Here is a 50274-nt window from a genome sequence, read left to right as displayed (position 1 = left end):
CGCTCGATCTCACAGGCGCTGCAGCGTCCAAGACAGGCCCTTCATGAAGACTGCCCCGACCACCCTCATCCGCGAAACCTTTCCCGTAGGCCCCTTGCAGTGCAACTGCACGCTGATTGGCGACCCATTGACCAAGAAAGCCATCGTCGTCGACCCGGGCGGTGACCCGGACAAGATCCTCGCGCGCCTGCAAGCCCACGGCCTCACGCTGGTAAGCATCATCCACACCCATGCGCACTTCGATCACTTCCTGGCCTCGGGCAAGCTCAAGGAGCTGACGGGCGCCACGTTGCACCTGCACAAGGACGACCAGGCCCTGTGGGACAACCTGGAGATGCAATGCCAGATGTTCGGCGTGCCTTACACGCCGGTACCGGCGCCAGACCGCTGGCTGGGCGATGATGAAGAACTGGCTTGCGGCTGCGGCGTGGCCCTTCACACGCCAGGGCATACGCCAGGCTCAATGAGCTTCTGGTTCGCCGACGCCAAGCTGCTGATTGCCGGCGACACCCTGTTCCGCCGTGGCATTGGCCGCACCGATTTGTGGGGTGGTGACCAGCGGGCTATCGTTCGCTCCATCAAGGAGCGGCTGTACCGGCTGGACGAGGAGGCCATCGTGGTGACCGGCCACGGGCCTGACACCCGTCTGGGCGACGAGATGCGCGAAAACCCCTTCGTGCGTGCCTGATGGCACATGAAGGCACTTTCATGGAATTTTTCGTTGCCGATGCAATCCAAGGCTGGCATAGATCCCTTTGAGATCTGCCGCATTTACGAATTTTAGTAGGAGCTTGTCCATGTTCACCATGCGTCGTCTGATTATCGTCGCAACTGCCGCTGCCCTGATGACTGGCTGTGCCAGCCAGAATCCTTACGACAACCAGGGTCAGGCGCAGGGCTCCACTGGGATGAGCAAGACCGCCAAGTACGGCGGCCTGGGCGCGCTGGCCGGCGCCATCGCCGGTGCCGCCATCGACCACAACAACCGTGGCAAGGGTGCGCTGATCGGTGCTGCCGCAGTGGGTGCCGCCGCCGCCGGTTATGGCTATTACGCCGACAAGCAAGAAGCCGAACTGCGCGCGCAAATGGCCAACACTGGCGTGGAAGTGCAGCGCCAGGGTGACCAGATCAAACTGATCATGCCGGGCAACATCACCTTCGCTACCGACTCGGCCAACATCGCGCCAAGCTTCTACTCGCCGCTGAACAACCTGGCGGGCTCGTTCAAGCAGTTCAACCAGAACACCATCGAAGTGGTCGGCTTTACCGACAGCACCGGCAGCCGCCAGCACAACATGGACCTGTCCCAGCGCCGCGCGCAGGCAGTCAGCACCTACCTGACCTCGCAGGGTGTGGATGCCTCGCGCATCTCGGTACGTGGCATGGGCCCGGACCAGCCGATCGCCAGCAACGCCGACGCCAATGGCCGTGCGCAGAACCGCCGCGTGGAAGTGAACCTGAAGCCGATTCCGGGGCAGCAGTATGACCAGCAGCAAGGTCAGGTTCAGCAGTATCCCTGATTGATTCCTGGGGCCGCTTTGCGGCCCCAGTGATTTGCTAGCGCACCACGCTGGCCTGAATCGCCGTCAGGGCAATGGTATGCACGATATCGTCAACCTGTGCCCCGCGTGGCAAATCGTTCACTGGCTTGCGCAAACCCTGCAACATCGGCCCCAGGCTGACCCCGTCGGTGCTACGCTGCACCGCCTTGTGCGTGGTATTGCCGGTATTCAGGTCGGGGAACACGAACACCGTGGCACGCCCGGCCACAGGGCTGCCTGGTGCCAGCTCCCGAGCAATGGCCGGGTTGGCTGCCGCGTCATACTGCAAAGGCCCATCGATCAGCAACGCCTCTGCTGCACCTTGCGCCAGGCGAGTCGCTTCGCGCACTTTCTCGACTTCATCATCGCTGGCCGAATCGCTTGAATAACTGATCATCGCCACCCGCGGCGCGATGCCGAAGGCCTGCGCCGATTCGGCGCTCTGGCGGGCGATCTCTGCCAGTTCGGCAGCACTGGGGTGGGGGTTCATCACGCAGTCGCCGTACACCAGTACCTGCTCGGGGAACAGCATGAAGAACACCGACGACACCAGGCTTGAGCCTGGCGCGGTCTTGATCAACTGCAGCGCCGGGCGGATGGTATTGGCGGTGGAGTGAACCAGGCCCGAGACCAGGCCGTCCACTTCGTCCAGGGCCAGCATCATGGTGCCGATCACGACCGGGTCTTCCAGTTGCTGCTCGGCCATCGGTGCGTTGAGGTTCTTGCTCTTGCGCAGCGCCACCATGGGCTCCACGTAGCGCCCGCGAATCAGCTCGGGGTCGAGGACTTCCAGGCCGGGCGGCAGGGCAATGCCTTGAGCGCGGGCCACGGCCTCGACATCTTCGGGCTTGGCCAGCAGTACGCAGCGGGCAATGCCACGGGCCTGGCAGATGGCTGCGGCCTGCACCAACAGCGGCTCGGCACCTTCTGGCAAAACGATGCGCTTGTTGGCCTGCTGCGCGCGCTGGATCAACTGGTAGCGGAACACTGCCGGCGACAGGCGCATTTCACGCGGGGTGCCGCAGCGTTGGTGCAGCCAGGCTGCGTCGAGGTGGCTGGCGACGAAGTCGGTGATGAACTCGGCGCGCTCGCGGTCGTCCACGGGAATCTCGCGGTTCAGCGAGTTGAGCTGGTTGGCCGTGTCGTACGAGCCGGTGCTGACCGACAGGATCGGCAGGCCGGCCTGCAGTGCGCCGCGGCACAGGCCAAGGATGCGCGCGTCGGGCTTGCTGTCGCTGGTCAGCAGCAGGCCGGCCAGTGGCACGCCATTGATTGCTGCCAGGCTGACGGCGAGGATGATGTCGTCGCGGTCGCCCGGCGTGACCACCAGGGTACCCGAGGTCAGCAGCGGCACGGTGTTGGCGACCGTGCGTGCGCAGATGATGATCTTGCTCATGCGCCGCTGCTCGTAGTCGCCGGCATTGAGCACCTGGGCGCCGAGCAGCTCGGCCACGTCGCGGGTACGCGGGGCGTTCAGCTCGGGTTGGTAGGGAATGCAGCCAAGCAGGCGGAAGTCATTGCCGCGCAGCAACGGCGAGTGTTCACGCAGGCGGGTGGCGAAGTCGGCCATGCTCTCGTCGGTGCGAACCTTGTTGAGGATCACCCCGAGCACTTTCGGGTCGCGCGGCCCGCCGAACAGCTGGGCCTGTAGTTCGACCCGGCCGGACAGTTCGCTGAGCACTTCGTTTTCCGGTGCCGATACCAGGATCACCTCGGCATCCAGGCTTTTCGCCAGGTGAAGGTTGACCCGCGCGGCGTAGCTGGCGTGGCGCGTGGGCACCATACCCTCGACCACTACCACGTCATTGCCGATACAGGCTTGCTGGTAGAGACGGATGATTTCCTCCAGCAACTCGTCCAACTGGCCATCGCCGAGCATGCGCTCGACCTGGGCCAGGCTCAGTGGTACCGGAGGGTTGATACCGTGGGTGCGAGCCACCAGTTCGGTAGAGCGCTCGGGGCCGGTGTCACCCGGGTGGGGTTGGGCGATCGGCTTGAAGAAACCGACCTTCAGGCCGGCGCGCTCCAGGGTACGCACCAGGCCCAGGCTGATGGATGTCAGGCCGACACCGAAGTCGGTCGGCGCAATGAAAAATGTCTGCATGCGTGCTTCTCGAAATAAGCGGTGCAAGAAATTAACGGCCAAGGGTAGCGCTATCGGCCCCTTGTGCGCACCAGCCGCACGCGAAAGGCTGGCCAATGTGCTGCGCGCGCTGGGCCGGGTCGAGCACCCAGGGGCGTGCCTGCCACGGCGGTTGGTGGCGCAGGTGTTGGGTGTGGCCGCAGGACAGTTCGGCCACCCAATGGCCTTCTTCGTCCAGATGGAAGCCTGTGATCCGACTGATGGGCCGTTGCTCGTCCGAGGTGCGTTCGCAATCGGACGATGGCTTGGTTACACTTGTCCGCTCTACATTCTTTTGCAAAAGGTCTTGCCCCATGCTGATCGCCGCCAACAAGGCTGTCTCCATCGACTATACCCTGACCAACGACGCCGGGGAGACCATCGACAGCTCCGCCGGTGGCGCGCCGCTGGTCTACCTGCACGGTGCCAGCAACATCATCCCAGGCCTGGAAAAAGCCCTGGAAGGTAAACAGGCTGGTGACGAGCTGAACGTTACCATCGAGCCGGAAGACGCCTACGGCGAATACCTGGCCGAGCTGGTCAGCACCCTGAACCGCAGCCTGTTCGAAGGCGTCGACGAGCTGGAAGTGGGCATGCAGTTCCACGCTTCGGCACCGGACGGCCAGATGCAGATCGTCACCATCCGCGACCTCGACGGCGACGACGTCACCGTTGACGGCAACCACCCACTGGCCGGCCAGCGCCTGACCTTCAAGGTAAAGGTTGTCGACGTGCGTGACGCCAGCGAAGAAGAAATCGCTCACCGCCACATCCACGGTGAAGGTGGCCATCACCACTGATTTTCTGCGCTAAGCTCAGAAAGTCGCCAGGCGCTCGGGCAAGCCGATTTGCCTTCCTACGGGAGGTGGACGGTTTGGACGAGCGCCTTTTTAGTGGGCGCAATTCGCCCCCGCGGCAACCGGGAACCTGAGAGGGGATTTCATCATGAGTGCATTTCACGACCTGAAACTGGACGCGCTGAACGGCGGAGAGCTGCCGCTCGCACCGTTCAAGGGGCAAGTGGTGCTGGTGGTCAACGTTGCCTCCAAATGTGGTCTCACGCCGCAATACAAGGCCCTGGAAAACCTCTACCAGGTTTACAAGGACAAGGGCTTCAACGTGCTTGGCCTGCCGTGCAACCAGTTTGCCGGCCAGGAGCCGGGTAGCGAAAAGGAAATCCAGGACTTCTGCAGCCTCAACTATGGGGTGAGCTTCCCGCTGGGGGGCAAGTTGGAGGTCAACGGCCCGCAGCGCCATTCGCTGTACCGTCTGCTGGCGGGTGAGGGGGCCGAGTTCCCCGGTGACATCACCTGGAACTTCGAGAAGTTTCTGGTGGGCAAGGATGGGCGAGTACTGGCGCGTTTTTCACCGCGCACGGCGCCGGATGACCCGGCGGTAGTCCAGGCCATAGAAAAAGCACTTGCCTGAAGTTTTACGCACTTCCTGTAGGCGCGGCCTTGTGCCGCGAAAGGGCCGCAACGCGGCCTCTCGATGGTTGCGGTAGTGCTGAAATCCGGGGGCCGCTGTACGGCCCATTCGCGGGGCAAGGCCGCTCCTACACTGATCGCGTGGGGCCCAAGCTTGAAGCAGGTGCGGCAGCAGATGGGTTCTGGGCTGAATGCAGATACCCCTCGAACTGCTCGACAATCGCGGGCCAGCCCTGACGGCTGGCATGCTGCCGCGCATTCAGGCGCACCCGGCGCAAGGTTTCCTCTTCTTCCAGCAGCCAGCAGGCGGCATCGATGAATGCGGCCTCATCCCCTGGCATGGCCAGCCCGCCACTGTGTCCATGGCGAATATGCTGCGCAGCTGCCGCCTCGTCATAAGCAACCACCGCCAACCCCGAAGCCATGGCCTCGAGCACCACGTTGCCAAAGGTCTCGGTCAAGCTGGGGAAAAGGAACAGGTCGCCGCTGGCATAGTGCTCGGCCAGCACCTCGCCGCGCTGGGCGCCACAGAACACTGCATCTGGCACCTGCTGTTGGAGGCTGGCACGCTGCGGGCCGTCACCGACCATGATCAGACGCAAGCGCTTCTGTGGATAAGTTTTCTGCAATGCCTCGAGACAAGGCCGCAGCAAGCCAAGGTTCTTTTCCACCGCCAGCCGTCCGACATGCAATACGGCGATATCATCCGGGCCGAGCCCCCAGCTTTCACGCAACGCCTGGTTGCGCCGGGTCGGGTTGAACAGGCCGGCATCGACACCTCGTGCCAACAGTTCCAGGCGCTCGAACCCACGGCGTTCAAGCTCCAGGCGCTGGCTGACACTGGGTACCAAGGTGATCGCCGTGCACCGATGGAACCAGCGCAGATAGTGGGTGAGCAGGCGCGCCAGCAGGCCCAGACCGTACTGGCCGGAGTACTGCGGGAAGTTGGTGTGGAAGCCGCTGACGACCGCGATACTCAGGCGCCTGGCTGCGCGTAGGGCGCTGAGACCTAGCGGCCCTTCGGTGGCGATGTACAGCACATCCGGGCGCTGCCGGCGCCAGCGCCGCAACAGCTTGTGCATCGATACCTCGCCCCACTGCAAACCTGGATACCCCGGCAGGGCCCAACCACGGCACAGCATCAGGTGCGGGTCGTTTTGCACGGGTGATTCGCCGGCCTGGCGCGGCCGTACCACCTCGACCTCATGGCCGCGTTGACGCAAGCCTTCACTGAGGCGGCCAAGGGTGTTGGCCACGCCGTTAATCTCGGGTGGGAAGGTTTCACTGACCAGGGTAATGCGTAGGGCGGGTGTATTCATGACAAAAAGTTTCCGCCTGCAGGATTGCGCCAATGTGACTGCCATGTGACGTACAGATGACGCCTGACCGCTGACGCTTTCGCCTTTATGAATATTTCCTCGCACGGCACTCAAGAAGGTGTCATCGGCAGCCGATGAAGATGCATTCGACTACGTGATGCGCTCCAGGAGAGCGGTGATGTTCAACAACAAGCTCAAGCAAGAAATCCGGCAGTTGCGCGAAGACCTGATGTCCATGGAACAGGTCAAGAGTAGCCTCGACAGCGAGATGCTGGTACTGCAGCTCGACCCTCAAGGACGGATCGAGATGGTCAACGGCAACTTCGAGAGCGAGATGCTCTACCGTGCCGAACAATTGCTTGGGCGCAATATCGAGGACATCGTCCCGGCTCATGTGAAGACCCTCGACTTTTACCAGCGCATGAAGAGCGCGATCAGCCGGGGCGAGCACCTGAACGGCGCGTTCCGTCTGTTGCGCGGCAATGGGCAGGAGGCCTGGCTGCGTTCGATCCTGCAGCCGGTCAAGAACAGCGAGGGGCGCATCAAGTACTTCACCCTGCATTCCAGCGACCTTACCCGTACTATCGAGACCTCGCGCGAGCACGAAAGCCTGATCAAGGCGCTGATGCGCTCCACCGCAGTGATCGAGTTCGAGCTCGACGGCACAATCCTCACCGCAAACGACCGCTTCCTCGCCACCGTCGGTTATCGTCTGGAGCAGATTCGCGGTAAGCACCACCGCATATTCTGCGAGCCGGAGGAGGCCAACTCGGCCGGCTACCAGGCCTTCTGGGACAAGCTGCGCCGTGGTGAATACGTTGCCGAGCGCTTCAAGCGCATCGATGCCCATGGCCGGGTGATATGGCTGGAGGCTTCGTATAACCCGATTTTCGATGCCCACGACGTGCTGTACAAGGTGGTCAAGTTCGCCACGGTGATTACCGATCAGGTCAACCAGGAGCAGGCAGTGGCCGAGGCGGCAGATGTCGCCTACAGCACCTCCCTGGGTACCGATGTCAGCGCCCGCAAGGCCACCGAGGTAGTCACCCAGACCGTCAGCGTGATGCGTGGCCTGGAGGCCTCGATGCAAGAGGCGGCCGAGGGCATCCAGGCACTTGATACTCAGTCGCGGGTGATCGGTTCGATCATCAAGACCATCAGCGACATTGCTGGGCAAACCAACCTGCTGGCGCTTAACGCAGCCATCGAAGCGGCCCGTGCGGGCGAGCAAGGGCGGGGTTTTGCCGTGGTTGCCGACGAAGTGCGCCAACTGGCCTCGCGCACCAGCACCGCCACCGAGGAAATCGCTCGGGTGGTGCAGCAGAACGAGCAACTGGCGCAGGCGGCAGTGTCGATCATCGACACCAGCAAGCGCCAGGCCGAACAGGGGCTGGCGCTGGCGGACGAGACGGGCAGCGTGATTGTCGAGATTCAGGATGGGGCGAAGCGAGTGGTGGATGTGGTGGGGCAGTTCTCCAGCCGATTGGGGCAGTGACGCCCCAGCCCGGCAGGGGTATGGCGGGCGCGGGGATCAGTTGCGCTCGCGCACCCAGAACAACGTAGCCCCCGCCACCGCCGCCGGCATCATCAGCACGTTCACCCCCGGAATCATCAGCGCCAGGTAGGTGATGCCGCCAAAGCCCAGGCTTTGCCAGCGCTTCTGGCGTAGCCAGGCGAGCATGTCCTGCCAGCTCATCTTGTTGTTGTCCGCCGGGTAGTCGATGTACTGGATGGCCATCATCCACACACCGAAGATGAGCCACAGCGGCGCCGCCACCACGTTGACCACCGGGATCAGCGACAGGATGAACAGGCCGATGGCCCGCGGCAGGAAGTACCCCAGCTTGCGCATTTCGCGGCTGAAGGTGCGCGGTACCATGGCCAGCAGTTCGCCCCAGCTGAACGCCGGGAAGGTGTCTTCGCCACGGACCACCACCTCGACCTTTTCCGCCAGGAAGCCATTGAATGGGGCGGCGATGATGTTTGCCACCAGGGTGAAGGTGAAAAACACCATCAGCAGCAGCAAGGCAACGAACAACGGCCAAAGGATGTAGCTGAGGAAGCTCAACCAGTCAGGCAGCGTTGGCATCAAGGCATCGAGCCACAGCCCGAACTGGTGGCCGGCGAAGTAGATCAGGCCACCGAACAGCAGCAGGTTGACCGTTAGCGGCAGCAGCACGAACAACCGCAGGTTGGGGCTCAGCACCAGTTTCAGGCCTTCACGTAGGTACTGGGGGCCAGAGAGGACAGGGGCTTGCATCTAGTTACTCCGCACAGAAGGAAAACGCGCTGACCTTACCGAGTTTGCCGCGCCGACGAAAGGCGGGTAGCGGGCGGGAAACGGGCTGTAACAAAAGCGTCAGGGGCATGGCTATCGATGAAATCGCAGCATAGACGATGCCTATGAGGTGGATTGTCGAAGGATATTTCCTTAATCTTTGCGACCTCGCTACAGTGCGCTCAACTTTCCGCTTTCTGGGCCTGCGCGTTGTAGCCTTCCCCAAGTGCTGCGTGGGTCCTTTTTAATTTTCCAGCTGGCGCAGCCGGTACACCGATACCGGCCCGCTCGACAGGAGTTCGACATGTCTGAAGTACGTCATTCGCGCGTCATCATTCTCGGTTCCGGCCCTGCCGGTTATAGCGCTGCGGTGTATGCCGCCCGTGCCAACCTCAAGCCGCTGCTGATCACCGGCATGCAGGCCGGTGGCCAGCTGACCACCACCACCGAAGTCGACAACTGGCCGGGCGACCCCCACGGCCTGACCGGCCCGGCGCTGATGCAGCGTATGCAAGAGCATGCCGAGCGTTTCGAAACCGAAATCGTCTTCGACCACATCAATGCTGTCGACCTGGCCAACAAGCCGTTCACCCTGCAGGGTGACAGTGGCAAGTACACCTGCGACGCGCTGATCATCGCCACTGGCGCCAGCGCTCGCTACTTGGGCCTGCCGTCGGAAGAAACCTTCATGGGCAAAGGCGTTTCGGCCTGTGCTACTTGCGACGGTTTTTTCTACCGCAACAAGCCGGTCGCCGTGGTCGGCGGTGGCAACACTGCCGTGGAAGAGGCGCTGTACCTGGCCAACATCGCCAGCAAGGTGACCTTGGTACACCGTCGCGAAACCTTCCGCGCCGAGAAGATTCTGGTCGACAAGCTGAACGCGCGCGTGGCCGAAGGCAAGATCGAGCTCAAGCTCAACGCCACCCTGGACGAAGTGCTGGGTGACAACATGGGCGTGACCGGTGCGCGCCTGAAGAACAACGATGGCAGCAGTGACGAGATCAAGGTCGACGGCGTATTCATCGCCATTGGCCACACCCCGAACACTTCGCTGTTCGAAGGCCAGCTGACCTTGAAGGACGGCTACCTGGTAGTCAATGGCGGCCGTGAAGGCAACGCCACCGCCACCAACGTCGAGGGCGTGTTCGCCGCCGGTGACGTGGCTGACCACGTTTACCGTCAGGCCATTACCTCGGCCGGCGCTGGCTGCATGGCGGCATTGGACGTGGAGCGTTACCTGGACGGGTTGGCCAACGCTTCGTTCTGATCCAGCAAGGCAACAAAAAACCGGCTCAGTGGCCGGTTTTTTGTTGCCTGCGTTCAGCTCACAGGCTCAATCGCATCGACAGGTCTACCGCCTTTACATCCTTGGTCATGGCGCCAATCGAGATGTAGTCCACCCCAGTCTCGGCAATCACCCGCAAGGTCGTTTCGTTTACCCCGCCACTGGCCTCCAGCTTGGCCTTGCCAGCGTTGATACGCACCGCTTCGCGCATTTCGTCCAGGTTGAGCTCGTCGAGCATGATGATGTCTGCACCAGCGGCCAGCGCCTCACGCAGTTCTTCCAGGCTCTCCACCTCGATTTCCACCGGTTTGCCCGGTGCGATGCGGTGCGCCGCCGCCACGGCTTGGGCTACGCCGCCGCTGGCAGCAATATGGTTTTCCTTGATCAGGAAGGCGTCGTACAGGCCGATGCGATGGTTGTCGCAGCCGCCACAGGTCACCGCGTACTTCTGCGCCAAGCGCAGGCCAGGCAGGGTTTTGCGGGTGTCCAGCAGGCGTACCTGGGTGTCTGCCACCAGGTCGGCGAGGAAGCGTGCACGGGTGGCGACCCCCGACAGCATCTGCAAGAAATTCAGCGCGCTGCGCTCACCGCTGAGCAGCGAGCGGGCCGGGCCTTCCAGATGGAACAGCGGCTGATTGGCAGTAGCCCGTTCACCGTCGGCCACCTGCCAGTGCACTGCAACACGCGGGTCGAGCTGGCGGAACACGGCATCGACCCAGGCGGTGCCGGCGATTACGCAATCCTCGCGGGTGATGATGGTGGCCTTGGCCAGGCGCTCGGCCGGGATCAACTGCGCGGTGATATCGCCACTGCCGATGTCCTCCAACAATGCGCGGCGCACGTTGGCTTCAATTTCAGCGGTCAGGTCGGCAAGGCGTAGGTTCGGCATGTTCGGCTCCACAAGCTAGATGCCGGCGATTATAGGGCAGGGGGCTTGCGTGTACAGCCGCCTTGATGATGACCATTGGTCGGGCGTGGTGAGCAGACCGTGCAAAACAGGGTCACTGAACAGCCTGTAAAACGGCGCTGGCAGCTGTACGAAATTTTATCGATAATAGCGACCAGTATTTGGCGTCATAGCTTTGACGATGATAGGCCCGTCCGGGCAAGACACCCTGCAAGGAGTCCAGGATGCAAAAAGAAGGCAAGGTGGTGCCCTTGGCGGCAGCCATCGACCGAGGCGGGCGTGCGCCTCTGCCTTGCCTTCCGGTCTTGCTACTGCAAGTGCGCGACAAGGCTGCTCTGCAGTTGCGTCAGGGTTTGCAGGACTTGTTCGACAACGCCGACGACACCCTTTTCGAAATGGCCGACAAGGCCTTGGACTGCTGTGACCAGAGCCTGTACTTCGAGGCCATGCGCGACTTGCGCCTGAAGCGCAAAAGCATCGAACGTGGTTTTCTCGATACGTTCTACGACACCTTTGCGCGCATTGGCCAGGTCGATCTGCTGGCTCAGCAGGTCGAGCCGGGCAACCTTCGCAGCAAGGCCCAACTGGAGCGGGCTGCCGCCATCGATGGCATGGTGGCGCGGGTGTTGTCACGCGATGGCATTGCCTTGCAGCAGTTGGGCTTGCGTTTGCAGGCGCTGCTCGACCGGCCGCTGTACGAGCCGCACAACCCGTTGGGGCCTGCCGCATTATGCAGTTACTTCCTCGATGCCGGGCGTAACCTTGGGGTTGGCTTGCGGGTCAAGCTGGTGCTGCTCAAGCTGTTCGAGCGCTATGTGCTGCGCGATGCCGATGTGATCTATGGCGAAGCCAACCAACTGCTGGCCGCCGCCGGTGTGCTGCCCGAACTGCAGCCGGCACCGCGGCGGCGGGCTGAAGACCAGCGCATGCGTGCACGGAGGGGGCACGCGAACCTTGGTCAGACGGTGGGCGCGGATGCGGCAGGGCAGGCTTTCTTTGCCTCGGTGCAGGCGCTGCTGGCCCCGGTTCGCGGGCAGTTCGCCCCGCGCTTGCAGGCAGTGTCTGCCGCCCAGCCGATCAGCTGCGCCGACCTGCTCCGGCTGCTATCGCATTTGCAGCACTACGTGCCCGCCACCCACGAGGCCGATGATTTCGAGCTCGGCCAGCAGCTTGAGCAACTGTTGTTGCGGGTCAGCGTGCGCAGTGGCACGCGCCGGCGCCTTGCCGTGGCCGACGAAGACATGATCAACCTGGTTGGCATGCTGTTCGCCTTCATCCACAACGACGACAATCTGCCGGCCAGCCTGCGGGCGCTGATTGCCCGCTTGCACATTCCGCTACTCAAGGTGGCCTTGTTGGACAAGGGGCTGTTCAGCCGGGCGAGCCATCCGGCGCGCCGGCTGCTCAACGAGGTCGCCGGTGCGGCGATTGGCTGGGAATACGGCAGGGAAGGGCAGCGTGACAGCTTGCACTTGCGGGTAGAGCGAATCGTCCAGCGCCTGCTCAATGATTTTGCCGAAGATGTCGGCTTGTTCACCGAGCTGCTCGACGACTTCCTCGCTTTCAACCAGGACGAGCGGCGGCGCAACGAGTTGCTGGAACAACGCACCCGTGATGCCGAAGAAGGCCGAGCCCGGACGCTGCAGGCCAGGCAACAGGTGCAAGATGTGCTCAACCAGCGCCTGCGCGGCCGAGTATTGCCGCAGGTGGTGGTACACATGTTGGTACAGGCCTGGAGCCAGGTGTTGCTGCTGGCTTGGCTGAAACAGGGCGAGAATTCCCAGGAATGGCGCGACGCGTTGCAGACGATGGACACGCTGCTGGCCAGCATCACTGCGCCCCATGAGCCACAAGCCTTGTTGCAGCAGGTGCCGGGCCTGCTCAAGGCGCTGCGTGAGGGCTTGGCCAGCGTGGCCCTGGACGCGCTGGCCACCCGCGAGTTCTTCCTGCAATTGGAGCAGTTGCACCTGCGCGCCTGCGCAGGTGCCCAGGTGCTGCCGAGTGGCGATGGGCAACTTCTGGCTGATGTACGGGTGGCCGAAGACATTGTGCTGGCAATGGCCGAAGAGCCCGCCTGTGTGCCGCTGCAGATCGCCGACGGGCAGGCTGCAGCGTTACACCAGGTTCAGCGCCTGCGCATCGGCACCTGGGTCGAGGCGCTCGATGAAGACGAACCCCTGCGCTGCAAGCTGGTGGCACGTATAAACAGCAGTGACCGGCTGGTGTTCGCCAACCGCACCGGCATGAAAGTGCGCGAATGGAGCAGCACCAGCCTGGCCCAGGCACTGCAGCGGGGCGAAGTGCGCGTGCTGGATGACGGGCTGCTGTTCGAGCGTGCACTGGAGGCCGTGCTCGACGGCTTGCGGCAAGGGCTGGTGCAGTAGCGGCAGCATTACAATCATTCACATGCACACGGTGTTGGCCACAGGGCATACTGTTGTCTTGTTCATGGCGTTTTCAGGATCTGCCCCATGCAATTGGACCGTGCCACTGGCTGGTTCCACGGAATCGGAATCACCCACTGCCCCTCGCCGAACTTCAATGCGCGCCCAGAGGGCGAATCGATTTCCCTGCTGGTGATCCACAACATCAGCTTGCCCCCGGCCTGTTTCGGCACCGGCAAGGTGCAGCAGTTCTTCCAGAACTGTCTGGACCCCGATGAACATCCCTACTTTGCCAGCATCAACCATCTGACAGTGTCGGCGCACCTGTTCGTCGAGCGTGACGGTGCGGTGACCCAGTTCGTATCGTTACGTGACCGTGCCTGGCATGCGGGGGTGTCGAGCTTCGACGGGCGCGAGGGCTGCAATGATTTTTCCATCGGCATCGAACTGGAGGGCACCGACGACCAGCCCTATACCGATGCCCAGTACGCTGTGCTGGAGCAACTTACCCGGCACATCCGCGATGCCTGGCCGGCCATCGACCTGAGCCGCATCCAGGGCCATAGCGACATTGCCCCGCAGCGCAAGACCGACCCCGGCCCGGCCTTCGATTGGCCGCGCTACCGTCAGGCGCTGCAGCACAATGAGGATGAGGCATGAGTTTTCTGGTTTTGTTGCTGGCGCTGTGGGTCGAGAAGTTCTCGGCTTTGCGCCATCAGGTACAGCGCGATGGGTTCTTCCTTGGCGAACTTGTACGCCTTGAGCGCAGCGGTAAGGTGCACCCGTGGTGGACGCTGGCCATTCTGGTCTTGGCGCCGGTCGCGCTGCTGGTATTGCTGCTGCATGTGCTGGAGCCAGTGGCCTATGGCTTGCTGGCCTTGCCGGTGCACCTGCTGGTGCTGATCTACAGCCTGGGCCGTGGCGATGCCAAGGCCTCGATGGGCCCGTTCCGCGATGCCTGGCGGCGGGGCGACGACCAGGCGGCGCTGCATGTGGCCGAGCGTGACCTGGGCCTGGTGGCCGATGAGCCGCACAGCCTGCTGGTACGGGTACAGGGCAACCTGCTGTGGCAGGTGTACCAGGGCTTTTTCGCGGTGATCTTCTGGTATTTCGTGTTGGGCCCCGGTGCGGCGTTGGCTTATCGACTGCTGGCACTGTGTGGCGAACACAGCAAGCAGCCAACGCTCAAGGCGCGTGCTGAGCAGCTGCGGCACATCATGGACTGGCTGCCAGTACGGGTGCTGGCGCTGAGCTTTGCCCTGGTGGGCAACTTCCTCGCCGTGACACGGGTAATGCTGCACGAGGTGCTCAACTGGCACATCAGTGCCGCGCACCTGGTGGCCCGGGTCGGGCGTATTGCCGATGACATTCCAGAGGAAGAAGACAGCCAGCGTGGGCTGGGGCGGCTGGACAGCCTGTGGGAGCTGCTGCTGCGCTGTGCGGTGTTGTGGTATGCCGGGTTCGCGCTGTGGACCGTGCTGGTTTGATTCATGGCCGCCGCCACAAAAACCACGCTCACCTGGATTTCACCAGCCAAACAACTCGCAGGCATTGCGGCTACTGGCCTGCGCCAGCTCTTCTACATCCAAGCCCATCACCTGGGCCAGCGCCCCGGCAATGTCCGGCAAGTGTTCCGGGCTGTTGCGCATCCCTGGGTGCATCACCGGCGCCATATCCGGCGCATCGGTCTCCAGCACCACGCTCTCCAGCGGCAGCCGCGCCAGCGTCTTGCGCAGCCGCAGCGCCTGCGGCCAGGTGCCGGCGCCGCCAAGCCCGAGGCGGAAGCCCAGCTTGATGTACTCACGGGCCTCTTCGTAACTGCCGGCAAACGCATGGATCACCCCCGCCCGCACCGGTTTGTAACGCTTGAGCGTGGCAATTACCTGGGCATGGCTGCGGCGCACATGCAACAGCGCGGGCAGGTCGAAGTCGCAGGCCATTTGCAGTTGCGCTTCGAACAGGCCCTGTTGGCGCGTTTTGTCCAGGTCCTCAAGGTAATAGTCCAGGCCAAACTCGCCCACGGCGCATAGCCGCGGGTCGCCGCGCAGGCGCTCCAGCCATTGGCGTAATTGCGTCAGGTGCTCTGGGCGATGCTCGTCGAGGTACACCGGGTGCAGGCCGAGTGCCGCAAACAGGCGTTCATTGGCGCAGGCCAGGTCCCACACCCGTTGGAAATTTGCCTGATAAACCCCCAGCACCACCATCCGTTCCACCCCGCGTGCCGCCGCGTTGGCCAGCAGGCGCGAGCGGTCGGCGTCGAAGTCGGGGAAGTCCAAGTGAGTGTGGGTGTCGATCAGGCGCATTTTCAGGCCGCTGTGATGCGTTGCTTGAAGGTGCGGCCAACGGCATGCACGCCGGGTTCGTAGCGTTTTTCCTCAATTGCGGCCAGGGCCAGTTCCAGCGCGGTGGCGGCAATCAGGCCATGCTGCTGGGCCATGGCATTGACCGGTAGCGGCAGGAAGTCGAGCAGTTGGTTGTCGCCAAAGGTGCCCAGTTGCAGCTGACGCGAGTCGGCAGGGCGTGCCTGCAGGGTGTCGAACACCCCTTGCAGCAGCACATAGGAGGTGGTCACCAGGGCATCCGGCAAGCCACCCAGGTCTTCGATCAGCTGCTGCATCAGGCGTTGGCCGCACTCGCGGCTGAACGCTTCGCCCTGGTAGCGGCGCACTTCGCCGGCATAACCTTGCAGGGCTTCGTCGAAACCGCCTGCGCGCGCCTGGCTGACCGACAGCTCGGGGCGTGCGCCGATCAAGGCAATGCTGCGTGGGGCCGAATTGAGCAGGCTGGCGGCCAGTTGGCGGCTGGCATCGCGGTCATCGCTGATCACCGAGCAGAAGTGCGCAGGGTCCAGGCGGCGGTCGATGGCGATCACCGGCAGGCCTTTGTCCTGCAAGTCACGGTAGCTGTCATCTTCTGGCGGCAGGCAGCTGGCAACGAACAATGCATCGCATCGGCGCGCACGGAACAGCTGCTGCAGTTGGCGCTCGCTGTCGGGCTGGTCGTCGCTGCTGGCGATCAGCAACTGGTAGCCGCGGGCGCGGGCGCCTTGCTCCAGTTGCTTGGCAATGCGGGCGTAGCTGGGGTTCTCCAGATCCGGGAGAATGAAGCCCAGGGTGCGGGTATGCCGGCTGCGCAGCCCAGCAGCCTGCGGGTTGGGGGTGAAGCCGTGGGCTTCGACCACCGCGCGTACCCGCTCGACAGTACTGTTGCTGATGCGCTGCTGTTCAGCCTTGCCGTTGATGACGTAGCTGGCAGTGGTCACGGACACACCGGCCAGACGGGCGATATCGCTGAGTTTCACCGAATTTTCCTTGTTATTACCGGGGCTGGCTGTAAGGCCGGACCGGGTAGTTTGACCCGGCACGGGCATCACGCGCAGACGACCATTGTCGCAATTGTCCGACAGGATGGGGCTTTTTACCGGGCAGATTATCGAGTAACGTGGCCGCCTGGTCAGGTTAAACGTTTCAGCTGCCGAATTTTCTGCCTCGGCTGCCATCCGTGCAAGGCTGCGGAACTGGCCCTTTATGTGAATTTCACAACAATACTCCAGTACCCGAACGGGAACTGCAAAAGGAGAAGGTCATGCTCGAGCTCGCCAAGGAGCAGATAGCCATGGGCCAGACGGCCGCCGACAAGGCCGAGGCATTGAGCCTGCTGGCGGACCGGCTGGTCGGGGACGGCCTGGTCGGCGAGGGTTACCTGCAAGGGCTGCAAGCCCGCGAGGTGCAGGGCTCGACGTTCCTTGGCCAGGGCATCGCCATCCCCCATGGCACGCCGCAAACCCGTGATCTGGTGTATACCACCGGCGTGCGTCTGCTGCAGTTCCCCGAGGGTGTGGACTGGGGTGACGGGCAAATGGTCTACCTGGCCATCGGTATCGCCGCTCGCTCCGACGAACACCTGCGCCTGCTGCAGCTGCTCACCCGCGCCCTGGGCGAGACCGACCTGGCCGAAGCGCTGCGCCGGGCCAGTTCCGCCGAAGCGCTGCTCAAGCTGCTGCAGGGCGCACCACAGGCACTGGCGCTGGATGCGCAGCTGGTTGGCCTGAACCTGCCGGCTGAAGACTTCGACGAACTGGCCTGGCGCGGTGCCCGCCTGTTGCAACGTGCCGATTGTGTCGACAGCGGCTTTGCCGCCGTATTGCAGCAAGCCGAGCCGCTGCCGCTGGGTGAGGGCCTTTGGTGGCTGCACAGCGAGCGTCAGGTACGTCAGCCGGGCCTGGCGTTCATCACCCCCCAGCAGCCGTTGCGCTATCGCGACCAACCGCTCAACGGTTTGTTCTGCCTGGCGAGCCTAGGCGCCGCTCACCAAGCCTTGCTCGAGCGCCTGTGCGAAGTGCTGATTGAAGGCCGTGGGCAGATGCTCTACCAGGCCACCAGCAGCCGCGCGGTACTGGAAGTGCTGGGCGGCGAAGCGCCGGCGGATTGGCCCAGCGCGCGTATTGTGCTGGCCAACCCTCATGGCCTGCATGCCCGCCCGGCCAAGGTGCTGGCACAGCTGGCCAAAGGCTTTGAAGGGGAAATCCGTGTGCGCCTGGTCGACAGCGCGCAGCCAGCGGTGTCGCTGAAGAGCCTGAGCAAGCTGCTGAGCCTGGGCGCCCGCCGTGGTCAGGTGCTGGAGCTGGTCGCCGAGCCTGGCATCGCCGCCGATGCCTTGCCGGTGCTGCTGGCCGCTATCGAACAAGGCCTTGGCGAAGAGGTTGAACCGCTGCCGCAGAGCGTCACGCCCATGGCCGATCACCCACCCGAAGTGCTGCAGGCCCCAGCCGCCGGCAGCCGTATCCAGGGTGTGGGCGCAGCGCCCGGCATTGCCAGTGGCCCGGCGCATGTCTGTGTCGAGCGTGAGTTCGACTATCCGTTGCGTGGCGAATCCTGCGCCCAGGAGCGGCAGAAGCTGCGCGCAGCCATCGCCAGTGTGAACGGCGAACTGCAGGCGTTGGTGCTGCGCAGCGACAAGGCCATTGGCGAAATTTTCGTCACCCATCAGGAAATGCTTGCCGACCCGGCCCTGACCGACGATATCGAACAGCGCCTGGCCCAGGGCGAAAGCGCTGCGGCCGCCTGGATGGCCGTGATCGAAGCCGCAGCCCGTCAGCAGGAGTCGTTGCACGATGCCCTGCTCGCCGAGCGCGCCGCCGACCTGCGCGACATTGGCCGCCGCGTGCTGGCGCAGCTGTGTGGAGTGCAGGCGCAGGTTGAACCCGAGCAACCCTATGTGTTGGTGATGACTGAAGTCGGCCCGTCCGATGTCGCCCGCCTGGACCCGAACCGGGTTGCCGGCATCGTCACCGCCCAAGGCGGTGCCACGGCCCACAGTGCCATCGTCGCCCGTGCATTGGGCATTCCGGCGGTGGTCGGCGCAGGTGCGTCGATTCTGCTGCTGGAGAGTGGCACGCCGCTGCTGCTCGATGGCCAGCGTGGAGTGGTCAGCGTGGCGCCGCCAGTGGATGAGTTGCAACAGGCGCTGGCCGAGCGCGACCTGCGTGAGCAGCGCCTGCAGGCTGCCTGGGCCAACCGCTTCGAGCCAGCCGTCACCCGTGATGGTCATGCCGTCGAGGTGTTCGCCAACATTGGCGACAGCAACGGCATCGCCAAGGTGGTGGAGCAGGGCGCCGAAGGCGTTGGCCTGCTGCGCACCGAACTGATTTTCATGGCCCACCCTCAAGCGCCGGACGTGGCCACCCAGGAGGCCGAGTACCGCCGTGTGCTTGATGGCCTGGGCGGGCGGCCACTGGTGGTGCGCACCCTCGATGTCGGTGGCGACAAGCCGCTGCCTTACTGGCCCATCGCCGCCGAGGAAAACCCGTTCCTTGGTGTACGTGGCGTACGCCTGACGCTGCAGCGCCCGCAAATCATGGAAGACCAGTTGCGCGCCTTGCTACGGGCCGCCGACCAGCGACCGCTGCGCATCATGTTCCCGATGGTTGGCCAGGTGCACGAATGGCGCGAGGCTCGGGCCATGGTCGAGCGCCTGCGTGCAGAAATCCCGGTCGCCGACCTGCAACTGGGCATCATGGTCGAGGTGCCTTCGGCGGCCCTGCTGGCAGCGCAATTGGCGCGCGAAGTGGACTTCTTCAGCATCGGCACCAATGACCTGACCCAGTACACCTTGGCCATCGACCGTGGCCACCCCAGCCTCTCGGCCCAGGCCGACGGCCTGCACCCGGCAGTATTGACCCTGATCGACATGACGGTGCGTGCCGCCCATGCCCAAGGCAAGTGGGTGGGCGTGTGTGGCGAGCTGGCGGCCGACCCGCAGGCGGTCGCCGTGCTGCTGGGCCTGGACGTGGACGAGCTCAGTGTATCCGCGCGCAGCATCGCCGAAGTCAAGGCACTGGTTCGCCAGGCCGATCACCAGACGGCCCGCGCCCTGGCGCGCGAAGCCTTGCAACAGGACAGCGCTGCGGCAGTTCGCGCGCTGGTGGAGCGTTACTGAATGGCCAAGATCCTCACCCTTACCCTGAACCCGGCGCTGGATATCACCGTCGGCCTGGACACCCTGCGCCCTGGGCAGGTCAACCGTAGTCAAGCGCAGCAAAGTCACGCAGCGGGCAAGGGGCTGAACGTTGCCCAGGTACTGGCCGACCTTGGGCACAGCGTGACCGTCGGCGGTTTCCTCGGGCAGGACAACCTGCAGCCCTTCGAGGCGTTGATCGCCTGGCGCGGCTTTGCCGACTGTTTTGTCCGCGTGCCGGGCGAAACCCGTAGCAACATCAAGCTGGTCGAGGCCGATGGCCGCGTCACCGATATCAACGGCCAGGGCCCGGAGGTCGACGAGGCGGCACGCAGCGCCTTGCTGCGCAGGCTGCAGCAGGTCGCCCCAGGTCATGATGCGGTGGTGGTGGCCGGCAGCCTGCCGCGTGGGATCAGTGCCGACTGGTTCTGCCAGTTGCTCGAACAGCTGAAGGCGCAAGGCCTCAAGGTGGCCCTGGATAGCAGCGGTGAAGCCCTGCGTGCTGGCCTGCAGGCTGCGCCCTGGCTGGTGAAACCCAATACCGAGGAGCTGGGCGAAGTGCTTGGTCTGGCTGTGGATAACCCGGCGCAGCAGCGCGCTGCCGCCGAGCGCCTGCTGGCCGCTGGCGTTGAGCACGTGGTGGTCTCTGCAGGGGAGCAGGGCGTCAGCTGGTTCCGCCGCGATCTGGCCGTGCATGCCTGCCCGCCCAAGGTGCGGGTCGCCAGCACGGTGGGGGCGGGGGATTCGCTGGTGGCCGGCATGGTTCATGGCCTGCTGCAGGGCGAGGCCCCCGCGCAGACCTTGATTCGTGCCACTGCAATTGCCGCCCAGGCCGTCACCCAGGTTGGCTTCGGCATCCGTGACCGCGAGCAACTGGAACGTCTGGAAGCCGCCGTGCAACTGACAGAACAACAAGAGGGTTGCCGATGAACATTGCCATTGTCACCGCCTGCCCCAACGGCCAGGTATCGAGTGTGCTGAGCGCGCGCCTGCTGGCTGCCGCTGCCCAGCGACGTGGTTGGAGCACCAGCGTCGAAGTGCTGGATGCCGAGCACCCTGAGCGGCAACTGAGTGCGGCACAGATCGCCGAGGCCGACTGGGTGCTGGTGGTCAGCACCGGCCCGGTGGACCTGGCCCGCTTCGTCGGCAAGCGCCTATACAAGAGTACGCCGTCCCAGGCCTTGGCTGATCGCGAGGGCTTCCTCGACGAAGCGGCCGCCAACGCCCAACTGCTGACCGCATTGCCAGACACCCCGGCCGCAGCTGGCAGCGGCGCTGCTCGTATCGTTGCCGTCACTGCCTGCCCGACCGGCGTTGCGCACACCTTCATGGCTGCAGAAGCTTTGCAGCAAGCCGCACAGCAACTGGGATACCAGCTCACCGTCGAGACCCAGGGCTCGGTCGGTGCGCGCAACCCGTTGTCCGCCGAAGCCATCGCTGCAGCAGACGTGGTGTTGCTGGCCGCCGACATCGAAGTACCCACCGCGCGTTTCGCCGGCAAGCGTATTTACCGCTGCGGCACCGGCATCGCCCTCAAGCAGGCCCGCGCCACGCTGGACAAAGCCTTGGCCGAAGCCAAGGTGGAAAACAGTGCAGAGGCTGCGGCGGCCAGCACGGCAGCCAAAGGCGAGAAGAGTGGGGTATACAAGCACCTGCTCACTGGCGTGTCGTTCATGCTGCCGATGGTGGTGGCCGGTGGCCTGCTGATTGCCCTGTCGTTCGTGTTCGGCATCGAGGCCTACAAACAGCCGGGCACCTTGCCGGCGGCGTTGATGCAGATTGGCGGCGAGGCTGCGTTCAAGCTGATGGTGCCTTTGCTGGCCGGTTACATCGCCTGGTCCATTGCCGACCGACCGGGGTTGGCCCCAGGCATGATCGGCGGTTTGCTGGCCAGCACCCTGGGGGCTGGTTTCATTGGTGGCATCGTCGCGGGTTTTCTTGCCGGTTACAGCGCCAAGGCCATTGCCCGTTGGGCGCGCTTGCCGAGCAGCCTGGAAGCGCTCAAGCCGATTTTGATCATTCCACTGCTGGCCAGCCTGTTCACCGGCCTGGTGATGATCTACGTGGTTGGCCAGCCGGTAGCGGCGATGCTCGAAGGCCTTACGCACTTCCTCGACAGCATGGGCACCACCAATGCCATTCTGCTGGGGCTGTTGCTGGGCGGCATGATGTGCGTCGACCTTGGCGGGCCGATCAACAAGGCCGCCTATGCCTTCTCGGTGGGGCTGTTGGCTTCGTCGAGCTACGCGCCGATGGCGGCGACCATGGCCGCTGGCATGGTGCCGCCGATCGGCCTGGGTATTGCCACCTTCCTGGCCCGGCGCAAGTTCGCCCAGAGCGAGCGTGAGGCGGGCAAGGCGGCACTGGCGCTGGGCTTGTGCTTTATCTCCGAGGGGGCTATCCCGTTTGCCGCCAAGGACCCGCTGCGGGTGATCCCGGCCAGTATCGTCGGCGGTGCGCTGACCGGTGCATTGTCGATGTACTTTGGCTGCAAGCTGATGGCGCCCCATGGCGGCTTGTTCGTGCTGTTGATCCCCAATGCGATCAACCATGCGCTGCTGTACTTGCTGGCGATCGTGGCGGGCAGCCTGTTGACGGCGGTGGTGTATGCGGTGATCAAGAAGAGCGAGCAGGTGGAGCTGGCGGTGGCGCCGGTTAAAAGTGCCTGAGCTGACCCCGTCCTGTGGCAGAGGCCTTGTGTCGCGAAAGGGCTGCATGGCAGCCCCAGATTTCAGCTTCGCCGCATAGATTGCTGGGGCCGCTTTGCGGCCCTTTCGCGACACAAGGCCGCTCCCACTAAGCCCGATTTGACCTGTCAGCGCCCATGTTTCTTGCGTAACGGCACCAACAGATCACCCAGCCCGTTGTGGTCGATCTCATGCATCAACGCCAGTAACCCACCCAGTTCTCCCGCCGGGAAACCCTTGCGCGCGAACCACGCCAGGTAGTCCCCCGGCAGGTCGGCAATGATTCGCCCTTGGTACTTGCCGAACGGCATGCTGCGGGTCACCAGCAGTTCGAGGGTTTCCGGCTTCATCTACGGCGCACCTGGTTGTTCAAAAGCGCCGACCATACTGCAATCTGCACGAAGCCCCAAGCGGCAATCATGCAGAACGCCGTTGCCAGTCCGCGTCATTTGTTTTGTAACTATATGAATAATAAGCGTTTTTCTTTATCTGGCAGCATGGCACGAACGCTGCACCTGTGTAGATGACTATCACCTGCCAAGGAGTTCGACCATGAGCAACCCCAACAAAGACGTGATTGACGTGCTCAACGACCTGATCGAGTACAGCAAGGATGGCGAGAAGGGCTTCAAGGCCTCGGCCGATGATGTGAAGAACGCCGAGCTGAAAGCGTTCTTCGTCCAGCGTGCCGGCGAGTGCGCCAACGCGGCCGGTGAACTGCAGAGCGAAGTGCGCCGCCTGGGCGGCGACCCGGAAACCTCCACCAGCATCAGCGGCGACCTGCACCGCGGCTGGGTCAACCTCAAGTCGATGGTTACCGGCAAGGACGAAGAAGCGGTGCTGAACGAAGTGGAGCGCGGTGAAGACCACGCCCTCAAAGCCTACAAGGAAGCCCGCGAAAAACTGGTGAAGCTGGGCCGCACTGCCAGCGACACGACCTACAGCCTGGTGGAAAAACAGCTGCAAGGCGTGCAGCGCAACCATGACCAGGTCAAAGCCCTGCGCGACTCCGCCCGCGCCCGTTCCTAATCGGCCGGGCTCTCTACCCGGTTGCGGCCTTTGGCTTTGGCCCGGTAGAGCGCTTCATCCGCGGCACCCAGCACCCTGCTCAGGTCATGCTGGGTGCCGGACAGGCCGATGCCAATGCTCACCGTAACCGCGTGGGCATCATCGGCAAACGGCGCCAGCGCCTCGACGCTCGCACGGATGCGTTCAGCCAGCAGCTGCGCACCGGCCAGGTCGGTTTCTGGCAGCACCACCTGAAACTCCTCCCCTCCATAGCGCGCAGCCAGGTCCGCCGGGCGACGGATACATGCCTCGATAGTCTTGGCCACTTCGCGCAGGGCGTGGTCGCCACCGGCGTGGCCATGGCGTTGGTTGAATGCCTTGAAATGGTCCACATCGACCATCAGCACCGCCAGTGGCTTGCGGTTACGTTGGGCGCGCGCCCATTCCTGGCGCAACACCTGATCCAGTCGGCGGCGGTTGGCCAGGCCCGTCAGGCTGTCAGTGGCCGCCAGCGTGGCCAGGCCTTCTTCGGCTTCGTGGCGGCGGCGCAATTCACGGCCCAGCAGCAGCGTCAGCCAGAGAATGCCCACGCACAGCACCCCGGTGGCGACGCTGACCAGAATTGCGGTGCGGCGCCAGGATTGAAACACCTCGTCGGCCGAGTGCACCACCAACACGATCAGGGGCAATTGCGCGACACGGGCGAAGGTATACATGCGCGGTTTGCCGCTGCCGCCGGAGCGGGCGGTGAAGCTGCCGCTGCGTTCACTGAGGATGCGCTTGAAGTTGGGCCGTTCGGCGTAGTTGCTGCCGATCAGCGGGTCGTGCACGCGGGAGGGCTGGCGGGCGAGCAACTGCCCGTCGGTATTGAACAGGTTGATGCTGCTGTCATCCCCGATGTCCAGGCGCTGGAACAGTTCACTGAAGTACGACAGGCGCAGCGCACCCGCCGCCAACCCGGCGAACTCGCCATTGGGGCCGGAGATACGCCGGCTGAAACTGATGCACCAGTCCAGGTCGCCGAGCTTGGCCTTGAACGGCGGGCCTACCAGCAGGCCGAGGTTGGCATTGTGCTGGTGAGCCTTGAACACCCCGGTGTCGCCGAAGTTGGCCTTGCGCGGCACGCTGCTGGTGGAATCGCCGACGACGTTGCCTTGTTTGTCCAGCCACAGCACGTCACCGCGCTTGCGGTCGACGAACGCTTCATTGAACAGCAGGCGCTGGCGCAGTGGGCCAGGAGTTTGCGCCAGCTCCTTGCGCCCGACGGCCCAGATCAGGCCTTGCAGCGACTGGTCGTACAGTTCGGCGTTGCGCAGGATGTCGCTTTCGATCAGCTGGACGATGTTGTTCGACGCGCGCACCGCCGACAGCTCGACGCTGTCGCGCTCGCGGGCCAGCAGGTAGCTGACGATAGCCACGATGGCGAGCACGGCAAGGCAACTGCCCAGGTTGAGGATCAGTTCGGGGTGCGACCTGTAGACTGGGAAACGCGGGGATTGGGTGGGCATGCTCGCTACTGCGTGGGCAGGGCCATTCGCGGCGGCAATATTCTAGGGAAGCAGAGATTGTCGGACAAGATTTGTCCGACGGAATCACGCAGAGCTGTATTTCGGCTTCACGCCGAACCCTGTGGGAGCGGGTTTACCCGCGAAGAATCCACCGCGGTGCTTGGCACCGGCTTCGCCGGTGTTCGCGGGTGAACCCGCTCCCACAGAGTCATATGTATTGTTTACAAACGGCGATCAGAACACGTTAAGCGGGTAATCCACGATCACGCGTACTTCGTCGTTGTCGCTGTTGCTGTCGATCGACGCATAACCCTGGCTGCCACGGTGGGTGGCGTAGCGCACCAGTACCGACAGGTCCTTCAGGTCACCCGCCTGGAACACGTACTTCACGTCCAGGTCGCGTTCCCAGTGCATGGCGTTCTTGCCATCTTCCCGGTAGTAGTCGTAATGCGTGGTGTCCTGGGTGTCCTGGGTGGCCTTGGTCAGGTCGGCTTCACCGCGCGAGTACGACAGCGAAGTGGTCAGGCCTGGCACGCCGACACCGGCGAAGTCATAGTCGTACTGCAGCTTCCACGAGCGCTCGTTCGGCGCGTTGAAGTCCGAGTACATGCGCGAGTTGTCCAGGTACACGCTGTCGCCCAGGTTGATGTAGTCGAACGGCGTGTTGCCGTTCACGCGCTGGTAGGCGGCGGTGATGCTGTGGAACCCGGCGTTGACGGTGAAGTGCACGCTGTAGGTGTTGTTGTCGATCTTGCCCAGCAGGGCCTGGCCGGTGTCCTGGGTGTGGTAGAAGTGCACGCCCGGGTTCAGGCTGACCAGGTCGTTGACCACGTAGGTGTAGTCGAAGTCAGCGTAGTACTGGTTCCAGATGTCCTTCAGCTCGGCGGCGTACAGGTTGGCGGTGATGTTCTCGGTACCGCTCCACGATGCGCCGGCCCAGTTCAGGTGCTTGCTCTTGTCGTGCTCGTCCAGCGACCCGTAGTAGGTGTCGATGCGGCGGTGGCCGCTCTGGTTGTAGGGGTGGGTGAAGCTCACCTGGCCGCCTTCGAGCAGCAGGCCGTCGATGCTGGTGTTGGTCAGGCTCACACCACGGAAGGTTTGCGGCAGCATGCGGGTTTCGCCGCCGGCGATCACCGGGTTGGTGAGGAACAGGTCACCAGCTTTCAGTTCGGTGTCGAAGGCCTTGAGCTTGACCGCAGCGCCAGCCGTGGAGAACGAGTGCGGGGCAGCCCCCAGTTCGCCGTCGTCCTTGATGTGCTCAGGCAGGATACTGGTGCCGGCATGGCCGCCACCGCCGTCGAGCTTCAGGCCCAACATGGCATGGGCGTCCAGGCCAAAGCCGATGACACCGGGGGTGTAACCCGACTCGAAGCGCGCAACCGCGCCCTGGCCCCATTCGCGGGTGTCGCGCACGCCAGCGTTGTGGTTGTCGCGGTTGAAGTAGGCATTACGAAAATGCAGGTTGAAGGACGACCCTTCGATGAAGCCATCAGCCTTGTCTTCATCTGCCTGGGCGGCGAAAGGGATCGTTGCAGTCAACGCAATGAAAAGCGGGGTAAAACGAAACGCGGAAGGCACCGGTACTAGCTCCTTTGGTCTGACGGTGGGGCAGTTTTTATTTTTGAATGTGCGTCTTTTTTATAGGATGACGTTACAGCCGGGCTGAGAGTTAAAGCACATAAAAAAAGCCGCTGATTGGCAGCGGCTTTAAAAGGCTAACATATCGGCACCGGTGGTGCCCATGGCGTAGCCAAGGGAAAACGGGAGCAGTGACAGCGCGTGATCAGCTGTCGGCATTGGCATCGACAGAAACTTTGGAAGCTGTCTGTTTTGCGTCTTTGGCGGCGTCTGCCTTATTTGCGGCTACCGCGTCGCGGGCCTCTTGATGGACAGCGGCGAACTCAGCATTACGGGCGACGAAAGCCTGGGATTCTTCGGCCATGGCCAGGGGCGACAACAACAGGGAAGACAGGACGAAGACGCTGGCAATACCCATACTGTTGGACATTTGAAACTACCTTCTTGCGGTGCAAGTGCTAATGAGGACGGGGGTAAAGTTAGCCCTTTCAATGCACTTGAAACAGAGCGAAGTGCGATAAGCACTGTTGCGCAAAAGGTAACGATCCATGAGAAAGCAATAGTACTTTCGCCGCAAACCCCCGTCCTAGACGCGGTCCCTGTGGGTGGGTAACTGGATACCGAAGGTATTGGCCCCCGCTGCACTGCGTACAAACACCTCCCCACCATGCATCAGCGCGATCGCCTTGACGATCGCCAAGCCCAACCCATGGTTGCCACCACCACTGTTGCTGCGTGCAGCATCCACCCGGTAGAAACGTTCGAACAGTAACGGCAGGTGCTCATCATCAATTGCCGGCCCCGGGTTACTCACGGCAATGCTGACCTGTTCCGGCCCGGCATCGATCTGCACCTGGATCACCTGGTGTGGTGCGGTGTGCTGCACGGCGTTGTTCAGCAGGTTGATCAGCGCCCGGCGCAGCTGGGCTTTTTCAATCGGCGCCTGGGCGTCGCCGGTCACGCTCACGCTGACCTGCGCGTCTTCGAGGATGTAATCCAGGTAGTCGAGGGTGGTCGCTACTTCCTCGGCCAGCGAGGCCTGGGTCAGGGCGGTGGCCTTGCTGCCTTGATCGGCGCTGGCCAGGAACAGCATGTCGTTGATGATGCTGCGCAGGCGCTCCAGCTCTTCCAGGTTCGATTGCAGCACTTCGAAGTAGTGCTCGGCGCTGCGGCCACGGGTCAGCGCCACCTGGGTCTGGCCGATCAGGTTGGTCAGCGGCGAACGCAGTTCGTGGGCTACGTCGGCGTTGAACGCTTCCAGCCGCGAATAGGCCTGGCTGACGCGGTCGAGCGCAGCGTTGAAGGCGCCGGCAAACTGCGCCAGCTCCGGGGCCAGCGCGTGGGTCTGCAAGCGCCCGTCCAGGCGAGGTGGCGCCAGTGCCTGGGCCTCGTTGGACAACGCCAGCAGCGGCCGCAGGCCGATGCGCGCCACCCAGTAGCCCAGCACTGAAGCCAGCAGCACGCCAAGCACGGCCAGCCCGACAATCGCCACCAGCAGGCTGTGCTGTGCCTGCCAGAAGGTTTCGGTGTCAATGCCGATCAGAAAACACAACGCCGGCCGCTCGCCCAGCGCCGGCAGTTCGCTGACCAGTACTTTGTACGGGTAGGGCCGGTCAGGCAGACGCAGGTCGCGCATGCCTTGCGGCCCTTCGGCGAAGGCACGCACCAGCTCGCTGGGGTGGCCGTATTCATAGGCCGGGTTGCTGCTGACCACCCAGAAGCGAATGCGCTTGTCCTCTTCGCTAAGCAGGTTGAGCTTGTTGTTGATCTTGGCCCAGTGGTCGGGTGTGCCATAGCGGTTGAGGGTGGATTCGAGCACGCTGAAGCGCGCATCCAGCTCCGCCTGTGGCAGCAAGTCGAGGCTGCGATCGACCTGGCGGTACAGCGCCGAGCCGATCAGCACGAACACACCCAGCGCCACCAGGATGAACAACGCCGACAGGCGCAGCGCGATGGAGTTACCCCGCACGGTTTTCCAGGACATAGCCCATGCCTCGGATGGTGTGCAGCAACTTGTTGTCGAAAGGCCCGTCGAGTTTCGCGCGCAGGCGCTTGATCGCCACTTCCACGACGTTGGCATCGCTGTCGAAGTTGATGTCCCAGACCAGCTCGGCAATCGCCGTCTTCGACAGGATTTCACCCTGCCGCCGGGCCAGCACGCTCAATAACGAGAACTCCTTGGCCGTCAGGTCCAGGCGTTGACCGGCGCGAGTGGCCTTGCGCGCCATCAGGTCGATCCACAGGTCTGCCACCTGCACCTGCAGCGGTTCGTGGCTGCTGCTGCGCCGAGTCAGGGCCTGCAGGCGGGCGACCAGTTCGAGGAACGAGAACGGCTTGCCCAGGTAATCGTCAGCGCCCTCACGCAGCCCATGGATGCGGTCTTCGACACGCTCGCGGGCGGTCAGCATGATCACCGGCGTTTGCTTGCGAGCGCGCAAGGCGCGCAGCACGCCATAACCGTCCAGGCCTGGCAGCATCACATCCAGCACGATTACCGCGTAGTCACCCTCCAGGGCCAGGTGCAGGCCATCGATGCCGTCCCGCGCCAGGTCCACGGTAAAGCCCTGTTCGCTCAGGCCGCGATGCAGGTAGTCGGCGGTTTTTTCTTCGTCTTCGATGATCAGCACACGCATGGTCTTGTCCTAACTGGCACTTGGCGCTGCCGTTCGGGCAGCCTGGCGGCGGTGGAACAGGCGCTCCAGGGCCAAGTATATGACCGGGGTGGTGAACAGCGTCAGCGCCTGGCTCACCAGCAGGCCGCCGACTACCGCAATGCCCAGCGGTTGGCGCAGCTCGGCCCCAGTACCAAAACCGAACATCAGCGGCACGGCGCCGAGCAAGGCTGCCAGGGTGGTCATGATGATCGGCCGGAAGCGCGTCAGGCACGCCTGGTGAATCGCCTGTTCAGGTGTCAGGCCGTGATGGCGCTGCGCTTCGAGGGCGAAGTCGATCAGCAGGATGCCGTTTTTCTTGACGATACCGATCAGCAGCACCACACCAATCAGCCCCATGATGCTGAAGTCCTGGCCCATGGCCCACAGCAAAATCAGCGCACCCAGGCCGGCCGAGGGCAGGGTGGAGATGATCGTCAGCGGGTGGACGAAGCTTTCGTACAGCACACCGAGAATGATGTACACCGCCACCAGTGCCGCCAGAATCAGCCAAGGCTGGCTCGACAGCGAACTCTGGAATGCCTGCGCCGCACCCTGGAAGTTGCCGCTGATCGAGTCGGGCATGCCCAGTTCGCGCTGGGTGCGATCAAGGATGCTTACCGCATCGCCCAAGGCCACGCCTGGCGCCAGGTTGAACGACAGGTTGGCGGCTGGGAACAGGCCATCGTGGCTGATCGACAGGGGCCCGGTGCTGGGCGGTGCCACGTGGGCCACGGCCGACAGTGGCACCATTTGGCTGGTCAGCGGCGAGCGCAGGTAGAAGTAGTTGAGGCTTTCGGCCTTGCCGCGCTGGCGCGCGTCCAGTTCCAGGATCACCTTGTACTGGTTGGTCTCGGTCTGGAATTCGCTGATCTGCCGCTGGCCGAAGGCGTCGTACAGGGCCTGGTCGACGTCGGTGGTGGTCAGGCCGAAACGTGCTGCGGCCTGGCGGTCGATATCGATGCGGGTGACACTGGCGCCCAACTGCAGGTCATTGGACAAGTCGCGGAACGCCGGGTTTTCCCGCAGGCGGTCGGTCAGGCGCTGGGTCCACAGGTTAAGCGCGTCGCCATCGTTGCTCTTGAGCACATACTGGTACTGGGTGCGCGAGGGCCCGGAGCTGAGGTTGATGTCCTGACCGGCGCGCATGTACAGCACGATGCCCGGTACCTGGGCTAGCTTGGGCCGCAGCCGGTCGATCAGTTCGCTGGCCGAGACATCGCGTTCGCCGCGCGGCTTGAGGGCGATCCAGAAGCGGCCGTTGGCGATGGTCTGGTTGCTGCCGGTAACGCCCACCGAATGGGAGAACGCACGCACCGCAGGGTCTGCGCCGATGATTTTGGCCAGTGCCTGGTGCTTCTCGATCATCGACGGGTATGACACATCCGCCGCCGCTTCGCTGGTGCCCAGGATGAAGCCGGTGTCCTGCAGGGGGAAGAAGCCCTTGGGGATGCCCACGTAACCTGCCACCGCCAGCGCCAGGGTCACACCGAATACACCGAGGGTCAGGCGCTGGTGGGCGAGGGCCCGGTTCAAGCCTTTTTCATACCACTTGACCAGGCGCTCGCCAAACCCACCCTTGTGCTCGCCGGGCGGGCGGCGCATGAACAGTGCGCACAGGGTTGGCGCCAAGGTCAACGAGACCACCACCGAAATCAAAATGGTGGCGGTGGCAGTGAGGGCGAATTCCTTGAACAGCCTGCCGACCACACCGCCCATGAACAGCAGCGGGATGAACGCGGCAATCAGCGAGAAACTGATCGACACCACGGTAAAGCCGATTTCCCCAGCGCCCTTGAGCGCCGCCGTGCGGCTGTCGTCGCCGGCCTCCAGGTGACGATGGATGTTCTCCACCACCACGATGGCATCATCCACCACGAAGCCCACCGAGATGACGATGGCCACCAGGGTGAGGTTGTTCAGGCTGAAACCCAGTACGTACATCAGCGCGCAGCTGGCGATCAGCGATACACCGAGCACGCTGGACACCACCATTGTCGCCGACCACTGGCGCAGGAACAGCGCCATGACCCCGATCACCAAGGCCACTGCGATCATCAGGGTCAGCTCCACTTCGTGCAGCGAGGCGCGGATGGTCTGGGTGCGGTCCTGCAGCACCGACACCTCGACCGAGGCCGGCAGCATCTCTTGCAGCTTGGGCAGGGCGGCCAGTACCCGGTCCACCGTATCGACGATGTTGGCCCCTGGCTGGCGGAAGATCACCAGGTTCAGCCCCGGCTGGTCACCGGACCAGGCTTTGACATAGGCGTTTTCGGCACCGTTGATCACCTTGGCCACGTCCTTCAGGTGCACGGGGGCGCCGTCGCGGTACGAGACGATCAGTTGCGCGTAGTCCTCGGGGTGGAACAGCTGGTCGTTGGCGGCGATGGTCGACACGCTGTGCTCGCCGTAGAGCGCGCCCTTGGCCAGGTTCAGGCTGGTTTGCTGGATGGCCTGGCGCAGGTCGGCCAGGGTCAGGCCGATGGCGGCCAGTTTTTCGGGCTGCGCCTGCACGCGGATGGCCGGGCGTAATTGGCCGGTGATGTTGATCAGGCCCACCCCTTCGATCTGGCTCAGTTGGCGGGCCAGCAGGGTTTCGGCGTAGTCGCTGAGCTCGTTGCCGGGCATTTGGTCGGAACTGACCGTCATTACCAGCACCGGGCTGTCGGCTGGGTTGACCTTGCGCCAGGTCGGCGGGTTGGGCAGGTCTTGCGGCAGGCGCGCAGTGGCGGTGTTGATCGCTGCCTGTACTTCCTGGGCGGCAGTGTCGATGTTCTTGTCCAGGGTGAACTGCAAGATCAGGGTGGTCGAGCCCAGCGCACTGCTGCTGGTCATCTGGGTCATGCCGGGGATGGCGCTGAACTGCACTTCCAGGGGCGTGGCGACCGACGAGGCCATGGTTTCCGGGCTGGCGCCGGGCAGTTGGGCCGTGACCTGGATGGTCGGGAAGTCTGCCTCGGGCAGTGGCGCCACCGGCAGGCGCGGGAAGGCGATGGCCCCCAGCAGCACCAGGGCGAAGGTCAGCAGCAAGGTGGCGATGGGATGGTCGATGCACCAGGCCGAAACACCGTTGCGCGTGTTCATGGCTGGCTCCGGCGATCCGCCATTTCCGACGGCACGGGGGCGTCATGGGTGATCTCGACCCGTGAGCCCGGCTTGAGCCGCGACTGGCCATCGAGCACCAGGCGCTCGCCCGGCTTGACCCCGGCTATGATGTTCAGCCCGCTGTCCTGGTACAGCACCTTGACCGGCACGCTGGTGACCTTGTCGCCGTCCAGGCGGTAGACGAAGTGCCCGTCGACGCCGCGTTGCACCACGGGCGGCGGCACCACCAGGGCGTTTTCTTCCACAGCTGTGCGCAGGCGAATGGTGACCAACTGGCCTGGCCACAGGCGGCCGTCCTTGTTGTCGAACTCGGCTTTTACCCGCACGGTGCCGGTGGTGGCGGAAATCTGGTTGTCGATCAGTGCCAGATGGCCTTCGCCGAGCAGGCTGCGTTCGCCATCGGCGTCCATATAGGCCTGCACCAGCGCCGGGGTTGGCGCCTTCAGCAGGCTCTGCAGGGTTGGCAGCATTTGCTGTGGCAGGGCGAATTCGACGGCGATCGGGTCGATCTGGGTGACGCTGAACAGCCCTTGGGTATCGCTGGTGCGCACCAGGTTGCCAGGGTCGACGTTGCGGATGCCGACGCGCCCGGTGACCGGCGAGCGGATCTGCGTGTAGGAGAGTTGCACCTCGGCGTTGGCGATGGCGGCCTGGTTGCCCTTGACCGTGGCCTGCAACTGGTTGACCAGCGCCTGTTGCTGGTCAAGGGTCTGCTTGGACACGCCGTCATCGCTGCTGAGCAGGCGGTAGCGCTTGAGGTCGACGCCGGCCACCTGGATCTGAGCCTGGCTTTGGCCGAGCTGGGCGCGGGCCTGGTCGAGGCTGGCGCGGATGCTGCGATCATCGAGGGTGGCGAGCAGGTCGCCCTCCTTGACCCACTGACCTTCCTTGACCAGCACTTGCGTGAGTATCCCCTCGACTTGCGGCCTGACCTCGACGCTGTGCAACGACAGCACCGAGCCGATGGCGCTGGCATAGCGCGGCACGTCTTGCTGGGCAACGCTGACAACGCGCACAGGGATGGCGGTTTGTGCGCGGGCGGCCGGTTCGGGTTGGCGCTGGCCGAACCAGATGCCCGCTACCACCAGGACCAGAAGCGCCAAGGCGGCGAGGATGACTGAGCGGGACGGACGTCGCATCGGTGCGGGCACCTTGACCAGGTAGGAGGGAACGGTTGTCGGTACTCAATCTTATAGCCCCCCTACCGGGTCGGCAGCGTGACCGCTGGCTGACAGCGCTGTCAGTTTCGCCTGCCGCAGAATACGATTCCGTGTAGGAGCGGCCTTGTGTCGCGATCGGGCCGCGAAGCGGCCCCGGCAATCTATGGGGTAACGCCGAAATCCGGGGGCTGCTTCGCAGCCCGATCGCGACACAAGGCCGCTCCTACAAGGGGGGCGTGCGTCTTGGCTAGAAACCGATAAAGGCGTAGTACAGCGGGGTTTCGTTGGTCGTGCGCAAACCAAGCCCCTGCAAGCTCCCCGTCAGCGCTTCATCCTGCACATGCAAGGTCCACTGCGCGGCGTCATCTCCCTGCACCTGCGCCAGGGCCGTGGCAAACGCCCCCATGTCTGGCAGGTACGCGGTAAACCCATTGCCCTTGAGCGCACTGGTCGTCATGCCCAGTGCCTGGCACACCGCCACCTTGATGGCAATGTCGTCGCGGTCGGCCTGGCGCGAGGCTTGTACCAGCGCCTTTAGCTCGGCGTCGACCAACTGCGTGCCATGGATTAGCTCCGGGCCCTGTTGCCAGGCCTCCGGCGGGCAGTCCTTGGTGTCCGGGCGTAGCGGAATATGGGGGTTGATTTCCACCGGATAGATGCGACAGACCAGCGGGCGTTGGTCATAGATGGTGCACAGGTCGTTGTCGTCGAGGTTGCGGCAACGCCCAGGGTTGAATGCGGCAAAGGTCACCGAAACGCGTGCCTCGCCGTCGCCGCACTGCACCGGATGGGAACGGCGCAGCACATGATCACGCTGCTCCAGCGGCATACCGGGGCCGTCGGTCACGAAGGCTTCGATCAGCACGATCACCTGGCCTGCATCCTGCGCCCAGCGGCGCGCTTCGGCCAGGGTCAAAGGTACATGGTGCCCGGTGCAGCATTTGCCGCAGCCGGTACAGCCGAAACGCAAGCTGTCGGTCACTTGGCTTCCGGGCTCCATTCGCTGACGAAGGCACGCTGGTGCTGGCGGTCGTACAGGCACAGTTCGGTGCCGGTGCGCTTCTGCATGTGCTTTTGCGGGTACACGCCTTCAATGAGCAGGGCACTCATGGCCACCTGGTCATCGAACTCGGCGGGCTTGCCGCGGGCGTGGGCGTCCTTGAACTGGCTGGCGGCCAAGCAGGCTTTTAGCATCTGCTGGCGCTGCTCGTTCCAGGCCTGGCTGCTTGAGGCCTGGGCAATACCGCTGAAGAGGGCACAGCTGATCAGGATGGCGCTGAAAAACTTCATACGTGATTCCGGCAATTTTCTTGCGAAGGGCGCAAATTATGCCCGACTCACCCCCGACGGCAAGCCGGGGAGATTGTCTCTGAATATATCAGTGCTCGGCGAATACCACGGTACGCGCGGCCACCACCAGACAATCGGTCAGTTCCGGTGAAGAGAACTTGGTAAGGATGGCATTGGCCCCGGCCTGGGTCGCCTTTTCGCTGCTCATGGCACTGTCCAGCGAGGTGTGCAGCAGCACGTACAGGTGCTGGAAGTCGGGTGTTTCACGCAGGGTACGGGTGAAGGCGTAGCCGTCCATTTCGCTCATTTCGATATCGGAGACGATGATGTTGATCTCCTGCGCGGTGCCCTGCAGCTCCAGCAGCACGTTGATGGCATCCTTGGCGCTGCGTGCGGTGTGGCACTCTATGCCCAGGTTGCGAAGGGTGTGCACCGACTGCTGCAGGGCCACCTGGCTGTCGTCCACCACCAGGATGTTGGCGGCGGCCAGCAGGCTTGCGTCTTCTTCGCTCAAGGTGCCGTGCGCAGGCTCCGCCACGGGCGGGGCGATGGCGTGAATGACCTTCTCGATGTCCAGCACCTGCACCAGGGTGTTGTCGACGCGGGTCACGCCGGTGATGAACGAGCGGTTGCCCGAGGCATAGGGCGGCGGTTTGATGTCGGTGCTCAGGCAATGCACGATGCGGCTGACCGCCTGCACATGCAGGCCCTGGCGCGAGCGGCTGATCTCGGTGACGATCAGGCAGCCACCCTGCGGGTCGGCCAGTGGTTGTTCACCGATGGCGCGGGACAGGTCGATGACCGACAGCGAATGGCCGCGCAGGGTTGCCACACCTTTCACATGGGGGTGCGACTCGGGCAGCTTGGTCAGAGACGGGCAGGGAATGATCTCGCTGACCTTGAGCAAGTTGATTGCCATCAGCTTGCCGCTGCGCAGGGTGAACAGCAGCAGGGACAGCGAGTCCGCGCGGGCATTTTGCGTGGCCATGGTGACCTTCGGTGGGGAACAGGGAATAACCGGTTATCGGCCTGTTTGGGTTGGGCTTTAGGGTTGGTGGGATTGTCTTGAGTTTTGTGTTGTTGGGGCGGCGCTCGGTCGCCCCAACAACACAAAACTCAAGGCATGCACTACCGTTCGCGGAGGGCCTCCTTGGCCCGGTTCAGCGGCTTGATCAGGTAATCGAGGATGGTCTTCTCACCGGTGCGGATATCCACCGTGGCAATCATCCCCGGCACGATCGCGAAATGCTTGCCGGCCTTGTTCTGCAAGCTGTCCTGCTCGGTGCGGATGAACACGCGGTAGTAGTAGATCTCCGGCTTCACCTCATCCTGCAGGGTATCCGGCGAAATCCCCACCACCTTGCCATCCAGCCCGCCATACACCGAGTAGTCATAGGCACTGATCTTGACCTTGGCCGCCTGGTCGGGGTGGATGAAGGCGATATCACGCGGGGCGATGCGGGTTTCGATCAACAGGCGCTCGTCCATCGGCACGATTTTCATTACCTGGCCGCCCGGTTGCACCACGCCGCCCAAGGTATTGACTTCGATGTCCTTGACGATGCCGCGCACCGGCGAGCGCAGGGTCAGGCGGGTGAGCGAGTCGCTGCGCCCGCGGATCACTTCCGACAGGCTGTCCGCTTCGGCGCTGGCCTTGGCCAGTTCTTCCCGGGCACGTACCAGGTAGTCGGAGCGGGCTTCGTTGGCCTTGAGCTCGAGCTCTGAACGCTGGCGGTTCAGGCGGATCACCTCGACCCGGCTGGAGGCGCCCATCTTCGCCAGGTTCTCGGTGATCTGCAGCTCGCTGCGCACCAGTTGCAGCGAGTCCTGAATGCCAGCCAGGGTCTGTTCCAGGCCACGGCGTCGGGTCTGGTACAGGGCGGTTTCGGCATCGATCAGGTCGGGAGAGTCGCGCAGGCTTTCCGGGAAGGTCAGCGGTTTGCCGGTCACTTCTGCCTGCAGGCGGGCCTGGCTCGCCTTGGCGGCACGGTACTTGGCTTCGCTTTCGCCAACGCTGGAAGCGGTTTTGGTCGGGTCGAGCTGGGCCAGCACCTGGCCGCGCTCGACCAGGTCGCCTTCGGCCACGCTCATCTGCGCGACGATGCCGCCCTCGAATGACTGGATCACCTGCTCGCGCGAACTGGGGATGACCTTGCCGGTACCGGTGGACACTTCGGTCACCTCGAACCAGGCCGCCCAGGCCAGGAACGCCGCCAGCATCAGCGCGCAAAGGGTGATGATGCGGCCGGCGCGGAATACCGCCTGATCGTCCTGCCCGTCCAGGTAGGAGGCCGGAAGTTCATGGTTGCTCATGCCTGGGCTCCTTGCAGTTTGGCCAGGGCGGCGTCGCGCGCGTCGTCGATGACGATGCGCCCGGCATCCAGCACCAGAATGCGGTCGACCCGTTGCAGCACGCTCAGACGGTGGGTGGCGATCACCAGGGTGCGGCCCTGGCAGAAGCGTTCGAGGTTATCCAGCAGCTTGCGCTCGGTCATGTCGTCCAGCGACGCGGTCGGTTCGTCCAGCAGCAGCACCTGCGGCTGGCGCACCAGCAGGCGCGACAGCACCAGGGCCTGGCGTTGGCCGCCGGACAAGCCCAGGCCGCCTTCGAGGATCAGGTGGTCCATGCCCTTGGGCAGACGGCGGACGAAGTCCAGCGCGCCGGTGGCGGCCAGCGCGGCCACCAGTTCCTGGTCGCTGGCCTGGCCGGCGCCGAGGGTGAGGTTTTCCCGCAGGGTGCCGTGGAACAGCCGCGCGTATTGCGGCAGCAGGCCCACATCACGGCGTAGGTCGGCAGGGTCGAGGTGGGCCATGGCGATGCCGTCCAGGCTGATCTCGCCTTGTACCAGGTCCATGGCCCCGCCCAAGGCTTGCAGCAAGGTCGATTTGCCAGCACCGTTGCGCCCAAGCACGGCAATGCGCTCGCCCGGCTGGATATCCAGCTGGCCGATGTTCAGTACCGGTGGGGACTCTTCGCTGTAGCGGAAGTTGGCCTGGCGCAAGCGGTACTCGCCACGGATGGCCGGCAGGTGCACGCGGGCTTCGCCTTCGGGGTGGTCGACCGGCGACTGCATCAGCTTGTCCAGGCCCTGGAGGGCTACCTTGGCTTGCTGCCAGCGGGTCAGCACATGGGTCAGTTGCGCCAGCGGGGCCATCATCCGCGACGACAGCATCGACGCCGCCACCAGGCTACCGGTCGTGAGGTCGCCGGCGATGACCATGGGTGCACCGATCACGATGACCACGGCGAACACCGCGCCCTGCACGTTCTGCGTCAAGGTCACCAGGCCGTTGGTGAGGGTGCGCAGGCGCAGGTTGGTGTGCGCGCAAGCCGCGTTGTACTGGTTCCACTGCCGCTCGAAGCGTGCCTCGGCCTGCAGTGCCTTGATCTCGTCCAGGCCCTGGATGCTCTCTACCAGCATGGCGTTGCGCAGCGCCGACTCGCGCATCGAGGCATTGGCCAGCCGTGCCAGGCGCCGTTGCGCGAGCAACCCGGGCAGGACCATGGCCAGCAACGCGACCAGTGGGATGAACACCAGCACGCCGCCGATCAGCCAGAACACCAACAGGAACAGCAGAAAGAACGGCAGATCGGCCAGCGCCGTGGCGGTGCTTGAGGTGATCAGATCGCGGATCGACTCCAGTTCGCGCAGTTGCGAGATGAACGAGCCAGTGGATTTCGGCCGCACCGAGTTGCGCAGGCGCAGGGCATGCCCGTAGACCAGGTCGCTTACTCGCAAGTCGGCGCGTTTGCCGAGCAGGTCGGTCACCTTCAGCCGCAGCAGGCGCATGCTGAAGTCGAACACCAGTGCCAGCACCACGCCACCAAACAGCACGTAAAGGGTTGGCAGGGATTCGGCCGGGATCACCCGGTCGTACACCTGCATCGAGAACAGCACCCCGGCCAGCGCCAGCACGTTGGCCACCAGCGAGGCGACCATCACCTGGCCATAGGGGCGCAGGTCGCGCAGCACGATGCGGGCGAACCAGTGGCGGTCGTAGGGCGCGGTGTAGTCGTCGGTGCGCACGTCACGCAGCGGCCTTGCCGGGCGCAGCAGGGCAACGCGGTTGATGCGGCCCTTGAGGGTGTCGCGTGGCAGGCGCGAGGTCAGGCCCTGGTCGCCGGCGAACACCACCGCCACGTCGTCCTCTTCGGTCACCGACTCGACCACTGCCAGCTGGCCATCGTCCAGCTCCAGCACCAGTGGCGTGCGCCATTGCCGCAGGCCCTTGGTATCGAAGCGCACGAAGCGCAGGGCCAGCCCGGCCTGACGGGCCATGTGCCGGAGGATTTCGTCCAGTGGGCGAGCATCCTCCACGGCGGCCAGGCGAATGCGCTGGGGCGACACGTCCAGGCGGTAGTGGTGTGCGACCTGAAGCATCACTTCCAGCCACGGCCCAAGGTCTGGCCGATGAGCTTCTTCGGCCGCTGGGGCAGGCGCCTGGTTGGGCAGGGTTACATTGATCGGATCGCTCATGGCTGGATCTCCACACCTTGCAGGTTGCGCCCCTCAAGGCCAAAGGCCGTGCGCAGGGCGCCGGTGTTGTACAGGCAGTCGACATCCAGGCGCAGCAGGTCGGAGCGGGTGCCGGCAAGTTCGAAGCGTGACTGGTAGATCTCCTGCTCGGCGTTGAGCAGGTCGAGCAGTGGCCGCGTGCCCAGGTCCAGGTATTGGCGGCCGTAAAGCATGCGTGCTTCCTGGATGCTGACCTGGCGCGCTTCCAGCGACGTCAGCCGGCGGCCCAGCCCGGAGGTTTGCGCCATGGCCTCGGCCAGGCCCCGACGCGCCTGCAGGCGTGCTGCATCTTCGGCGGAATCGGCGGCGGTCAGCGCATGGCCGGCAGCGCGGGTGCGGGCACTGATGGCACCGCCCTGGTAAATGGGCACTTCGACGTTCAGGTAGATGCCCGCCTGGGTGCGGTCCATGCGTGAGTTGTCGCGGTTGTAGTCGTTGTCCAGGTAATGGTTGACCTGCGGTTGCAACGACACCGTCGGGTAGGCTTCCGCCTTGGCCTGGGCCAGCTCGGCCTGGCCTTGGGCGCGCTGGGCCAGGGCCATCAGCACCGCAGGCAGGCGGTCATCGCCCTGCGCGGGGCGCTTGCAGGCCTGGTTCAGCTCGGCGGGTGAATCCTCGGTCAGAGCTGGTGGGGTAACACGCCCCATCAGCGCCGCCAGGGTCGAGCGCCAGCGCTCGTACTGCGACTGGTACTCCTCGAGCGTGGCGCGGGCGCTTTCCACACGAGATTCGGCCTGCACCACGTCGGAACGGGTGCTGGCGCCCATGTCGCTGCGCTGGCGGGCCATGCCGGCAATGTCGCCAACCCCGCGAACCTGGTCGCGGGCGATGGTCATCAGTTGCTCGTAGCGGCGGGTTTCGATCCAGGCATAGGCGGTGTCGCGAGCCAGTTCGTCGACCACCAGCAGGATATTGGCCTGGGCGCGAGCGGCGGCGGCCTGGGCCGCGCTGACGGCGCTGTCGACCTTGCCGAAGTCATAGAGCATTTGCTTGAGCGACAGGTTCAAGGCCTGGCTGTTGCGGTCGCCGCCGTAGCCGGTGTCATAACCGGTGCGGATACCGCCGGAAATTTGCGGGTAGTACCCGGCGCGGGCGACGTTGATGCCTTCGCCCTGCTTGTACAGGTTGCCGACGGCCTCGGCAATGCTTGGGTGCCACTGTGCGGCCTGCAGCACCGCATCGGTCAGCCCCAGGCGCTCGCCGCTGGCGACCGGGGCCATGCCGATGGGCGGGCGGGCGGGCACCGCTTCGGGCGCATCGCGTAACAGCGATGGCCCGATCTGGCGTAGTTGGGGGTCTATGTCATCGGCTGCGTGGGCAACCGGGTGGAAGTCAAGGGCCAGGAGCCCGAAGGCTCCCAGCAACAGCGGTGACAGCGGACTGCTTCGCTTCACATAGTTCCCTTACTGCTGGTCGTCCATGCCGCCGGGCATAGGCTCGGCGGGTTTGCAGCGGCTTCAGACCACATGGATACCGTTCTGTACCCACAGGTGATGGCTTGGATCCTCCTGAGCCGTGTATTGGTTATAGTCGATGCCGTCGACGGTTTGGTTCCCGACCAGCGTCCAGTTGTCCGTCATGTGAACCGAGTCTTTGTCGTCCCCCTTGATGACCAGGGTGTCGGTGCCGGTTTCGGTGATTGCCACCACGTCCGCCAGGTTGAGGGTCAGCGCCACCGAGCTGGTGTCGTTGAGGTCGATGATTTCGATGTCGTGCACCCGCCCGGCCAGGTTGCCCAGGTCGATGCTGGCATCACCGCCGCCCCACAGGAGGGTGTCGGTCCCCGTGCCGCCGTCAACGCTGGCGAAGTTCTGGTCGACCACCACCAGCGTGTCGTCACCCGCACCACCCTGCAGGGTGATGTGGCCACCCTGGCTGCCATCGAGGTGGTCGTTGCCGTCGGTGCCGGCGATCACATCGGTGGCGGCTGCCAGGCTGGCCAGCGCCACGGCTTCGTCACCGCTGTCGGCCAGCAGCGATGTAGTCGTGACCAGGCCGGCGGCATTGTCCAGGTTGATGGTCAGCGTTGCGGTGTCGGTGGTGCCGTTGGGGTGGGTCAGCTCGTAGGTGAAGGTGTCATGCTGGCCGACCGCCGCCGAGGTGAGCCCCGCGTTGAGGGTGTAGGTGTAACTGCCGTCGGCATGCACCAGCAAGGTGCCATAGGTGCCGGCAACGCTCACCCCGTTGTAGCCCGGGATGGTGTAGGTGTTGGCCGCTGTCAGCACGCTCAGCACGGTCAGTGCCGAACCTACGTTGTCGTCAGTCAGCAGGTTACCGGTAGCTGCCGTTGCACCACTGACCACGAACTCGGTCAGGTGCGTGGTGGTGGCGTTCAGGCTGGTGGTGATGGAGCTGAGCAGGCCGATGCCGCCGGCGGTGACACGTACGTGGTAGGTGCCGGCCCCCTGGTTCTGGAAGGTATAGCCGGCGCCGCCACCCAGCAGGCTGATCAGCGAACCACCCGGCACCGACTGCACCAGCACGTACTGGCCGGTGGCCGGGTTGAGCTTGAGCAGTTCGATGGTGGTGCCGTTGAGCAAGCTCAACAGGTTGGTGGAGTTGACCACCACCTGTAGGTTTGCGGTGGTATCGGCGGCCACCGTGGTGGTGTAGGTCGCCTGGCGCGAACCAACCAAGGGCAGGCTCAGCGAACCCAGCGTACTGCTGCTGGTGTCCACCCGGTTGGCCAGGGTGAGGTGGCTGAAGCCGACATCGTTGACCGCGTCGACCACCGTGGCGGGCGCTGCGTAGTTGATGTTGCTCCACACCTCGTTGGCCTGCGGGCTGTCGATACGCACGTACAGGTTGGCGGTATCGGACAGGCCGTTCGGGTGCACCAGTTGGTAGCTGAACACGTCTACCTTGCCGACGCTGTTCGGGCTGCCGTTCGGCGTGTAGGTGTAGCTGCCGTCGGCACTGATCACCAGGGTGCCATACAGGCCCTGCACCGTGGTGGACGTACCGGCCGAGACGTAGCTGCCGTTCTTCAACACTTGCAGCACGGCGGCGCTGTCCGGGCCACGGGCGTCCACGGCGCCGTCGGTGCCCACATCGGTGATGACGTTGCCCGAGGTGGCAGTGCCGGTGCCGGTGAACTGGGTCAGGCTGGTGGAGGTGATGTCCAGCGAGGTGGTGACGTTGGTGACCAGGCCAATGCCGCCACTGCCGACTGTCAGGCGGTAGTCACCGGCTTGCAGCACGCCGATATCCACCTGCAGGCCAAGCGGCAGCACGATCAGGTCGAGCAGCCCCTGGGTGTTGCCGGTGGCGATGGTCACCCAGGCGCCGCTGGCGTCTTTCACCTGCAGGGTGAAGCTGGAGTTGTTGAGCAGGGCCAGCACGCTGTTGGTGGTCAGTGTCAGGGTCGGGTCGGCCGTGGTACCGGCCGCCACCGTCCAGGTGTAGGTCTTGGTGAAGCCAGACAGCAGCGTGGTGAAGCTGTCGGTGTAGGTCTTGGTGGCGGTGACCGGTGCCAGGTTGACCGTGGCCGTGGCCAGGTTGTCGCTGGCGATGACCGGCGCGTTGGCATCCACATCCGGCGCGGTGACGTTGACGTTGCCCGACACGTTGCCGCGCGGGTCGCTGAGGGTCACCGAGACGACCTGGCCGTTGTCCTGAGGCGGGCTCAGGGTCACGCTGAAGGTACCGTTGGCCTGCACCGTTGCGGTTTGCAGCACGGTACCGCTGGCGCTGCGTACGGTCACGGTGGCACCCACTTCGCCAGTACCGGTGAGGGTACTGCCGTCGGCACTGAACAGCAGGTTGCCGGCAGCCGCAGGCGGGGTCAGGTCCGGTGCGGTCAGCCCCGTGCTGGTGGACACGTTGCCGGCGCTGTCGGTGAGGGTGACGCTCAGCGCCTGGTTGTCGATCTGCGCCGCCGTCAGGCTGACCACGAACAGGCCGTTGCTGCCCACCGTCGCGGTTCCCAGCACGGTGCCGGCGCTGTTGCGCACGGTGACCGTGCTGCCGATCTGGCCAGAACCACTGACCGCGGTGCCGTTGGCGTTGATGGTGGCCAGCGGGGCGGCGGGCGGGGTGGTGTCCGGTGCGGTCAAGCTGGTGCTGGCCGACAAATTGCCCGCAGCGTCCGACTGGCGCACTACCAGCAATTGCCCGTCGTTCTGTGGCGACGTCAGCGTAATGCTGAAGGTGCCATTGGCGAGGACCACGCCAGTACCGACCTGACCGCTCGGGCCTTGGACCGTGACGATCGCGCCTGCTTCGCCGTTACCGGTGAGTACGGTACCCGCGCCGTTGATGGTGACGTTGTTCGGCGCGGCAGGTGGCTGCAGGTCGGCGGCGGTGTAGCTGGTACTGCCGGACACATTGCCCGCGGCGTCAGCCTGGCTCACGCCCAGTACCTGGCCGTTGAGTTGCGCGGCGTTCAGGTTGACGGTGAACACGCCTCCGCCATTCACCAGCGCGGTGCCGAGCACGTTGTTGCTGGCGTCGCGCACTGTCACCGTGGCACCGGCTTCACCCGTGCCGGTCAGCACCAGGCCATTGATGGACAAGCCGGTCACCAGCGGATTGGCCGGTGGTGTAATGTCAGTCGCTTGCAGGAAGACCGGCTGCGATTCGCCGCCCAGCAGCGATACTGCCGTCACCGAGATGTGTTGGCCATTGAGCTGTGCCGCATTCAGCGTCAAGGTGAAGGTGCCGCCGAGGTTAGCCACGCCTGAGCCGATCAGGTTGCCTGCGGCATCGTAGACGCGAATGCTTGCGCCGGTAGTTGCACTGCCCGTCAAGGTCAGGCCGTTGCCGCCCAGTATCACGTTGGTAGGTGGCTCCGGTGGCGGGATCAGCGGGGTGACATACGATGCGACCGCAGACGTGTTGATACCGTCGGACTGCGTCACTGTCAGGGTTGCGGCTGAGCCCGGTGTTGGCGAAAGCGCTACTTGGAAGTTGCCAGCGGCATCCACCACGCCCGTCCCAATCACGACGCCGCCGAAACTGACGGTAACTGTGGCATTGGCTTCGCCCTTGCCAGTCAGCACGTTATAGGCGTTGTTGATCGCCAGGTTGGTTACCACGTCGGGTGGCGAGGTGTCATTGGTCTGGTAGGGGACAGCCACCGAAGCATTGCCGGCATCGTCCGTGGATACCACCGTCAGCAGCTGGCCGTTGTTCTGCGCCGGGCTGATCGGCACCGTGAACTGGCCGTTTTCACCGACTTCCACCGTGCCTACGATGTTGTTGTTCGGGCCACGTACCGTGATGGTGGTGCCGGCTTCGGCCGTACCCGTCATCGACGTACCTGCAGGGTTGAGCAGCAGGTTGGTCGGCTGCACGGGTGGCGTCAGGTCTGGCGCAGTCACTGTCAGTGGCGCCGACGGGTTGCCGGTGGCGTCCTGGGCGATGATGGTCAGTGTCTCGCCGTTGATTTGCGGGCGGTTCAGGTCAAGGACGAAGGTGCCGTCCGGGTCGACCGTCACCTGGCCGAGCAGGTCGCCATTGTTGTTGATCACGGTGACGCGGGTGCCGGCTTCAGCGGTACCCACCACTTGTGTGCCGCCGTCGTTGATGGACGCAATCACGGTGGCCGGTGGCGTGGTGTCAACCGCCGTGACCGAACTGATTGGCGAGACGTTGCCGGCGGCATCGGTCAGGGTCACTTGCAGAACCTGGCCATTGAGCTGCGCTGTCGTCAGCTCGACCACGAAGGTGCCATTGGCTGCCACCACGGCGGTACCGATCTGCGTAGTGCCGACGTACACGCGCACCGTGGCGCCCACTTCGCCGACACCACCCAGTTCATCGCCCGCTGCATTGAGCCGCAGCTCGGTTGCCGCGGTAGGCGGCGTAAGGTCCGGCGCCTGCACATTGACCGGCAGGCTGACGTTGCCAGGTGGGTCGGCCTGCAGCACCGACAGTGTCTGATTGTTGATTTGTGCAGGAGACAGTTCGACGTGGAAGCTGCCGTCGGCAAGCACGGTGCCCGTGCCCAATACGACCCCCGCGGCGTTGCTGACGATCACCGTCGCACCGGCTTCGCCCAAGCCGCTGACCACGCTGCCGTCGGCATTGATCACCACTTGGGTGAGCGGCGCCGGTGGGGTGAAGTCCGGGGTCTGCAGGGTGGCCACTGGCGACACGTTGCCGGCCGCATCGGCCTGGGTGAAGCTGAGCAGCTCGGCGTTGCCCAGCGCAGGGTTCAGCGTGATGGTGAAGTGGCCGCTGGCATCGACGGTGGCACTGCCAATGGCCTCGCCTGCCGGGTTGGTCACGGTTACCAGCGCGCCAGCTTCGCCGCGCCCGGTGAGGGTGACGCCATCACCGGAAACGGCCAGTTCGCTGGGTGCTGTTGGTGGTGTGGTATCGGGGGCGGTAATGGCGCTGGCGGCAGACTGGTTGCCAGCGGCGTCCGTCAGCACCACTTGCACCTGTTGGCCGTTGGCTTGAGGCGAGGTGAAGTTGACCTGGAAGGTACCATCGGCTCGCACCGTGGCATTGCCCAGCACCGTGCCATCGGCGGCGATAACACGCACAGCCGCACCCGCTTCGCCGGTGCCATTGAGCAGGCTGCCACCCCCGGCAAAAGCCAGGTTGCCAGCAGCATCCGGCGCGACGCGGTCAGGGGCTGTCAGGCTGACGCTATTGGACTCGTTGCCGGCCACATCGGCTTGGCTGGCGCTGAGCTGTTCGCCGTTGATCTGCGCAGCGCTCAGGTTGACGCTGAAGTTGCCGTTGGCGTCGACCAGGGCGGTACCCAGGTCGATACCGCCTTCGCCAATCACGGTAACGGTCGCGCCTGCCTCACCGTGGCCACTGAGCACCAGGCCGTCGTTGGACAGCACCAGGTTGGTCAGTGGTTGCGGCGCCGTGGTGTCCGGCGCCTGCAAGGTAGCCGGCAGCGAAACTGCGCCGTCACTGCCGGTGGCGTTCACTTGCAACACTTCGCCATTGGCCTGGGCACTGCCCAGGTTGACAGTGAAGGTGCCGTCGTTGGCGACCGGGCTGCTGCCCAGCAGTACGCCATTGGGGCCATACACCTTGACCGTGCTACCCGCTGCGGCGGTGCCGGTCACCGACAGGCCGTCGGCCGCCAGTACCAGGTTGTCCGGTGTGGCCGGTGCCAGCACGCCCGGCGCGGTGACGCTTTGCGCAGGGGAAACGTTCTGTGCAGCATCGGTTTGAACCACGCTGAGGCTTTCACCCGTGATCGCGGCCGGCGACAAGGTCACGCTGAAGTGACCGTCCGCCGCGACCGTGGCGTTGCCCAGCACGGTACCGTCCGGTGCCCGTACGGTAACCGTTGCGCCTGCCTCGCCGTTGCCTGTCAGGGTGACGCCATTGGCGGAGACCGCCAGGTTGGTCACGGCTGCTGGCGGCGTGGTATCGGCGGCGGTGTAAGGCGCGGCCGTCGACACGTTGCCGGCGACGTCAGTGGCGGTCACTTGCAGGGTCTGGCCATTGGTCTGGGCGCTGTTCAGGGTGACCTGGAAAGTGCCGTTGCTGCTGGCTAACGCAGTGCCCAGCACATTGCCGCTGGCATCGCGCACGGTCACGGTGCTGCCGGCCTCGGCGTTACCGGTCAGTTGCAGCCCGGTACCGGACAGGGCCAGGGCTGTCGGCGCCGCAGGTGGGGTGAAGTCCGGCGCGGTGACGGCCACGGGGGTGGAGGTGTTGTTGCCCGCGTCGGTCTGGGTGACGCTCAGGTGCTGGGCGTTGAGCTGGGCGCTGTTGAGGGTAAGGGTAAAGCTGCCATTGGCTGCCACCAGGCCGGTGCCGATGATGGTGCCGTCCGGGCCGCGAACGGTGACCGTGGCGCCGGCTTCGCCCAGGCCAGTCAGGGTCAGGCCGTTGTTGTTCAGCGCCACGTTGGTCAGCGGCGCTGGCGGGGTGAGGTCCGGGGTTGGCACGTTGATCGCTGGCGAAGTGTTGCCGGCGGCATCCACTTGCGTAACGCCGATGGGCTGGCCGCTGGTTTGCGGGGTGTCGAAGGTCACCGTGAAGCGACCGTCGGCGCCCACCGTGGCGGTTCCGAGCACGGTGCCGGCGGCGTTGCGTACCTGCACGGTAGCGCCCACTTCACCGCTGCCGGACAGCTGCCGGCCGTCCTGGCTCAACAGCGGGTTACTGATGGCCGCGGGTGGCGTGCGGTCTGGCGTGGCCAGGCTGGCCGGGCCGGACACGTTGCCCGCAGCATCGCTGAGGGTGACTTGCAGCGGGCTGCCGGTGACCTGCGCGCTGGGCAGGGTGATCTGGAACTGGCCGCTCTGGTTGACCGTGCCTGTGGCCAGGATGGCACCACTGGCATCGCGTACGGTAACGCTGGCACCGGCTTCGCCCTGGCCGCTGAGCACGGTGGCTGCGCTGTTGAGGCTCAGGTTGCTGGCCGCCAGCGGTGCTTGCAGGTCGGGTGCCTGTAGGGTGGCCGCGAGCGAAACGTTACCTGCAGCGTCGGCCTGGGTGACGATCAGGTTCTGTCCATTGGCCACAGCTGGCGAGAAACTGATGCTGAACAGGCCGTTGCTGCCGACGGTGGTAGTCCCCAGCAAAGTGCCTTGCGCGTCTGTCACGCGCACGGTTGCGCCCACTTCGCCCTGACCGGTCAGCGTGCTGCCGGTGGCGTTGAGGTTTACCTGGGTCGGTGCGTTCGGTGCCGTGGTGTCGTTGGCCACGATGATGGCTGGCACCGAAGGCAGGCCATCGACGGTAACCTTGGCACTGACCTGCAAGGTCTGGGCATTGAGCTGGGCATTCTGGAAGAACACTCGGAAGGTGCCGTCGCTGCCGACCGTGGCGGTGCCCAGGGTGACGTCCCCGGAGGTCACGGTTATCAGCGAGCCGACCGTGCCCTGGCCGGTCAGCAGGAAGCCGTCGGCGCTGATGGAGAGGGCCGACGGCGTGGCCGCTTCGGTACCGGCCGGGCCAGCCAGCGATACTTCGGGCGATTGGTTGCCGGTAGGGTCGATCACGACCACATCGACCGTTTCGCCTGTCGTCAGCGGTGGGTCGACCTCTACCACGAAGGTGCCGTCCGGCCCCACGGTTGCCGTACCGCGCACGGTGTCATCCGGGTTGCGGATTTCCACTGTGCTGCCAGGCTCGGCGGTGCCGCCGACCGTGCTGCCGTCCGGGCTCACGGTGAGGCCGGTCGCAGGTTTCGGGTTGGTTGTGTCAGGGGCGGTGACAGGGACCGGCGCCGAGCTGTTACCGGCTGCGTCGGTCACCACCACGGTCACGGTCTGGCCATTGTTTTGCGGGGTATTCAGCGGCACGCTGAAACTGCCGTCCGGGTTGACCGCGACGGTGACCACATTGCCGGCCCCATCGCTCACGGTCACCGAGGTGGCGCCAGGTGCGTTACCAGTGACAGCCGTGCCATCGCCGCTGACGGCCACGTCGGTGGGCAGTGCCGGTGGCGTGATGTCCGGTGCATTGATCTGGCCGGGCTGCGATACATTGCCAGCCACATCGGTCAGGGTCACGTTGAGGGCCTGGCCGTCCAGCTGGGCGGGCGACAGTGGCACTGTGAAGCTTCCGCCTACGGGTACCACGATGGTGCCTACCAGCGTGCCATCGGTAAGCCGCACTTCAACCGTGGCGCCTGCTTCACCGGTACCCTGGATGGCACTGCCGCCTGGGGTGATGGTGAGCCCGGCCGGCGCGTTTGGCGCCGTGCTGTCGTCAGCGGTGAAACTGGCCGAGGGCGAGGCATTGCCGCCGCCATCGATCAGCACCACGGACAATACTTCGCCGTTGGTCTGGGCGGGACTAAGCGGCACTTCGAATGTGCCGCCTGCACCCACCTGGATGGTACCCAGCAAATCGCCTGCAGCGTTGCGTACCTCTACGGTGCTGCCAGCTTCGCCTTGGCCGCTGAGCAGTGTGCCGGTAGGGTCAAGGCCCAGGCCTTGCGCCGGCAGTGGCGCCTCGAGGTCAGGCGCGGTAACGGTGCCCGAGAGTGAGCCGTTGCCCGTATTGTCCGCTTGAGTGACAGACAGCGTCTGGCCGTTGAGCTGCGGCGGGTCGATTGTCACCTGGAAGGTGCCATCGGGCTGGACCGTTGCGGTGCCCAGTACTGCGCCGCCAGTGCCGGTTACGGTCACCTGTGCACCTGGCTCGCCGCTGCCGCTCAGGCTGCTGCCGTCGCTAGCCAGGATCAGGCCGGTGGGTATATCGGGAGCCTGCGTATCCGGTGCCGCCAAGTCGACCGCCGCCGAAAGGTTGCCGGCTGCGTCGCGTTGCTCCACGGTCAGTGCCTGGCCGTTGGTCTGCGGCGTGTCGAGGGTGATTTCGAACGCGCCACCAGCGCCGACCAGCGTGCTGCCCAGTACGCTGCCATCTGGCCCGCGCACGGTAACGGTGGCGCCCGGTTCGCCGTTGCCGGTGACCGTGGTGCCGGTGCCGTCGATGGCAGGGCTGGTGACCACTTGCGGTGGGGTTGAGTCCGGTGCGGTGAAGTTCACCGGCCCGGCGCTATTGCCCTGGGTGTCGGTGGCTTCGACAGTCAGGCTTTCGCCATTGCGCTGTGCTGCATTGAGGGTGACATCGAAGCGGCCGTCGCCGCCCACGGTGGCGGTGCCGAGCACGTTGCCGTTGGCGTCGCGCACGGTGACGATGGAACCGCTTTGACCTTGGCCGGTGAGGTGAAGGCCAGCGGTATCGATGGCCAGCCCCGAGGGTTGCAGCGGGCCATCGGTGTCGGGCGCGACGATGGTGGCGGTCGAGCTGTTGCCGGCAGCGTCGCGCAGTACCACGTCCAGCTCCTGGCCGTCGGTCTGCGGCGGGGTCAGGACCACGCTGATCACGCCATCGGCACCGACCTGGGCGTTGCCCAGCACGGTACCGTCGGCGCTGATGACCTGCACGGTGGTGCCCGGTTCGCCACGGCCGGTGAGCAGGCCGCCATCGGCGCTCAGTTGCAGGTCGCTGGCCTCATTGGGCGGGGTGATGTCGGGGGCGGTGATCGGGGTAGGCAGCGAACTGTTGCCAGCGCCATCGACCGCCACGACAGCCAGAGCCTCGCCGTTGGCCTGGGCTGGGGTCAGGCCGATGGTGAAACTGCCATCCGGTGCGACGATGACGCTGCCGATCAGGTT

General features: G+C 64.5%; 35 protein-coding genes and 1 pseudogene. 14 read left to right on the top strand and 22 right to left on the bottom strand.

From position 1 onward, the window contains the following. Nucleotides 1-43 precede the first annotated feature (43 nt). Together APH42_RS14975 and APH42_RS14970 are read left to right on the top strand one after the other, a co-directional pair. Nucleotides 44-688 (top strand): MBL fold metallo-hydrolase, encoded by a 645-nt coding sequence (locus tag APH42_RS14975; RefSeq protein ID WP_060515248.1) that lies wholly within the window; start codon nucleotides 44-46, stop codon nucleotides 686-688. A gap of 109 nt (nucleotides 689-797) precedes the next feature. Then, entirely contained in the window at nucleotides 798-1520 is a 723-nt protein-coding gene (locus tag APH42_RS14970) for an OmpA family protein (protein WP_012270522.1), read from the top strand. A gap of 37 nt (nucleotides 1521-1557) precedes the next feature. On the opposite strand, the gene pta is transcribed toward APH42_RS14970, so the two are convergent. Next, nucleotides 1558-3645: a phosphate acetyltransferase gene (gene pta / locus APH42_RS14965; RefSeq protein WP_060493636.1), complete on the bottom strand. Its 2088-nt coding sequence runs from the start codon at nucleotides 3643-3645 to the stop codon at nucleotides 1558-1560. A 31-nt stretch (nucleotides 3646-3676) separates the two neighbouring features. Then, nucleotides 3677-3979, bottom strand: a complete 303-nt coding sequence (locus APH42_RS14960) for a DUF3565 domain-containing protein (RefSeq protein WP_060515249.1) — start codon at nucleotides 3977-3979, stop codon at nucleotides 3677-3679. On the opposite strand from APH42_RS14960, the gene APH42_RS14955 reads away from it, so the two are divergent. Both APH42_RS14955 and APH42_RS14950 read left to right on the top strand, forming a co-directional pair. Then, nucleotides 3978-4463, top strand: a complete 486-nt coding sequence (locus tag APH42_RS14955; RefSeq protein WP_060493634.1) for a peptidylprolyl isomerase — start codon at nucleotides 3978-3980, stop codon at nucleotides 4461-4463. The two genes, APH42_RS14960 and APH42_RS14955, sit on opposite strands and share 2 nt — an antisense overlap. 145 nt (nucleotides 4464-4608) lie before the next feature. Then, nucleotides 4609-5091, top strand: coding sequence for a glutathione peroxidase (locus tag APH42_RS14950; RefSeq protein WP_012270526.1), 483 nt, complete (start codon nucleotides 4609-4611; stop codon nucleotides 5089-5091). A 127-nt stretch (nucleotides 5092-5218) separates the two neighbouring features. On the opposite strand, the gene APH42_RS14945 is transcribed toward APH42_RS14950, so the two are convergent. Beyond that, nucleotides 5219-6409 carry a glycosyltransferase family 1 protein gene (locus APH42_RS14945; protein ID WP_060493633.1) on the bottom strand — a complete coding sequence of 397 codons (1191 nt, stop codon included), beginning with the start codon at nucleotides 6407-6409 and terminating at the stop codon, nucleotides 5219-5221. A gap of 157 nt (nucleotides 6410-6566) precedes the next feature. On the opposite strand from APH42_RS14945, the pseudogene APH42_RS30825 reads away from it, so the two are divergent. Together APH42_RS30825 and APH42_RS30820 are read left to right on the top strand one after the other, a co-directional pair. Continuing rightward, nucleotides 6567-7316: pseudogene (locus APH42_RS30825) on the top strand (PAS domain-containing protein); the annotation flags it as partial. Between the two features lie 156 nt (nucleotides 7317-7472). Continuing rightward, nucleotides 7473-7904 (top strand): methyl-accepting chemotaxis protein, encoded by a 432-nt coding sequence (locus APH42_RS30820; RefSeq protein WP_371039717.1) that lies wholly within the window; start codon nucleotides 7473-7475, stop codon nucleotides 7902-7904. A 36-nt stretch (nucleotides 7905-7940) separates the two neighbouring features. Here APH42_RS30820 and cysZ read toward each other — a convergent pair whose 3' ends face one another. Then, complete coding sequence (cysZ, locus tag APH42_RS14935) at nucleotides 7941-8669, bottom strand: sulfate transporter CysZ (protein ID WP_012270529.1); 729 nt, start codon at nucleotides 8667-8669, stop codon at nucleotides 7941-7943. Between the two features lie 322 nt (nucleotides 8670-8991). On the opposite strand from cysZ, the gene trxB reads away from it, so the two are divergent. Then, on the top strand, nucleotides 8992-9954 hold the full coding sequence (trxB, locus tag APH42_RS14930; protein WP_003247318.1) for a thioredoxin-disulfide reductase: 963 nt from the start codon (nucleotides 8992-8994) through the stop codon (nucleotides 9952-9954). A gap of 58 nt (nucleotides 9955-10012) precedes the next feature. On the opposite strand, the gene nadC is transcribed toward trxB, so the two are convergent. Beyond that, nucleotides 10013-10861, bottom strand: a complete 849-nt coding sequence (gene nadC / locus APH42_RS14925; RefSeq protein WP_012270530.1) for a carboxylating nicotinate-nucleotide diphosphorylase — start codon at nucleotides 10859-10861, stop codon at nucleotides 10013-10015. 242 nt (nucleotides 10862-11103) lie between these two features. Between nadC and APH42_RS14920 the strand changes: the two genes are divergently transcribed. From APH42_RS14920 to ampE, 3 genes are all read left to right on the top strand, one after another. Beyond that, nucleotides 11104-13263: a DUF1631 domain-containing protein gene (locus APH42_RS14920; protein WP_060493632.1), complete on the top strand. Its 2160-nt coding sequence runs from the start codon at nucleotides 11104-11106 to the stop codon at nucleotides 13261-13263. An 87-nt stretch (nucleotides 13264-13350) separates the two neighbouring features. Next, a complete protein-coding gene (gene ampD / locus APH42_RS14915; protein ID WP_012270532.1) occupies nucleotides 13351-13923 on the top strand; it encodes a 1,6-anhydro-N-acetylmuramyl-L-alanine amidase AmpD in 573 nt (190 codons plus the stop codon). Then, entirely contained in the window at nucleotides 13920-14750 is an 831-nt protein-coding gene (gene ampE, locus APH42_RS14910) for a regulatory signaling modulator protein AmpE (RefSeq protein ID WP_012270533.1), read from the top strand. The genes ampD and ampE overlap by 4 nt, the downstream gene beginning before the upstream one ends. Nucleotides 14751-14789: 39 nt before the next feature. On the opposite strand, the gene APH42_RS14905 is transcribed toward ampE, so the two are convergent. Then, nucleotides 14790-15566, bottom strand: coding sequence for a TatD family hydrolase (locus tag APH42_RS14905; protein ID WP_060493631.1), 777 nt, complete (start codon nucleotides 15564-15566; stop codon nucleotides 14790-14792). A gap of 2 nt (nucleotides 15567-15568) precedes the next feature. Further along, on the bottom strand, nucleotides 15569-16564 hold the full coding sequence (gene cra, locus APH42_RS14900; RefSeq protein ID WP_012270535.1) for a catabolite repressor/activator: 996 nt from the start codon (nucleotides 16562-16564) through the stop codon (nucleotides 15569-15571). A gap of 284 nt (nucleotides 16565-16848) precedes the next feature. On the opposite strand from cra, the gene ptsP reads away from it, so the two are divergent. The 3 genes from ptsP to APH42_RS14885 are packed head-to-tail and all read left to right on the top strand — an operon-like array spanning nucleotide 16849 to nucleotide 22388. Continuing rightward, complete coding sequence (gene ptsP / locus APH42_RS14895) at nucleotides 16849-19701, top strand: phosphoenolpyruvate--protein phosphotransferase (RefSeq protein ID WP_060493630.1); 2853 nt, start codon at nucleotides 16849-16851, stop codon at nucleotides 19699-19701. Continuing rightward, entirely contained in the window at nucleotides 19702-20649 is a 948-nt protein-coding gene (gene pfkB / locus APH42_RS14890) for a 1-phosphofructokinase (RefSeq protein ID WP_060493629.1), read from the top strand. Beyond that, a complete protein-coding gene (locus APH42_RS14885; protein ID WP_060493628.1) occupies nucleotides 20646-22388 on the top strand; it encodes a PTS fructose-like transporter subunit IIB in 1743 nt (580 codons plus the stop codon). Before pfkB ends, APH42_RS14885 begins: the two co-directional genes overlap by 4 nt. Nucleotides 22389-22534: 146 nt before the next feature. Here the strand turns inward: APH42_RS14885 and APH42_RS14880 are convergent, their stop codons facing one another. Further along, the gene (locus APH42_RS14880; protein ID WP_060493627.1) at nucleotides 22535-22756 is read right to left on the bottom strand and encodes a DUF3820 family protein; all 222 of its coding nucleotides are present in this window, start codon (nucleotides 22754-22756) and stop codon (nucleotides 22535-22537) included. Between the two features lie 202 nt (nucleotides 22757-22958). Here APH42_RS14880 and APH42_RS14875 point away from each other — a divergent pair, with 202 nt between their 5' ends. After that, nucleotides 22959-23435, top strand: a complete 477-nt coding sequence (locus APH42_RS14875) for a PA2169 family four-helix-bundle protein (protein ID WP_060493626.1) — start codon at nucleotides 22959-22961, stop codon at nucleotides 23433-23435. Here the strand turns inward: APH42_RS14875 and APH42_RS14870 are convergent. The 14 genes from APH42_RS14870 to APH42_RS14805 all read right to left on the bottom strand — a co-directional run. Beyond that, nucleotides 23432-24922, bottom strand: a complete 1491-nt coding sequence (locus tag APH42_RS14870; RefSeq protein WP_060493625.1) for a sensor domain-containing diguanylate cyclase — start codon at nucleotides 24920-24922, stop codon at nucleotides 23432-23434. The genes APH42_RS14875 and APH42_RS14870 overlap by 4 nt on opposite strands. Before the next feature lie 234 nt (nucleotides 24923-25156). Further along, nucleotides 25157-26500, bottom strand: coding sequence for an OprD family porin (locus APH42_RS14865; RefSeq protein WP_060493624.1), 1344 nt, complete (start codon nucleotides 26498-26500; stop codon nucleotides 25157-25159). 205 nt (nucleotides 26501-26705) lie between these two features. After that, a complete protein-coding gene (locus APH42_RS14860) occupies nucleotides 26706-26930 on the bottom strand; it encodes a hypothetical protein (RefSeq protein WP_012270543.1) in 225 nt (74 codons plus the stop codon). A gap of 156 nt (nucleotides 26931-27086) precedes the next feature. Then, entirely contained in the window at nucleotides 27087-28484 is a 1398-nt protein-coding gene (locus tag APH42_RS14855; RefSeq protein ID WP_060493623.1) for a heavy metal sensor histidine kinase, read from the bottom strand. Next, a complete protein-coding gene (locus APH42_RS14850) occupies nucleotides 28459-29133 on the bottom strand; it encodes a heavy metal response regulator transcription factor (RefSeq protein ID WP_012270545.1) in 675 nt (224 codons plus the stop codon). The genes APH42_RS14855 and APH42_RS14850 overlap by 26 nt, the downstream gene beginning before the upstream one ends. A 9-nt stretch (nucleotides 29134-29142) precedes the next feature. Next, nucleotides 29143-32235, bottom strand: coding sequence for a multidrug efflux RND transporter permease subunit (locus APH42_RS14845; protein ID WP_060493622.1), 3093 nt, complete (start codon nucleotides 32233-32235; stop codon nucleotides 29143-29145). Continuing rightward, nucleotides 32232-33395, bottom strand: coding sequence for an efflux RND transporter periplasmic adaptor subunit (locus APH42_RS14840; RefSeq protein ID WP_012270547.1), 1164 nt, complete (start codon nucleotides 33393-33395; stop codon nucleotides 32232-32234). Before APH42_RS14840 ends, APH42_RS14845 begins: the two co-directional genes overlap by 4 nt. A gap of 268 nt (nucleotides 33396-33663) precedes the next feature. Next, a complete protein-coding gene (locus APH42_RS14835) occupies nucleotides 33664-34398 on the bottom strand; it encodes a YkgJ family cysteine cluster protein (RefSeq protein WP_060493621.1) in 735 nt (244 codons plus the stop codon). Further along, nucleotides 34395-34706, bottom strand: a complete 312-nt coding sequence (locus APH42_RS14830) for a hypothetical protein (protein ID WP_060493620.1) — start codon at nucleotides 34704-34706, stop codon at nucleotides 34395-34397. The genes APH42_RS14835 and APH42_RS14830 overlap by 4 nt, the downstream gene beginning before the upstream one ends. Before the next feature lie 88 nt (nucleotides 34707-34794). Continuing rightward, nucleotides 34795-35694 (bottom strand): chemotaxis protein, encoded by a 900-nt coding sequence (locus APH42_RS14825; RefSeq protein WP_012270550.1) that lies wholly within the window; start codon nucleotides 35692-35694, stop codon nucleotides 34795-34797. Between the two features lie 140 nt (nucleotides 35695-35834). Then, nucleotides 35835-37019 carry an HlyD family type I secretion periplasmic adaptor subunit gene (locus APH42_RS14820; RefSeq protein WP_060493619.1) on the bottom strand — a complete coding sequence of 395 codons (1185 nt, stop codon included), beginning with the start codon at nucleotides 37017-37019 and terminating at the stop codon, nucleotides 35835-35837. Continuing rightward, nucleotides 37016-39184, bottom strand: a complete 2169-nt coding sequence (locus APH42_RS14815) for a type I secretion system permease/ATPase (RefSeq protein ID WP_060493618.1) — start codon at nucleotides 39182-39184, stop codon at nucleotides 37016-37018. Before APH42_RS14815 ends, APH42_RS14820 begins: the two co-directional genes overlap by 4 nt. Further along, the gene (locus APH42_RS14810) at nucleotides 39181-40617 is read right to left on the bottom strand and encodes a TolC family outer membrane protein (RefSeq protein ID WP_060493617.1); all 1437 of its coding nucleotides are present in this window, start codon (nucleotides 40615-40617) and stop codon (nucleotides 39181-39183) included. The genes APH42_RS14815 and APH42_RS14810 overlap by 4 nt, the downstream gene beginning before the upstream one ends. Nucleotides 40618-40680: 63 nt before the next feature. Beyond that, nucleotides 40681-50274 (bottom strand): BapA/Bap/LapF family large adhesin (locus APH42_RS14805; RefSeq protein ID WP_218187658.1); only part of this gene is annotated, 9594 nt, incomplete at its 5' end.

Origin of the sequence: Pseudomonas sp. NBRC 111140 (assembly GCF_001320885.1) — a bacterium.
Taxonomy (GTDB): Bacteria; Pseudomonadota; Gammaproteobacteria; order Pseudomonadales; family Pseudomonadaceae; genus Aquipseudomonas; species Aquipseudomonas putida_P.
The sequence above is the reverse complement of the archived record's forward strand: the minus strand, read 5'-3'. Positions and strand labels throughout refer to the sequence as shown.

What these genes read in the sequence shown, in the direction of transcription:
- APH42_RS14820 (WP_060493619.1), bottom strand. Translation starts at nt 37,019, where the DNA reads ATGAGCAACCATGAACTTCCGGCCTCCTACCTGGACGGGCAGGACGAT.
- ptsP (WP_060493630.1), top strand. Translation starts at nt 16,849, where the DNA reads ATGCTCGAGCTCGCCAAGGAGCAGATAGCCATGGGCCAGACGGCCGCC.
- APH42_RS14825 (WP_012270550.1), bottom strand. Translation starts at nt 35,694, where the DNA reads ATGGCCACGCAAAATGCCCGCGCGGACTCGCTGTCCCTGCTGCTGTTC.
- cysZ (WP_012270529.1), bottom strand. Translation starts at nt 8,669, where the DNA reads ATGCAAGCCCCTGTCCTCTCTGGCCCCCAGTACCTACGTGAAGGCCTG.
- APH42_RS14920 (WP_060493632.1), top strand. Translation starts at nt 11,104, where the DNA reads ATGCAAAAAGAAGGCAAGGTGGTGCCCTTGGCGGCAGCCATCGACCGA.
- APH42_RS14850 (WP_012270545.1), bottom strand. Translation starts at nt 29,133, where the DNA reads ATGCGTGTGCTGATCATCGAAGACGAAGAAAAAACCGCCGACTACCTG.
- APH42_RS14885 (WP_060493628.1), top strand. Translation starts at nt 20,646, where the DNA reads ATGAACATTGCCATTGTCACCGCCTGCCCCAACGGCCAGGTATCGAGT.
- APH42_RS14875 (WP_060493626.1), top strand. Translation starts at nt 22,959, where the DNA reads ATGAGCAACCCCAACAAAGACGTGATTGACGTGCTCAACGACCTGATC.
- APH42_RS14950 (WP_012270526.1), top strand. Translation starts at nt 4,609, where the DNA reads ATGAGTGCATTTCACGACCTGAAACTGGACGCGCTGAACGGCGGAGAG.
- nadC (WP_012270530.1), bottom strand. Translation starts at nt 10,861, where the DNA reads ATGCCGAACCTACGCCTTGCCGACCTGACCGCTGAAATTGAAGCCAAC.
- APH42_RS14970 (WP_012270522.1), top strand. Translation starts at nt 798, where the DNA reads ATGTTCACCATGCGTCGTCTGATTATCGTCGCAACTGCCGCTGCCCTG.
- trxB (WP_003247318.1), top strand. Translation starts at nt 8,992, where the DNA reads ATGTCTGAAGTACGTCATTCGCGCGTCATCATTCTCGGTTCCGGCCCT.
- APH42_RS14960 (WP_060515249.1), bottom strand. Translation starts at nt 3,979, where the DNA reads ATGGGGCAAGACCTTTTGCAAAAGAATGTAGAGCGGACAAGTGTAACC.
- APH42_RS14975 (WP_060515248.1), top strand. Translation starts at nt 44, where the DNA reads ATGAAGACTGCCCCGACCACCCTCATCCGCGAAACCTTTCCCGTAGGC.
- ampE (WP_012270533.1), top strand. Translation starts at nt 13,920, where the DNA reads ATGAGTTTTCTGGTTTTGTTGCTGGCGCTGTGGGTCGAGAAGTTCTCG.
- APH42_RS30820 (WP_371039717.1), top strand. Translation starts at nt 7,473, where the DNA reads ATGCGTGGCCTGGAGGCCTCGATGCAAGAGGCGGCCGAGGGCATCCAG.
- pta (WP_060493636.1), bottom strand. Translation starts at nt 3,645, where the DNA reads ATGCAGACATTTTTCATTGCGCCGACCGACTTCGGTGTCGGCCTGACA.
- ampD (WP_012270532.1), top strand. Translation starts at nt 13,351, where the DNA reads ATGCAATTGGACCGTGCCACTGGCTGGTTCCACGGAATCGGAATCACC.
- APH42_RS14870 (WP_060493625.1), bottom strand. Translation starts at nt 24,922, where the DNA reads ATGCCCACCCAATCCCCGCGTTTCCCAGTCTACAGGTCGCACCCCGAA.
- APH42_RS14840 (WP_012270547.1), bottom strand. Translation starts at nt 33,395, where the DNA reads ATGCGACGTCCGTCCCGCTCAGTCATCCTCGCCGCCTTGGCGCTTCTG.
- APH42_RS14830 (WP_060493620.1), bottom strand. Translation starts at nt 34,706, where the DNA reads ATGAAGTTTTTCAGCGCCATCCTGATCAGCTGTGCCCTCTTCAGCGGT.
- APH42_RS14880 (WP_060493627.1), bottom strand. Translation starts at nt 22,756, where the DNA reads ATGAAGCCGGAAACCCTCGAACTGCTGGTGACCCGCAGCATGCCGTTC.
- APH42_RS14815 (WP_060493618.1), bottom strand. Translation starts at nt 39,184, where the DNA reads ATGAGCGATCCGATCAATGTAACCCTGCCCAACCAGGCGCCTGCCCCA.
- APH42_RS14905 (WP_060493631.1), bottom strand. Translation starts at nt 15,566, where the DNA reads ATGCGCCTGATCGACACCCACACTCACTTGGACTTCCCCGACTTCGAC.
- pfkB (WP_060493629.1), top strand. Translation starts at nt 19,702, where the DNA reads ATGGCCAAGATCCTCACCCTTACCCTGAACCCGGCGCTGGATATCACC.
- APH42_RS14845 (WP_060493622.1), bottom strand. Translation starts at nt 32,235, where the DNA reads ATGAACACGCGCAACGGTGTTTCGGCCTGGTGCATCGACCATCCCATC.
- APH42_RS14855 (WP_060493623.1), bottom strand. Translation starts at nt 28,484, where the DNA reads ATGTCCTGGAAAACCGTGCGGGGTAACTCCATCGCGCTGCGCCTGTCG.
- APH42_RS14955 (WP_060493634.1), top strand. Translation starts at nt 3,978, where the DNA reads ATGCTGATCGCCGCCAACAAGGCTGTCTCCATCGACTATACCCTGACC.
- APH42_RS14945 (WP_060493633.1), bottom strand. Translation starts at nt 6,409, where the DNA reads ATGAATACACCCGCCCTACGCATTACCCTGGTCAGTGAAACCTTCCCA.
- APH42_RS14860 (WP_012270543.1), bottom strand. Translation starts at nt 26,930, where the DNA reads ATGTCCAACAGTATGGGTATTGCCAGCGTCTTCGTCCTGTCTTCCCTG.